At 28.4% G+C, this 57671-nt stretch carries 53 protein-coding genes, 3 tRNA genes and 1 riboswitch; of the genes, 50 read left to right on the forward strand and 6 right to left on the reverse strand.

What is annotated here, in order from left to right; genetic code table 11:
* Window position 1 precedes the first annotated feature (1 nt).
* From I4V63_RS10895 to I4V63_RS10955, 13 genes are all read left to right on the forward strand, one after another.
* A tRNA-His gene (locus I4V63_RS10895) sits at window positions 2-77 on the forward strand.
* A gap of 3 nt (window positions 78-80) precedes the next feature.
* Window positions 81-155: transfer RNA gene (locus I4V63_RS10900), tRNA-Gln, on the forward strand.
* Between the two features lie 5 nt (window positions 156-160).
* Window positions 161-236, forward strand: a tRNA-Lys gene (locus I4V63_RS10905).
* Between the two features lie 169 nt (window positions 237-405).
* A complete protein-coding gene (locus I4V63_RS10910; protein WP_196001284.1) occupies window positions 406-1404 on the forward strand; it encodes an ATP-binding cassette domain-containing protein in 999 nt (332 codons plus the stop codon).
* 114 nt (window positions 1405-1518) lie between these two features.
* Window positions 1519-2226, forward strand: coding sequence for an ABC-2 family transporter protein (locus tag I4V63_RS10915; protein WP_243280489.1), 708 nt, complete (start codon window positions 1519-1521; stop codon window positions 2224-2226).
* A 5-nt stretch (window positions 2227-2231) separates the two neighbouring features.
* Window positions 2232-3023, forward strand: a complete 792-nt coding sequence (locus I4V63_RS10920; RefSeq protein WP_196001286.1) for an ABC-2 family transporter protein — start codon at window positions 2232-2234, stop codon at window positions 3021-3023.
* Between the two features lie 421 nt (window positions 3024-3444).
* The gene (gene asrA / locus I4V63_RS10925; protein ID WP_196001287.1) at window positions 3445-4482 is read left to right on the forward strand and encodes an anaerobic sulfite reductase subunit AsrA; all 1038 of its coding nucleotides are present in this window, start codon (window positions 3445-3447) and stop codon (window positions 4480-4482) included.
* A complete protein-coding gene (asrB, locus tag I4V63_RS10930; protein ID WP_196001288.1) occupies window positions 4482-5273 on the forward strand; it encodes an anaerobic sulfite reductase subunit AsrB in 792 nt (263 codons plus the stop codon). The genes asrA and asrB overlap by 1 nt, the downstream gene beginning before the upstream one ends.
* A gap of 13 nt (window positions 5274-5286) precedes the next feature.
* Complete coding sequence (asrC, locus tag I4V63_RS10935) at window positions 5287-6339, forward strand: sulfite reductase subunit C (RefSeq protein WP_196001289.1); 1053 nt, start codon at window positions 5287-5289, stop codon at window positions 6337-6339.
* 136 nt (window positions 6340-6475) lie between these two features.
* A complete protein-coding gene (locus tag I4V63_RS10940; protein WP_196001290.1) occupies window positions 6476-7474 on the forward strand; it encodes a LacI family DNA-binding transcriptional regulator in 999 nt (332 codons plus the stop codon).
* A 255-nt stretch (window positions 7475-7729) separates the two neighbouring features.
* Window positions 7730-9394: an alpha-glucosidase gene (locus tag I4V63_RS10945; protein WP_196001291.1), complete on the forward strand. Its 1665-nt coding sequence runs from the start codon at window positions 7730-7732 to the stop codon at window positions 9392-9394.
* Between the two features lie 68 nt (window positions 9395-9462).
* Window positions 9463-11130: a PTS transporter subunit IIBC gene (locus I4V63_RS10950; protein ID WP_196001292.1), complete on the forward strand. Its 1668-nt coding sequence runs from the start codon at window positions 9463-9465 to the stop codon at window positions 11128-11130.
* Window position 11131: 1 nt separating this feature from the next.
* Window positions 11132-11917, forward strand: a complete 786-nt coding sequence (locus I4V63_RS10955; RefSeq protein ID WP_196001293.1) for an endonuclease/exonuclease/phosphatase family protein — start codon at window positions 11132-11134, stop codon at window positions 11915-11917.
* A gap of 131 nt (window positions 11918-12048) precedes the next feature.
* Here the strand turns inward: I4V63_RS10955 and I4V63_RS10960 are convergent, their stop codons facing one another.
* Together I4V63_RS10960 and I4V63_RS10965 are read right to left on the reverse strand one after the other, a co-directional pair.
* A complete protein-coding gene (locus I4V63_RS10960) occupies window positions 12049-12231 on the reverse strand; it encodes an alpha/beta-type small acid-soluble spore protein (RefSeq protein WP_196001294.1) in 183 nt (60 codons plus the stop codon).
* Between the two features lie 222 nt (window positions 12232-12453).
* Window positions 12454-13044, reverse strand: a complete 591-nt coding sequence (locus I4V63_RS10965; protein ID WP_196001295.1) for an ECF transporter S component — start codon at window positions 13042-13044, stop codon at window positions 12454-12456.
* Window positions 13045-13231: 187 nt separating this feature from the next.
* Here I4V63_RS10965 and I4V63_RS10970 point away from each other — a divergent pair, with 187 nt between their 5' ends.
* The 13 genes from I4V63_RS10970 (at window position 13232) to I4V63_RS11030 (ending at window position 26983) form a co-directional block, all read left to right on the forward strand.
* Complete coding sequence (locus I4V63_RS10970; RefSeq protein ID WP_196001296.1) at window positions 13232-13579, forward strand: hypothetical protein; 348 nt, start codon at window positions 13232-13234, stop codon at window positions 13577-13579.
* A gap of 6 nt (window positions 13580-13585) precedes the next feature.
* The gene (locus I4V63_RS10975; RefSeq protein WP_196001297.1) at window positions 13586-14851 is read left to right on the forward strand and encodes a hypothetical protein; all 1266 of its coding nucleotides are present in this window, start codon (window positions 13586-13588) and stop codon (window positions 14849-14851) included.
* Between the two features lie 35 nt (window positions 14852-14886).
* Window positions 14887-16173, forward strand: coding sequence for a M23 family metallopeptidase (locus I4V63_RS10980; RefSeq protein ID WP_196001298.1), 1287 nt, complete (start codon window positions 14887-14889; stop codon window positions 16171-16173).
* 381 nt (window positions 16174-16554) lie between these two features.
* Entirely contained in the window at window positions 16555-16755 is a 201-nt protein-coding gene (locus tag I4V63_RS10985) for a hypothetical protein (protein ID WP_196001299.1), read from the forward strand.
* Window positions 16756-17252: 497 nt separating this feature from the next.
* Window positions 17253-18536, forward strand: coding sequence for a trigger factor (gene tig, locus I4V63_RS10990; RefSeq protein WP_196001300.1), 1284 nt, complete (start codon window positions 17253-17255; stop codon window positions 18534-18536).
* A 155-nt stretch (window positions 18537-18691) separates the two neighbouring features.
* A complete protein-coding gene (clpP, locus tag I4V63_RS10995) occupies window positions 18692-19288 on the forward strand; it encodes an ATP-dependent Clp endopeptidase proteolytic subunit ClpP (RefSeq protein WP_196001301.1) in 597 nt (198 codons plus the stop codon).
* 38 nt (window positions 19289-19326) lie between these two features.
* Window positions 19327-20622, forward strand: a complete 1296-nt coding sequence (gene clpX / locus I4V63_RS11000) for an ATP-dependent protease ATP-binding subunit ClpX (RefSeq protein ID WP_196001302.1) — start codon at window positions 19327-19329, stop codon at window positions 20620-20622.
* Window positions 20623-20776: 154 nt separating this feature from the next.
* The gene (gene lonB / locus I4V63_RS11005; RefSeq protein WP_196001303.1) at window positions 20777-22432 is read left to right on the forward strand and encodes an ATP-dependent protease LonB; all 1656 of its coding nucleotides are present in this window, start codon (window positions 20777-20779) and stop codon (window positions 22430-22432) included.
* A gap of 172 nt (window positions 22433-22604) precedes the next feature.
* Window positions 22605-24935: an endopeptidase La gene (lon, locus tag I4V63_RS11010; RefSeq protein WP_196001304.1), complete on the forward strand. Its 2331-nt coding sequence runs from the start codon at window positions 22605-22607 to the stop codon at window positions 24933-24935.
* Entirely contained in the window at window positions 24925-25527 is a 603-nt protein-coding gene (gene yihA / locus I4V63_RS11015) for a ribosome biogenesis GTP-binding protein YihA/YsxC (protein ID WP_196001305.1), read from the forward strand. Before lon ends, yihA begins: the two co-directional genes overlap by 11 nt.
* A 190-nt stretch (window positions 25528-25717) precedes the next feature.
* Window positions 25718-26038 (forward strand): hypothetical protein, encoded by a 321-nt coding sequence (locus I4V63_RS11020; protein WP_243280492.1) that lies wholly within the window; start codon window positions 25718-25720, stop codon window positions 26036-26038.
* Window positions 26039-26061: 23 nt separating this feature from the next.
* Window positions 26062-26358 (forward strand): hypothetical protein, encoded by a 297-nt coding sequence (locus I4V63_RS11025; protein WP_196001306.1) that lies wholly within the window; start codon window positions 26062-26064, stop codon window positions 26356-26358.
* Window positions 26359-26467: 109 nt separating this feature from the next.
* Window positions 26468-26983 (forward strand): hypothetical protein, encoded by a 516-nt coding sequence (locus I4V63_RS11030; protein WP_196001307.1) that lies wholly within the window; start codon window positions 26468-26470, stop codon window positions 26981-26983.
* A 149-nt stretch (window positions 26984-27132) separates the two neighbouring features.
* Here the strand turns inward: I4V63_RS11030 and I4V63_RS11035 are convergent, their stop codons facing one another.
* Complete coding sequence (locus tag I4V63_RS11035; RefSeq protein WP_196001308.1) at window positions 27133-28056, reverse strand: hypothetical protein; 924 nt, start codon at window positions 28054-28056, stop codon at window positions 27133-27135.
* A gap of 76 nt (window positions 28057-28132) precedes the next feature.
* The gene (locus I4V63_RS11040; RefSeq protein ID WP_196001309.1) at window positions 28133-28540 is read right to left on the reverse strand and encodes a Fur family transcriptional regulator; all 408 of its coding nucleotides are present in this window, start codon (window positions 28538-28540) and stop codon (window positions 28133-28135) included.
* A 225-nt stretch (window positions 28541-28765) separates the two neighbouring features.
* On the opposite strand from I4V63_RS11040, the gene I4V63_RS11045 reads away from it, so the two are divergent.
* Together I4V63_RS11045 and I4V63_RS11050 are read left to right on the forward strand one after the other, a co-directional pair.
* Window positions 28766-29095, forward strand: a complete 330-nt coding sequence (locus I4V63_RS11045; RefSeq protein WP_196001310.1) for a hypothetical protein — start codon at window positions 28766-28768, stop codon at window positions 29093-29095.
* Between the two features lie 261 nt (window positions 29096-29356).
* A complete protein-coding gene (locus I4V63_RS11050) occupies window positions 29357-29581 on the forward strand; it encodes a hypothetical protein (protein ID WP_196001311.1) in 225 nt (74 codons plus the stop codon).
* A gap of 39 nt (window positions 29582-29620) precedes the next feature.
* Here the strand turns inward: I4V63_RS11050 and I4V63_RS11055 are convergent, their stop codons facing one another.
* The gene (locus I4V63_RS11055) at window positions 29621-31087 is read right to left on the reverse strand and encodes a nicotinate phosphoribosyltransferase (RefSeq protein ID WP_196001312.1); all 1467 of its coding nucleotides are present in this window, start codon (window positions 31085-31087) and stop codon (window positions 29621-29623) included.
* Window positions 31088-31209: 122 nt separating this feature from the next.
* On the opposite strand from I4V63_RS11055, the gene I4V63_RS11060 reads away from it, so the two are divergent.
* The 5 genes from I4V63_RS11060 to I4V63_RS11080 all read left to right on the forward strand — a co-directional run bounded on the left by I4V63_RS11060 (window position 31210) and on the right by I4V63_RS11080 (window position 37672).
* Entirely contained in the window at window positions 31210-33204 is a 1995-nt protein-coding gene (locus tag I4V63_RS11060; RefSeq protein ID WP_196001313.1) for an ATP-dependent helicase, read from the forward strand.
* 80 nt (window positions 33205-33284) lie between these two features.
* Window positions 33285-33671 (forward strand): hypothetical protein, encoded by a 387-nt coding sequence (locus tag I4V63_RS11065; protein WP_196001314.1) that lies wholly within the window; start codon window positions 33285-33287, stop codon window positions 33669-33671.
* 119 nt (window positions 33672-33790) lie between these two features.
* Entirely contained in the window at window positions 33791-34972 is a 1182-nt protein-coding gene (locus tag I4V63_RS11070; RefSeq protein ID WP_196001315.1) for a M20 family metallopeptidase, read from the forward strand.
* A gap of 106 nt (window positions 34973-35078) precedes the next feature.
* The gene (locus I4V63_RS11075; RefSeq protein WP_196001316.1) at window positions 35079-36047 is read left to right on the forward strand and encodes an RluA family pseudouridine synthase; all 969 of its coding nucleotides are present in this window, start codon (window positions 35079-35081) and stop codon (window positions 36045-36047) included.
* A 20-nt stretch (window positions 36048-36067) separates the two neighbouring features.
* On the forward strand, window positions 36068-37672 hold the full coding sequence (locus I4V63_RS11080; RefSeq protein ID WP_196001317.1) for a polysaccharide biosynthesis protein: 1605 nt from the start codon (window positions 36068-36070) through the stop codon (window positions 37670-37672).
* 356 nt (window positions 37673-38028) lie between these two features.
* On the opposite strand, the gene spoVB is transcribed toward I4V63_RS11080, so the two are convergent.
* Window positions 38029-39528 (reverse strand): stage V sporulation protein B, encoded by a 1500-nt coding sequence (gene spoVB / locus I4V63_RS11085; protein WP_196001318.1) that lies wholly within the window; start codon window positions 39526-39528, stop codon window positions 38029-38031.
* A 203-nt stretch (window positions 39529-39731) separates the two neighbouring features.
* On the opposite strand from spoVB, the gene I4V63_RS11090 reads away from it, so the two are divergent.
* The 17 genes from I4V63_RS11090 to I4V63_RS11170 all read left to right on the forward strand — a co-directional run bounded on the left by I4V63_RS11090 (window position 39732) and on the right by I4V63_RS11170 (window position 57388).
* On the forward strand, window positions 39732-41009 hold the full coding sequence (locus I4V63_RS11090; RefSeq protein ID WP_196001319.1) for a hypothetical protein: 1278 nt from the start codon (window positions 39732-39734) through the stop codon (window positions 41007-41009).
* A 190-nt stretch (window positions 41010-41199) separates the two neighbouring features.
* Window positions 41200-41697: a hypothetical protein gene (locus I4V63_RS11095; RefSeq protein ID WP_196001320.1), complete on the forward strand. Its 498-nt coding sequence runs from the start codon at window positions 41200-41202 to the stop codon at window positions 41695-41697.
* A 16-nt stretch (window positions 41698-41713) separates the two neighbouring features.
* Window positions 41714-43399, forward strand: a complete 1686-nt coding sequence (locus I4V63_RS11100; protein WP_196001321.1) for a B12-binding domain-containing radical SAM protein — start codon at window positions 41714-41716, stop codon at window positions 43397-43399.
* Between the two features lie 202 nt (window positions 43400-43601).
* Window positions 43602-43928, forward strand: a complete 327-nt coding sequence (locus I4V63_RS11105; protein ID WP_196001322.1) for an ATPase — start codon at window positions 43602-43604, stop codon at window positions 43926-43928.
* Window positions 43915-45864 carry a V-type ATP synthase subunit I gene (locus I4V63_RS11110; protein ID WP_196001323.1) on the forward strand — a complete coding sequence of 650 codons (1950 nt, stop codon included), beginning with the start codon at window positions 43915-43917 and terminating at the stop codon, window positions 45862-45864. The genes I4V63_RS11105 and I4V63_RS11110 overlap by 14 nt, the downstream gene beginning before the upstream one ends.
* A 13-nt stretch (window positions 45865-45877) precedes the next feature.
* Window positions 45878-46360, forward strand: a complete 483-nt coding sequence (locus tag I4V63_RS11115; RefSeq protein ID WP_042396194.1) for a V-type ATP synthase subunit K — start codon at window positions 45878-45880, stop codon at window positions 46358-46360.
* 48 nt (window positions 46361-46408) lie between these two features.
* A complete protein-coding gene (locus I4V63_RS11120; protein WP_196001324.1) occupies window positions 46409-46993 on the forward strand; it encodes a V-type ATP synthase subunit E family protein in 585 nt (194 codons plus the stop codon).
* An 11-nt stretch (window positions 46994-47004) separates the two neighbouring features.
* Entirely contained in the window at window positions 47005-48006 is a 1002-nt protein-coding gene (locus I4V63_RS11125) for a V-type ATP synthase subunit C (protein ID WP_196001325.1), read from the forward strand.
* Entirely contained in the window at window positions 47999-48310 is a 312-nt protein-coding gene (locus I4V63_RS11130; RefSeq protein WP_042396298.1) for a V-type ATP synthase subunit F, read from the forward strand. Before I4V63_RS11125 ends, I4V63_RS11130 begins: the two co-directional genes overlap by 8 nt.
* A 17-nt stretch (window positions 48311-48327) precedes the next feature.
* A complete protein-coding gene (locus tag I4V63_RS11135) occupies window positions 48328-50103 on the forward strand; it encodes a V-type ATP synthase subunit A (protein ID WP_196001326.1) in 1776 nt (591 codons plus the stop codon).
* Window positions 50096-51478 carry a V-type ATP synthase subunit B gene (locus tag I4V63_RS11140; RefSeq protein ID WP_196001327.1) on the forward strand — a complete coding sequence of 461 codons (1383 nt, stop codon included), beginning with the start codon at window positions 50096-50098 and terminating at the stop codon, window positions 51476-51478. The genes I4V63_RS11135 and I4V63_RS11140 overlap by 8 nt, the downstream gene beginning before the upstream one ends.
* Before the next feature lie 3 nt (window positions 51479-51481).
* A complete protein-coding gene (locus I4V63_RS11145; protein WP_055277905.1) occupies window positions 51482-52123 on the forward strand; it encodes a V-type ATP synthase subunit D in 642 nt (213 codons plus the stop codon).
* Between the two features lie 203 nt (window positions 52124-52326).
* Entirely contained in the window at window positions 52327-53274 is a 948-nt protein-coding gene (locus I4V63_RS11150) for an MraY family glycosyltransferase (protein WP_196001328.1), read from the forward strand.
* Between the two features lie 63 nt (window positions 53275-53337).
* Window positions 53338-53529, forward strand: a riboswitch (SAM riboswitch).
* Window positions 53530-53676: 147 nt separating this feature from the next.
* Window positions 53677-54564, forward strand: coding sequence for a methylenetetrahydrofolate reductase [NAD(P)H] (metF, locus tag I4V63_RS11155; RefSeq protein WP_196001329.1), 888 nt, complete (start codon window positions 53677-53679; stop codon window positions 54562-54564).
* A gap of 11 nt (window positions 54565-54575) precedes the next feature.
* Complete coding sequence (locus I4V63_RS11160) at window positions 54576-55031, forward strand: S-ribosylhomocysteine lyase (protein ID WP_196001330.1); 456 nt, start codon at window positions 54576-54578, stop codon at window positions 55029-55031.
* Window positions 55032-55400: 369 nt separating this feature from the next.
* Window positions 55401-56120: a LytTR family DNA-binding domain-containing protein gene (locus tag I4V63_RS11165; RefSeq protein ID WP_196001331.1), complete on the forward strand. Its 720-nt coding sequence runs from the start codon at window positions 55401-55403 to the stop codon at window positions 56118-56120.
* Complete coding sequence (locus I4V63_RS11170) at window positions 56120-57388, forward strand: GHKL domain-containing protein (protein WP_196001332.1); 1269 nt, start codon at window positions 56120-56122, stop codon at window positions 57386-57388. Before I4V63_RS11165 ends, I4V63_RS11170 begins: the two co-directional genes overlap by 1 nt.
* The last annotated feature ends 283 nt before the right edge of the window (window positions 57389-57671 follow it).

The following is a 57671-nucleotide window of genomic DNA, read 5'->3' on the forward strand; positions in this document are numbered from 1 at the left end:
GGTGAACGTAGTTCAGTTGGTAGAGCGCCAGTTTGTGGCACTGGTTGTCGTGGGTTCGAGTCCCATCGTTCACCCCATTTAGGGATATCGCCAAGCGGTAAGGCACCACACTTTGACTGTGGTATTCGTAGGTTCGAATCCTGCTATCCCTGCCATATTTGGTTTACTAGCTCAGTCGGTAGAGCACTTGACTTTTAATCAAGGTGTCCGGGGTTCGATTCCCCGGTAAGCCACCAAAGCAACTAAGAATTTTCTTAGTTGCTTTTTTTTGTTGTTAAATATTACAAAAAATATTGTTAAATATTACAAAAATATTGTGAGATGAAACAAAATTATTAAATACTACAGAAATCATAAAGAGATTAGTATAAAATTTATATGAAAATAATAAGGATAGGTGAGTTTATGATACGGGTTGAGAATTTAAGCAAAGAATTTAAAAGTAATAAAAAATATCCAGGGTTTAAAGGTGCTATTAAATCATTTTTTTCTACAGAGTATATAACTAAAAGAGCTGTGGATGACATTAGTTTTGAAATAAATGATGGGGAGATAGTTGGATATATTGGAGCAAATGGAGCAGGAAAATCAACAACTATAAAAATGATGACTGGTATTTTAACACCTACAAATGGAAGGGTTTTTGTTAATGGCCTAGTACCTTATGAAAATAGAGAGGAAAATGCGAAAAATATTGGAGTTGTTTTTGGACAAAAGACTCAGCTATGGTGGGATCTTCCTATATCTGAGACTTTTTCATTATTAAAGGATATATATGATGTAAGTGATGAGGATTTTGAAGAGAGAATGAAATTCTTAAAGGGAGTTTTAGGATTAGAGGAATTCTTTTTAAGTCCAGTTAGAACTTTATCTTTAGGTCAGAGAATGAGGGCAGATTTGGCAGCTGCACTTATACATAATCCAAAGGTAATATATCTTGATGAACCTACAATAGGATTAGATGTAGTTGTAAAAGAAAATGTTCGTAAAGCAATAAAAGAAATCAATTTTAAATATGGTACAACTATTATATTGACTACTCATGATTTAGATGATATTGAGGAACTTTGTAATAGGATTATTATTATTGATAAAGGTAAGAAAATATATGATGGAGAGATTAAAGGGGTTAAGGAGGAGTATGGATATTTAGCAACAGTAGAAATACAAGTAAAAGAGGAAATTTCTTTAGAAAACTTAAATATTTTTGATGATATATGTGAAGATAAAGATTTTAAAATAGATTTTAAAGAAAGTAAATTATATATTACATTTAATATAAATAAGATATCTTCTTCAGAGATAATAAGTAGAGTAATTAAAAATTTAACTGTAGTAGACTTTGCTATTAAAGAAACAAGTATAGAGGACATTGTAAAGAAAATGTATAAAAATGAGGTGTAATCGATGTTTGAATTGAAGAAATATAGGACTTATATCCCCTTTACTAGGAATGTTTTTCAAAGATTAATATCCTATAAAGCTAATGTACTTTTCTTTATGTTTGGCGATTTGCTTATGTTAGCTGTAACATACTATTTATGGAAAGCTATTTATGAAAGTAGTAGTGAAAGTATATTAAATGGATTTGGATTTAATGAAATGATAATTTATATTTTTATATCATTTATTACTTCAGTTATGATAAGTGTTGATATTAGTCATGATATTTCAAGTGAAGTTAAGGATGGATCTATTGCAATAAATTTAGTTAGACCGCTGAATTATGAAAAAAGAATGTTATTTCAAGGATTAGGGAATGTACTATATAATTTTATTATAATTTTTATAATTACATTTTCTATAACTACAATTTTATATTATAAATTTTTTGGCTATTTAAGTGTTGTAAGAATATTATTATATTTTTTAAGTGTTATTATAGGGATATTTATTAACTTTTACTTTAGTTATATATTTGGACTTATTGCTTTTAAAATAACAAATATGTGGGGGTTGTCACAAATAATGCAAGCCGTAGTCAATTTATTGTCAGGTATGTTAATTCCAATAGCATTTTTCCCTAAATGGGCGCAGGGAATAATTAATTTATTACCATTTAGTTCATCGATTTATACTCCGACAATGATTTATTTAGGAAAGATTAGGGGAGTAGATATTTTAATTGCATTAGGATTACAGATATTTTGGGTAATAGTACTTATGATAATTTCTAAGAAAATGTGGAAGGCTTTGATTAAAAATTTAACTATTTTAGGAGGTTAAGATGTATGAGGAAGTATTGCAAATTATATAAAAAGTTTTTACAACAATATATCAAGACCTTGATAGAGTATAGAGCGGATTTTATTTTAGGACTTATAGGTTTTTTATTTGTACAATCTATAGGTGTTATTTTTATAGGGTTAATATTTAATAATATACCATCATTAAAGGGATGGAGTTTTTATGAAATATTATTTATATATGGTTTTGCTCAAATTCCTAGAGGAATAGATCATGTATTTACGGATCAGCTTTGGATATTTAGTTGGCAAACAATAGTTGAAGGTAAATTTGATAAGTATTTAGTAAGGCCATTAAATCCCTTATTTCAAGTTATAGTGGAGAAATTTCAACCAGATGGATTTGGTGAGATAATTATAGGAAGTATTCTTTTGATATTTTCATGGATTAAATTAGGTGTTGAGGTTACTGCTATAAAGATAATATCATTAGTCATTGTTATTATATTTGCGAGTTTTATTTATACAGCTATAAAACTTGCTGTTGCATCTATAGCATTTTGGGTTAAATTTGCACAAAGTTATCTTTTTATGGTGTATCAATTAAGTGGATTTGTTAAATATCCAATAACTATTTATCCAGCATGGATTAGGAGGATATTAACATTTATAATTCCTTTTGCATTTACAGGATATTTTCCTAGTGCATATTTACTAGGAAAAGAAAGTTTCGTTTCAGGAGTTTTGATGACTTGTATTATAGGTATTGTTAGTTTGTTAGTAGCTTATAGAATATGGTTGATAGGTATTAGTAGATATGAAAGTAGTGGAAGCTAAAATATAAGAAATATACAAAAAGGTTATATTAATATTTATTTAATATAATCTTTTTTTGTATTTAAAATACCATAACTTTTACTTGTGGTTTTAGAAAGTTTTTAGATTGGCGTAAAAATAATAGAAGCAAATACATGAAAAAATTATATGCATATAATTTTTAGTATATCATGTAAATTAAGAGTTTCACAGTTCGAGTGTATACGTTAACAAATATTTCTACAGTGTTACTGATTAATGAATTTGAAATCGATATGATATAGATAAATTCTCTAAAGAACCGATTGGAAAAAGGTGGTTATAAAAATTTTAAATGGTAATTATGATAAACTTCGATTGTTAATTTAATAACGAAAGTAGTATAGTGAGATTGTAGATAAAAATTTTTATAATCTTAAAATATAGTGTCGGAGGAATAGATATGGGATATAAATTGTTATCAAATGAAGTAAATAATTTATTTGAAGAATTAAAAAAGGAGTATATGATATATGCACCAAAAAGATTCTTAAAACAAGGCAGATATTCAGATACAGATATAATTAAGTATGGTGAAGTTAATTCTTTTCAAGAAATTGTTTATAAAGAAAAATCGACATATCCAGCAAAAGAATTAATTACACCAATTAATCAAACGTTATACTTTTTTACTGAAGATGAATTTAGAGAAAGTAAAAATCCATATGGTGATAAAAAAATATTAATATTTGCAAGACCTTGTGATATAAATGCACAAAAAAGACAAGATAAAATTTACTTAGAAAATGGTGGATTTGAAGACGTCTTTTATAAAAGAATTAGAGAAAAGGTTAAGTTTGTCTGTATAGAGTGTGTTGAAGGATTTGATACTTGTTTTTGTACAACAATGGGAAGTAACAAAACAGATGATTATAGCTTAGCTGTGAGATTTGATGAAAATTCAGCATTATTTAACATTAATGATAACGAGTTTGATAAGTATTTCACAGATTGTGCTAAAGAAGAATTTGAACTTAAATTTATAGAGAAGAATATGGCAGAGGTTAATCTTCCAGAAATAGAAAGTAAGGAAGTATTAAATAAATTAAAAGAACATTCAGTATGGAAAGAGTATGATAAAAGATGTATTCAATGTGGAAGCTGTACTGTAGCTTGTCCAACATGTTCTTGCTATACAACTAGAGATATAATTTACAATGAAAATGCTAATGTTGGAGAAAGAAAAAGAGTACAGGCATCTTGCCATATTGATGGGTTTGATGAAATGGCAGGAGGACACAAATTTAGAACTACTGCTGGCGATAAAATGAGATATAAGGTATTACATAAAATACATGATTATAAAGAACAATTTGGAGATAATCACATGTGTGTAGGTTGTGGAAGATGTACAGATAGATGTCCAGAACATATTTCTATTACAGCAACTATAAACAAAGTAGATAAGGCAGTTAAAGAAATTGTTGGAGGTAAAAATTAATGAGCAATATATTAACACCAAAAGCATATAAAATTATTGATATAAGAAAAGAAAGTAATTTAGAATATACATTTAAAGTTGAAACTGATATTAAAGTTGAACATGGACAGTTTTTACAATTATCAATTCCTAAAGTTGGAGAAGCTCCGATATCAGTTAGTGGGTTTGGTGATGGATATTTAGAGTTTACTATTCGTTCAGTAGGAAAAGTAACAGAGAAAATTTTCACTTTACAACCAGGAGATACATTATTTTTAAGAGGTTCTTATGGTAAGGGATGGCCAGTTGAAAAATTAAAAGATAAAAATGTAATTATAGTAGCAGGAGGAACAGGGGTTGCTCCAGTAAGAAGTATGATAAATATGTTTTTTAATGATGAAACATATACAAAAAGTGTTAATTTAATATGTGGTTTTAAAGATGAAAACTCAGTTCTTTTTAAAGATGAACTAGCATTATGGAAAGAAAAATTTGATACTATATATACATTAGATAAAGGTGAAAAAGAAGGATTTGAAAGTGGATTAGTTACAACACATTTATCTAAGTTACCATTCGAAAAATTTGGAGATAATTATGAAGTAATAATAGTAGGGCCACCAATGATGATGAAATTTACATCTTTAGAATTTGTAAAGTTAGGAGTTCCAGAAGATAAAATATATGTTTCTTTTGAAAGAAAAATGTCTTGTGCAGTAGGAAAATGTGGACATTGTAGAGTAGATGAAACTTATGTTTGTCTAGAAGGTCCTGTATTTAATTATACTAAAGCAAAGAATTTATTAGATTAGGAGGAATTATATTATGAATCACGATATAGATATAAAGAAGACTAGAATAAATTGTTTCCGTCAATCAAAAGTTCCTGGAGAATTTATGTTACAAATGCGTATTCCAGGGGGAACAATAAATGCAAAATACTTAAGTGATGTAGAACATATAGCATTAACTTGGGGGAATGGAACTTTCCACATGGGAATGAGACAAACTTTTAATGTTCCAGGAATAAAATATGAAAATATAGAATCAGTTAATGAATATATTAAAGAATATATTAAAGAAGTAGAAGTTGATGAATGTAATTGTAATATGCCTATAGATGATAAGGGATATCCTACAATAGGTGCTAGAAATATAATGGCATGTATAGGGAATACACATTGTATAAAAGGAAATATAAATACTAAGGAATTAGCAACAAAGGTAGAAAACTTAATATTCCCATCACATTATCATATTAAGGTATCAATTGCAGGTTGTCCTAATGACTGTGGTAAGGCTCACTTCCAAGATTTTGGGGTAATTGGTCAAGCTAGAATGGAATACCATAAGGAAAGATGTATTGGATGTGGAGCTTGTGTAAAAGCATGTGATCATCATGCAACAAGAGTATTAAGTTTAAATGAAAATGGATTAGTAGATAAAGACCCATGTTGTTGCGTAGGATGTGGTGAATGTGTATTAGCATGTCCAACAAGTGCATGGACACGTAGTCCTAAAAAGTTCTATAGAATAGTTATAGGTGGTAGAACTGGTAAACAAAATCCTAGAATGGGTAAAACATTTGTTAACTTTGCAAGTGAAGAAACGGTTCTTGGAATATTTGCAAATTGGCAAAAGTTCTCAGCTTGGGCGTTAGATTATAAACCGGAATATTTACATGGTGGACATTTAATAGATAGAGCTGGATATAATAAGTTTAAAGAAATTATTTTAGATGGTGTTGAGCTTAATAAAGAAGCGTTAGTTGCAGAAAATATATATTGGGCAGAAACAGAGTATAGATCTAATATAAACGTTAAAGCTATAAGCAAGCATAAATCAATAAGTACAACTAGACCTATTAAAGATAATTAAATATAAAAATAGATAAAAATAGTAGCATGATAAAATATTTAATTTACAACTATTAAATATTATAAAGTGCTACTATTTATTTTACTAAAAATTTATAATATAATGATTTTAATATTATAAATGAGAGGTATTAAGTATGAAGGTAACAATAAAGGATGTGGCAAGAGAAGCACAAGTGGCAACGTCTACAGTTTCTAGGGTCTTGGCAAATAGCGCAAAAATAAGCGAAGAAACTAAGGAAAAGGTAAATGAAGCTATAAAAAAATTAAATTATACGCCTAGTATAGTGGCAAGAGGATTAGCTAATAATAGAACTAAAATATTAGCTGTTCTATTGACGGGTGGAGCAGAGGTTTCATTTGAAAACCCATTTTTTGTACAAGCAATGAAGGGAATTAGTATGTATGCAGAAAAAGAGGATTATTATATTATGTATGCATTTAAAGATAAAAAAGCTGATGAAGAGGAATGGGTAAGGAAAGTAACAGAAGGCAACCTTGTAGATGGGTTATGTCTTTTTAATGTAAAAGAGAATGATATTACTATTAATTATTTAAAGGAAAAACAATTTCCTTTTGTTGTAATAGGTAGACCGGAACAAATAGAAGGTGTTTTGTGGGTTGATAATGATAATTTTGCAGCTGTATATAATTTAACTCAAAAGTTAATTGAAAGAGGAAATAAAACAATTGCATTTATTGGTGCTAAACCGGATATAAATGTTTCAAAAGATAGATTAAATGGATACAAACAAGCCATGTATAGCAGAAATATGGAAATTAATAATGATTTAATACTTGAAATGAAAAGTTTTACTGAAGAAGAAGGGTATATTGCAACGCATAGGATTCTAGAGAAAAATAAAGTTAATGCTATTATTGCCGCAGATGATTTATTAGGTTTTGGGGTACAACGAGCAATAGAAGAATTAGGTTATAATGATATATCTGTTGTTGGATTTAATAATATTCCTTTAGCTCAATATAAAAATCCACCCTTAGCTTCAGTAGATATAAATTCTGAAAAATTGGGGAGATATGCAATAAAGTTAATTATAGATAAGTTGGAGAACAGAGAAAATAAAGGTTATCATGTTATAGAAACAAATTTAATAGAGAGAGAATCTTTGAAGTAAATATATAAATTGTGCAACCGATTGCATTAATGGAAGAAAAAAAGAGATAATTGAATGTAATCGTAAAATTTGAAAAAATTTGGCTGTAATTAGTGTTGTAAACAATTTCTGAAAATGTTATATTAAATTCAGGAAATATAAAACAAACAAATAAAGATAAGCTAAAAGGCTTTTCTATAAAGCATGTACAGTTATGAAACTGTACATATTATTTAAATGATTGTGCAACCGATTGCATAAATTAGGGGTGGAAATATGGAAAGAGTTTGGTGGAAAGAAGCAGTTGGGTATCAAATATATCCAAGAAGTTTTAAAGATTCTAATGGTGATGGAATTGGGGATTTAAAGGGAATAACATCGAAGTTAGATTATTTAAAGAATTTGGGGATTGATGTTATTTGGATATGTCCTATGTATAAGTCTCCAAATGATGATAATGGATATGATATTAGTGATTATCAAGATATTATGGACGATTTTGGTGATATGAACGATTTTGATGAATTGCTTAAAGAAGCACATGATAGAGAGATGAAAGTGATAATTGATTTAGTTGTAAACCATACAAGTGATGAACATAAATGGTTTATAGAATCAAAGTCATCAAAAGATAATCCAAAAAGAGATTGGTATATTTGGAGAGCTGGAAAAGATAATAAAGAGCCTAATAATTGGGAAAGTATTTTTAAAGGATCTGCATGGGAGTTTGATAAAAATACAGAAGAGTATTTCTTGCATTTGTTTACTAAGAAACAACCTGATTTAAATTGGGATAATAAAGAAGTAAGAGAAGCTATTTATTCAATGATAAATTGGTGGTTAGATAAAGGGATTGATGGATTCAGAGTAGATGCAATAAGTCATATTAAAAAAGAAGACGGTTTAGGGGATATGCCAAATCCTAAAGGATTAAAATATGTAGAATCATTTGATAAACACATGAATGTTTCTGGAATTCATAAATATTTAAAAGAGCTTAAGGAAAGAACTTTCGATAATTATGACATTATGACTGTAGGAGAAGCTAATGGAGTAGAAGCAGAAGAAGCAGATTTGTGGGTGGGAGAAAGAGAGGGAAAATTCAATATGATATTCCAATTCGAGCACTTACATTTATGGGGAGCTGAAAGTGAAAATAATTTTAGTGTTAGAAATTACAAGAAAGTATTAACGAAATGGCAAAAAGCTTTATATGGAAAAGGGTGGAATGCATTATACATAGAAAATCATGATATTCCAAGAGTTACATCGACTTGGGGGAATGATCAAGAGTATTTAAAAGAATGTGCAACTGCTTTTGCGCTTATGTATTTTATGCAACAAGGAACGCCTTTTATTTACCAAGGACAAGAAATAGGAATGACAAATGTAAAATTTGATTCTATTTATGATTATAACGATGTTAAGGGAATAAATATCTATAAGGAAAAGGTAGAACAAGGATTAAGTAATGAAGAAGCATTAAAATATGTATGGGCAGTATCAAGAGATAATTCTCGTACGCCAATGCAGTGGGATAGTAGTGAAAATTCAGGCTTTACTAGTGGAAAGCCATGGATCAATATAAATAAGAATTATAAATATATAAATGTAGAAGATCAATTAAAAGATGAAAATTCAATTTTAAATTTCTATAAAAAAATGATTAACATAAGAAAAGAAAATAAAACTCTTATATATGGAAGCTATGAGTTAATATTAGAAGATCATGAAAAAATATATGCTTATACGAGAATAATGGGAGAAGAGAGGTTTGTAATAATAGTTAATTTATCTCATGATAATGTTACGTATTCTTATAATATTGACCTTAGTAGTGATGGATTATTATTAAGCAATTATATTGTTGAAAAACATGGTTTAGAAACTGAATTTGATTTAAGACCATATGAAGCAAGAATTTATAAGGTTATAAAATAAAAAAATATATTTAATAATTAAAATATTTGCAGTAAAGTGAATTGCAAATGGAAAAAAGGGGAATTAAAATGGGTAAAACAAAGAAAAAGGGTAAATTATTATCATTTGATTTTTGGCAAAAGTTTGGAAAGGCTTTATTAGTAGTTATAGCTGTTATGCCGGCAGCAGGATTAATGATTACTTTTGGTAAGCTTCTAGGAATGTATTTTGAAGCTGATATAATACAAGCTATATCTAGGATTATGGATAATATAGGATGGGGGATTATTGGAAATCTCCATATATTATTTGCAGTTGCAATAGGTGGATCATGGGCTAAAGAAAGAGCGGGGGGAGCTTTTGCAGGGTTATTATCATTTGTGTTAATTAATCGTATTACAGGGGCAATTTTTGGTGTAAGTACAGAAATGTTATCTGATAGTACAGCAACAGTTAAGTCTTTACTAGGTGCAACATTAACAGTTCCAGATTACTTTACAAGTATTTTAGGATCACCAGCACTTAATATGGGTGTATTTATAGGTATTATTTCAGGTTTCTTAGGGGCAACGTTATTTAATAAATACTATAATTACAATAAATTGCCACAAGCCTTAAGCTTTTTTAATGGTAAGAGATTTGTTCCTTTTGTTGTTATTTTATGGTCAACAGTTGCAGCATTAGTTTTATCAGTAGTTTGGCCTTTTGCACAAGGCGCATTAAATAACTTTGGTATTTGGCTTGCAAATTCAAAAGATACAGCACCAGTTTTAGCGCCATTTATATATGGAACACTAGAACGTTTATTACTTCCATTTGGGTTGCATCATATGCTTACTATTCCAGTTAACTATACTGAATTAGGTGGGGTATATACTTCATTAACTGGAGCAGCTGCTGGAACAGTAATTGCTGGGCAAGACCCTTTATGGTTTGCGTGGATAACAGATTTAATTAACTTTAAATCAGCAGGAAATATGACAGAGTACAATAATTTGTTAGCTACAGTAGTGCCAGCAAGATTTAAAGCAGGTCAAGTAATTTTATCAACAGCATCATTATTAGGGGTTGCGTTTGCAATGTATAGAAATGTTGATGCAGATAAAAAGAAAAAATATAAGTCTATGTTTATATCTATAGGATTAGCAGTATTTTTAACAGGTGTAAGTGAACCAATAGAATTCTTATTTATGTTTATATCACCAATACTTTATGTAGTTTATGCAATACTTGCAGGTTTAGCATTTGCATTAGCAGATATAATAAATTTAAGAGTTCATGCATTTGGAGCAATTGAACTTATAACGCGTATACCAATGCTTGTTAATGCAGGATTAGTTGGAGATGTTATAAACTTTATAATTGCATGTTTAGCATTCTTTGGACTTAATTTTGGAGTATTTAATTTCTGTATTAAAAAGTTTAAAATACCTACTCCAGGACGTTTAGGAAACTATGATGAAGAAAAAGGTAGTGAAGAAGTTAAAGAAGTAGCTGTAGATAAAATAATATCTAATGATACATTAGCTATAAAAATAATTTCTTTATTAGGAGAAAAGGAAAATATTGAGGATGTAGATGCTTGTATGACAAGATTAAGAGTTACTGTAAAAGATATTGCAAAAGTAGCAGAAGAAAAAGAGTGGAAGAAAAATGGTGCTTTAGGATTAATATTAAAAGATAGTGGAGTGCAAGCAATATATGGTCCAAAGGCAGATGTGTTAAAGTCTGATATTCAAGATATAATAGGAGTATAATATGAAACTTTTAACTTTAAATTGTCATTCATGGCAAGAAGATGATCAAATTGAAAAAATTAGATATTTAGCTAAAGTAATAAAAGAAAAACAATATGATGTTATAGCTCTTCAAGAGGTTAGTCAAAGTATAAATTCGAAATTATTACATGCTATGATAAAAGAGGATAATTTTGTACAGTTATTAATTCAAGAGTTAAATAAAATTGATGAAAATAAATATAACTTTATATGGGATTACTCTCATATAGGTTATGATATATATGAAGAAGGAGTAGCAATATTAACTAAACATGAAATAAAAGATACTAAAGCCTTTTATATTTCTAAAAGTGATAATAAAAAAAATTATCGAAGTAGAAAAATTTTAAGTATTACAGTTAATGTTGAAGGTAATGATGTTGATTTTTATAGTTGTCATACAGGATGGTGGAATGATGATATAGAACCTTTCAAATATCATGCTGATATGCTTATTGAAAATATAAATAATGATAGAATGGCCTTTGTTATGGGTGATTTTAACAATAATGCATATGTAAGAAATGAGGGTTATGATTATTTAATAGAATTAGGATTAAAAGATACTTATGTAATGGCTAATGAGAAAGATAATGGTGTTACAGTAAGAGGTAAAATTGCAGGGTGGGAAATGCAAGAAGAAGACAAAAGATTAGATTTAATACTTACAAATAGAGAGATAAAGGTTTTAGAGTCTAAAGTTATATTTAATGGAGTGAATAAAGATATTATTTCAGATCACTATGGGGTAGAAGTTTTAGTATAAATGTGAGTATGATATTCTTTTATAGTTGTAAATAAAAGTTATTATCAATATAAAGAAAAAGGAAGATAGTGTAAATATTATACAATATTTACACTATCTAATTTTATTAACTTATTTTTTTGTGGAGTTAGTTATTTCATTCCTTGTTCGTATTGTTCAACCATTCTCTTAACCATTTCTCCACCAACACTTCCGCATTGTTTAGAAGTTAAGCTTCCGTTGTAGTCTGTGAAAGGAACACCCATTTCGCTTGCTACTTCATTCTTAAATTTTGATAATCCGTTTTTTGCTTCTGGTACTAACTTTTGAGCCATAAAAGACCCTCCTTTAAATAAATTAATATTTATTTTCCTTTGTAAGTAATCACTTTTACTTACACTAGTATTATGTGTAGAAGTAATTTATATAATCTATAAAAGTAAAGGAATTAGAGGGATAAAATAATATATTAACCGATATATGGAAAATGGATTTTACAAAGAAAATTAAATGCACACTTCGATAAATATTTTATCAAAATGTGCATTTAAAAATAGTTAGTTTCTTTTTAATTTAAGCATTGTAACGACTATTGGAATTGTTATTAGTGCTGAAGCGATAGCTTCAGGAATTCCATTTGTCAATCCAGTGGTAAGTAAAGTACCAGCAACAGCTTCTCTTGAAATCTCTCTAGCTTGTGCATATTTATCAAGATATAGAATATAAGTTAATCCTAACACACCAATTGTATTAGTTAATGTACCTAAAACCGCAGCTATCCCAACACAAACTCCTGTATTTTTGATTTTGTTTTTAAATAGTTTAAATGAATAATAAGCTACAATACCAATTAACATTCTTGGAATTAAGGCTACAATGGGATTCCAGAATATAAAAGAAGTTAAGCCGGGAGCAGTAATATTTTGATACATTGAAAATAATCCAAAAATCAAACCTACTGATATTCCAACAACTGGGCCTTCTAATAATGCCCCTATAATTACTGGAATATGCATAATAGTAAGACTGAATATTGGTAAACGTATTAATCCTAATCCGCTTACACCAAGGAATATTGAAATTCCACCTAGAGCTCCTATGAGAACAAGTCTTCTAGTCTTAGAGCTAGAATTTTTTTTATTTTTCATCTATCTCTCTCCTAATTTATTATTGAAATTTTATAACTATATCCAAACATTAATTTAATATAAAGTAATAAATTATTCAAGTATTATTAGTAATATAAATAAATAAAATGCTGAATAATGAAATAAAATGTTGAATAGCATAGGAAATGTAGTATATTATGAAAGTGTAAAGTAATTATACAAGGAGATGAAGAAAATGAGATTATTTAGTATTAAAGATTTAAATTTTAATGAAGAGGACTTTTTAGATAATATAAATGAATATGAAGATATAATTCCTATAATTGAAGAACTACAAAATTCTTTAAATTATGATGAAATTGAATGTGTTGGTGAAAATGAATGTTGTAATAAAACTAATAAAAATTATATAGTAGAAATTCAGGGATTCATAAATGAAAATGATGAATTTATAACTAAGGAAGAGCTTGAGAGTAATGCTATAATGGTACAAGAGGGAATAATGGACTTATTCGTAATAAGATTATATAAGTGCGTTGATTGTGGAAAATGGATTATAGATATTTTGGAGTAGTATTAAATGACTAAAATAAATATTATATTTAAGGATATAGTCAAGAAATGTAAAGTTTATATAGAAAATAAAATAAGTGATGTAAAAAATATAAAAGAATTAGGAATAATAGAAGTGGTAAATAGAACTAAGCTCATTAGTATTTCATTAATTTCTTTTATAATAATTTTGGGATTTATATTATTCAATGCAATAAATATAAGTAAAGAGGAAATGTTAAATAATTTAAAAAAATCATTACTAACAGAAAATAGCTCTAAGATTGCTAAAATTATAAGAGTAAAAGATGAAAAAGTAGCTAAAAATGATTTTAATCCTCTCATTAGGTATTATAGTGGAAATGAAGATAAAATTAAAAAATTGATAAATGAATTGCGAAAAAGTGGCGAGTATGCAAATTTTAAAATAAAAAGTAAACAAGGATTATTTTATAAAAAGTATTATATTGATTTAGATACTGTTGAAATTGAATTTGCTACAGATATTAATAATGTAAAAGTTGAATTTGAGGATAAAAAGTTTAACTTGCAGGATTTTGCTGAGTTTGATGTTATTCCTGGTATTTATGAGGTTAAATACACTTATGAAACAGAATATGGTGATATTTCTAATGAAATTAATATAAGCATATTTGAAGATAAAAAGTTCGAACTTAATATTGATGGGAATTATGTTACTTTATATTCTAATTTTGAGGATGCAAAAGTATTAATAAATAATCAAGATACAGGTTTGTTATCAAATGATATTAAAAACTTTGGGCCTATACCTAAGGGGAAAGATATAGTAATTAAATTACAGAGAGAATTTCCTTGGGGAATTATAGAGAGTGATGAAGAAAATATAAGTAATCAGGAATATATTAAGCTAGATATAAACATGGTAAATGATGAGTTGATGAATATCATAAGTAAAGATATTAATAAGTTTTATGAATCTGCATTTGAAAGTTTAAATAAAAGAAATAAGGAAAATATACTTAATTGTACCGATGGGGTTAAAGATTTAGTATATAATTATATAAACGAAAAAACATTACTATTTTCTAATAACTATGAAATTACAGATATGAATGTAGAAATTGAAAAAAGTGATTTTAAATATGAAGATAGTACTTATAAGGCAAGTGTTGTAACAAAGGTGAATTATAATATTTACAAGAAATTATTACCATTTTTAAAAACACCTAATGAAAGTTCATTTATATTAGCATTAGAATATATTAATGATAATTTTAGAATAACTGGAATACAGAAGATTGAAATAGAGTGAAGTTTTAAATCGAATGATTATAATATGGGGGAGATATGAAGTTTAAAAACAAAATTATTTATGCAGTATTAATTATATTGTTAGTTAATACAAATTATGTTTTTGCTGAAAAAAGTGATTCAATTAAAAATGAGATAGAAGATAATAAAAGTAAAATTGAAAGTTTAAAAGATGAAAAATACAATTTAAATAATGAAATTCAAGATAAAAAAGATGAAATTAACGACTTAGAGGATAATATTACTGAAAAGGAAAATGAATTATATGCACTTCAACTTGAAATAAGTGAATATCAAAAACAAATAGATAATATGCAAAGTGAAATTTCTGAGCTGATTAATTCTATAAATGAAAGCAAATTAGAGGTTGAAAATAAAGAAAACTATATTATAGAACTGAAAGAGGAAGAGAGTAGAATTAAAGAATTATTAGACGCGCGAGTTAGAAGTGTTTATAAAGTTGATTTATCAAAACAATATATTTACATGTTAATTAGAAGTAAGAATATATTTGAAATTTTTCAAAATTTAGACAACATAAATCAAATAATAAATTTTGATAAAAAACTAATTAAGAGCTATAAGGAAAATCAACAAATTATTTCAGATGAAATTGCACAAATAGAACTTAAAATTACAGAGCAAGAAGAAGCTCAAGCAGTAATAGAAGACAAGCAAAGTGGTATAATAGAAGTCAAAAATAAAGTTGTTGCAATTCAAAAGGAAGAGGAAAGTAAGAAAAATGAACTTTTAGCAATTCAACGAGAAAAGCAAAATAATATTGTTGCTTTAGAAAATGATAGTGAAAAGATTAATAGTGAAATAGCAGAGTTAGAGTCACATAATGAAGAATTAGAAGCAGAACTTGATAGGATAATAAATAATGTTAGCGGTAGTAATGGGAGTAATGACGTAGATAATAACCTACAAACGGAAAGTGGTTTTTTAAGACCTATCTCTGGTAGAATTACTAGTTATTATGGTTATAGGATAAATCCAGTTACTGGAGAATATAAATTGCATAAAGGTATAGATTATGCTGGGAATTATGGAGATCCTATTAAAGCATCTAAAAGTGGAGTAGTTGAATATTCAGGATGGATTACTGGCTATGGAAATACAATTATTTTAGGACATGGGAATGGGGTACAAACATTATATCCCCATGCACAAACTTTAGAGGTTGATTATGGTGATACAGTTAAGCAAGGTGATGTTATTGCTACTGTAGGTTCAACTGGAAATAGTACAGGCCCCCATTTGCATTTCGAAATAAGAATCAATGGAGAAGCAGTTGATCCATTAAATTACATACCATATTAAAAAGCTGTATCTTTAATGATACAGCTTTTTGAATAATTAAATATAATAAAGAAAATAATACTTAGGTAGTTTTTAGTTTATAAAAATTAAAATAAAAAAACCTGTGCAAAATGCACAGGTTAAGGGATTACAATCACTTAAGAAAGGGAATAAGTGATTGTGTGGGGTTTTATTAAAACTCTATAATTTGTTAAATTATAGAGCGGTATGGGCTTTATTTAATAAATATTCTATCAAATACTATAGTTATATTATACAATATAATTTAATAAAATCAAATAATATTTACAAAAAAAGTTGAATTTTTTTTTAATGTGTATAAATCTAGAAGAAAATAGATGATAAAATTAAATAAAATAGCAGTTATAAGGAGGAATAAAAATGAAAAAAAGAGAAAATGTGCTTAAGAATACTCCGGATTATGAACCTTATTCAGAAAATGAAGTTAGATTGAGTATTAAGGAGATGAGGGAGATGGGGCTTATTAAATGCGGTGGTTGCTGTAATAATGGGCAAGGAGGATGCGGTAATGTGAAAAGCTGTAATAAAAAATGTTATAATAAAAATAGAAAAGTAAACTAGAATGTCGAATTCTAAGGAAGAAAAGTTTGGAAAAAAATGATTATAATAGAATTTTAAAAGTTGAATACTATTAATGCAAAAAAATAATATTAATTCTTTGAATATATATTTAAAGAAAGGGATAGTATTTATTAATGAAATTGCGTAGGAATAAATACAGTGTAGTTTTACAGAAAAGTATAAATATATAAAAGTATAAATATATATTAGTGAGAATAATTTATTTAAGAATGTCTTGAAAGAACATATTATAATTGGTAAAATATATCGTAATTAATTGATTTTTTGGTTAAGAATAATAGATTGCTTAGATAGGAAAAGAAGCGCTGATTATGAATATATACAGAGAAAAATTTTAGTATATTGTATGTAATGAGTAAAATATTAGATGTTTTTTGCTTTTTATGAACAAACATTTGAAAAAATTAGCTTTAATATGTTATAATGAGCTAGTTGTATTAATCAAACAAGAGATACTTTTTTAGGAGGAATATACAATGGAAGCTAAAATGGAAAGAATCGACGTAAATGTCGTTAAATTTGAAGTAAAGGTTGAGGCTAATAAATTCAATGAAGCTTTAACAAGAGCTTATAAGAAAAATGTTAAGAATTTTAATGTGCCAGGATTTAGAAAAGGTAAAGTTCCAATGAACGTAGTTAAGCAATATTATGGAGTTGGAGTTCTTTTAGAAGATGCAGTTAATTTTGCAATCGATGGATCTTATAGTGAAGTATTAAAAGAAAATAACATAATACCAGTTGATTATCCAAAAGTAGATGTAGTAGAAGTTGGAGAAGGGAAAGACTTCATATATACTGCAGAAGTAACTGTTTATCCAGAAGTTGAATTAGGTGAATATAAAGGATTATCAGTAGAAAAGAAAACTTACGAAGTAACTGAAGAAGAAGTTGCTAAGAAGCTTAAAGAAATGCAAGAAAAGAATGCAAGAGTTGAATCTAAAGAAGAAGGAACAGTTGAAAATGGAAATATAGCTGTTATTGATTTCAAAGGATTTGTTGATGGTGAAGCATTCCAAGGTGGAGAAGGTCATGATTACTCTTTAGAAATTGGTTCTAAAACTTTCATAGATACATTCGAAGAACAATTAGTTGGAGCTAAAGTAAATGATACAGTTGAGGTAAATGTTACTTTCCCAGAAAACTATGGTAAGGAAGAATTAAATGGTAAGCCAGCTAAATTCGAAGTTACTATTAAAGAAATAAAAGTAAAAGAATTACCAGAATTAGATGACGAATTTGCTAAAGAAACTTCTGAATTTGATACAATAGCTGATTTAAAGGCTGATATTACTACTAAATTAGAAGCAACAAACACTGAAAGAGCTGATAGAGAGTTCGAAGAAGCGGTAATTAATGCTGTTGCAGAAAATGCAAAAGTTGAAATTCCAGCTGTTATGATAGAAAAAGAAGTAGATAAAATGGTTCAAAACTTAGAACAAAGATTACAATATCAAGGTTTAAATTTAGAACAATACTTCCAATTCACTGGAACTGATGAAGAAAAAATGAGAGAATATATGAGAGAAAATGCAGCTACTAAAGTAAAAGTTGATTTAGTTTTAGAAGCTGTAGAAAAGGCTGAAAATATAGAAGCTACTGAAGAAGAAATAAAAGAAAAAGCTATAGAAGTTGCTAAAATGTATTCTGCATCAGAAGATGATAAAATGGTGGAATTATTAATGCAAAGCCAACAAGCAGCATTAAGATCTGATGTAATCACAAATAAAGCAATAAAGTTCTTATTAGAAAATAATAAATAGTCCTAATTTAATTGCCAGAAGAAATTCTGGCAATTATTCAAATATTTCTTTAACAAAATAAAGTAAATTTTATATAATTTTAATATAATTACTTTTGATTAGTTGGATATATTAAAAGTAAGAAGGGTTTTAAAGAGAAAAGGAGGGAATGAAGTATGAGCAATTATATTCCATACGTTGTTGAACAAACAGGAAGAGGAGAAAGGTCTTATGATATTTTTTCAAGACTTTTAAAGGATAGAATCATAATGCTTAGCGGTGAGGTAAATGATGTAACTGCTAATCTTATAGTAGCTCAATTATTATTCTTAGAAAGTGAGGACCCAGATAAAGATATATATCTTTACATAAATAGTCCAGGAGGGTCAATTACTTCAGGAATGGCTATTTATGATACTATGCAATATATTAAATGTGACGTAAGCACTATTTGTATTGGTATGGCAGCGTCAATGGGAGCATTCTTATTATCTAGTGGTACTCAAGGTAAGAGATACGCTCTTCCTAATAGTGAAATTATGATACATCAGCCTTTAGGGGGATTCCAAGGCCAAGCAACTGATATTGATATTCATGCAAAGAGAATATTAAAGATAAAAGAAACATTAACAAGAACTATGGCTGAATCTACTAATGGGAAAGTTGATTATGAAACTATGGTTCAAATGTGTGAAAGAGATAACTTCATGAGTGCTGATGAAGCGTTAAAAATTGGATTAATTGATGAAGTAATAGTAAAAAATAAAAAATAATTATTTTTGGCAATTTCATGCCAAAGTGAGGTGAGGTTATGGCTAAATTTGAAGATAAAAAGCAATTAAAGTGTTCATTTTGTGGTAAAAATCAAGATCAAGTAAAAAGATTAATTGCTGGGCCAGGAGTATATATTTGTGATGAATGTATAGATTTATGCTCAGATATAATTCAAGATGAATTTGAAGATAATGTAGAGTTAGATACTACAGCTCTTCCTAAACCAAATGAAATAAAAGAATATTTAGATCAATATGTTATTGGGCAAGATAGAGCAAAAAAAGCACTATCTGTAGCAGTTTATAACCATTATAAAAGAGTGAAAGCAAATACGTATGATGATGATATAGAACTTCAAAAAAGTAATATATTATTATTAGGACCTACTGGTTCTGGTAAAACACTTTTAGCTCAAACATTAGCTAAGTTCTTAAATGTTCCATTTGCAATAGCAGATGCTACTACATTAACTGAGGCAGGGTATGTAGGAGAAGATGTAGAGAACATTTTATTAAAGCTAATACAAAATGCTGATTATGATGTTGAAAAAGCTGAAAAGGGTATAGTATATATTGATGAAATTGATAAGATTGCTAGAAAATCTGAAAACCCATCCATAACTAGAGATGTATCTGGTGAAGGGGTTCAACAAGCATTATTAAAAATATTAGAGGGGACAACAGCTTCTGTACCACCTCAAGGTGGAAGAAAGCATCCGCATCAAGAATTTATCCAAATTAACACATCAAATATTTTATTTATTTGTGGTGGAGCTTTTGATGGAATTGATAAGATTATTCAAAAGAGAACAAGAGTTAGCACTATGGGATTTGGAGCTGAAATTCAATCAAAAGAAGCAAAAGATGTTGGAGAATTATTAAAAAATGTTCTTCCGGAGGATTTATTGAAGTTTGGTTTAATTCCTGAATTTGTAGGAAGATTACCAATGGTAGTTTCTCTAGAATCATTAGATCAAAATGCATTAATTAATATTTTAAGTCAACCTAAAAATGCATTAGTAAAACAATATAATAAATTATTTGAGTTGGATAATGTAGAGTTAGAGTTCACTGAAGATGCACTTAAAGCTATTGCAGATGAAGCTATAGCGAGAAAAACAGGTGCTAGAGGATTAAGAGCTATTGTTGAAGATATAATGATTGATGTAATGTTTGATGTGCCATCAGACGAAAATATAAGTAAGGTTATTATAACTGAAGATTCAATAAAATCTAAAAAATTACCAGAATTAATTAGATTAGGTGAAAACGAAGTTAGGCCTATTTTAAAATCTAAAAAAACTAAAAAAAGAAAAGGTATGGAAACAGCCTAAAAAAATCACCTCTAGATTTCTAGAGGTGATTTTTATTTTGAGATTTATCCTAAATATAGAAAAAATAATACTTATTACTATATACTATGGAATAATAGAACTATTATAGGTTAATAATAGAAATAGAGTTTATGAAAAGGGAGGATATGAGTTCATGAGTGAAATAATGATTGTTTTACAAACTATAATGATGGTTCTATTTATTATTTATTTATTTAATAGTAATAAAGCTAATCGTTCTAGAAATGTTGTGGTTGATAAGGAAAATAAAAAGGAAATGGAAAAACTTTTGAAGATGAAAAGGATAAAGCTTTCAGAACCTTTGACTGAAAAAAGTAGACCCACTTCATTTGATGATATTATTGGTCAGGAGGATGGTATTAAGGCACTGAAGGCAGCTATATGTGGACCTAATCCTCAACATGTTATAATTTATGGACCACCTGGGATAGGCAAGACTGCAGCTGCAAGATTAGTATTGGAAGAGGCTAAGAAAAAGAAAGCTTCACCATTTAAAGAAAATGCTAAATTTGTGGAGATTGATGCTACTACAATTAGATTTGATGAACGTGGAATCGCAGATCCACTAATAGGATCGGTGCATGACCCTATTTATCAAGGGGCAGGCGCTTTAGGAGTAGCAGGTATACCACAGCCTAAACCTGGTGCAGTTACAAAAGCTCATGGAGGAATATTATTTATTGATGAAATTGGTGAATTGCAGCCTATCGAAATGAACAAATTGCTTAAAGTTTTAGAGGATAGAAAGGTATTTTTGGATAGTTCTTATTATAGCTCTGAAGATCCAAATATGCCAACTTATATTAAAGAAATATTTGATAATGGATTGCCAGCTGATTTTAGATTAATTGGAGCAACAACACGTAGTCCTGATGAAATAATTCCAGCTATTAGATCGAGATGTGTTGAGGTGTTTTTTAGAGGTTTGCAACCAGAGGAAATAAGGGAAATAGCTAAAAAAGCAATTATGAAAGTAGGATTGAGTACTTCAGAGAAGGGGTTAGATCTTATAAGCAGATTTTGTAATAATGGAAGAGAAGTAGTTAATTTAATTCAATTATGTTCTGGAATTGCTATTAATGAAGAAAGAGATAATATTACTGAGGATGATATTAAATGGGTAATAGAAAATGGTCAATATACAGAAATACAAGAAAAGAAAATTTTAGATAGGCCAGAAGTTGGGGTGGTGAATGGATTAGCTGTACATGGAGCTAATATTGGAATGCTTATGGAAATAGAAGCAACAGCAAAAAAGGTAGAAGGTAGAGAAGGGGAATTAAAGATTTCTGGTATTATTGAAGAAGAAGAAATTACTATGAGTAATAGGAAAGTTAAGAGAAAAAGCACAGCATTTTCTTCCATACAAAATGTATTAACTGCTTTGAATAATATATATAATTTAAACTGTGATAAATATGATATACATATTAATATTCCTGGTGGTATACCGGTAGATGGACCGTCAGCAGGTATAGCCATTGCAACGGCGGTATATAGTGCTATATTAGAATTACCGGTAGATAACAGAGTTGCAATGACAGGTGAAATTGGTCTTTTGGGTATGGTTAATCCTATAGGTGGTGTTAATGCAAAAATACTAGCAGCTCAAAAAGCAGGTGCAAATAGAGTTATAATACCATCTGGTAATTGGAATGAATCATTTTTAGACTATGAAGGAATTGATATAATTAAAGTTTCTAATATAAAAGAAGTATTAGAATTGTGTATATTAAATAATGATAAAACAAAAATTGATATTCTTTCAGCAAAAGCAAAAGAGTTATAAAAATGTTAAATGACAAATGCTGATTATAGGTATTTGTCATTTATTTTTTTATAGAAGCTTCAATATAGATAAATTAATATAGGAATTAGTATAAAGTTGAAAAAAAATAGTTTTACGTGTATAATTTAAAAGTTAGATAGTTTATTTATGACGATTTGAATGGAGGGGGAAAATGAATACTGATTCTATTTTATTACCATTAATACCTCTAAGGGGTATTACTATTTTTCCCAATATGATTATACATTTTGATATTGGAAGAGAAAGGTCTATTGCAGCGCTTGAAGAAGCGATGGTAAACGAAGGAAAAATTTTCTTAGTTACACAAAAGGATCCTGAGGTAGAAGTTCCAAAAAGTAAAGAAGATATGTATAGTATAGGAACTATATGTAAAGTTAAACAAATACTTAAATTACCAAAAGGAACGACAAGGGTTTTAGTTGAAGGAATTGAAAGAGCTACACTATTAGAATTTGAGGAAAAAGAAAAATTCTTACAAGCTAAAATTGAAAGAATACTGGAAGAAGTAACTGAGGTTGAAAGTAATGAAGATATAGCTTTCAGAAATCAGTTAGGTAAAGCTTTTGCAGAGTATATTTACTCAACAGAAGGTGATGATAGTAAAGTACTTAAAATGATGGAACAAGAGAAAAATTTAAGTAAGATTACTGATTTAATAGCTGCATATATTCAATTAGATGATAAAAAGAGGCAATCAATATTAGAAACTATAGATGTCTATGAAAGAATAGAAAAGTTACTTGTATTTATTGATGAAGAAATTCAAATAGTTGAAATAGAGAAAGAAATAGGAAGTAAAGTTAAGACTAAGCTTGATAAGAGTAATAAGGAATATTTCTTAAGAGAACAAATTAAAGCTATTCAAGAAGAACTTGGAGAAGATGAAGAATCAAGAGAAGCAAATAAATATGTACAACAGCTAAGGAAATTTAGGCTTTCTAAAGAAGTAAAAGAAAAGGCTGAATATGAATTATCAAGATTAAGAACATCAAATTCAAGTGAAGCTAACAATATAAGAAATTATCTAGATTGGCTAGTGGCAATTCCTTGGAATAAGGCTACAAAGGATTCCTTTAATATCAAAAAAGCTCAAGAAATTTTAGATAATGAGCATTATGGATTAAGTGAAGTTAAAGAAAGAATTTTAGAATATTTAGCTGTAAAACAATATACAAAATCTTTAAAGGGTCCTATACTTTGTTTAGTTGGACCACCTGGAGTTGGAAAAAGTTCAATAGCTGAATCTGTTGCTAAATCATTAAGTAGAAAGTTTGTTAGGATTTCATTAGGTGGTATTCGTGACGAAGCTGAAATTCGTGGTCATAGAAGAACTTATATTGGAGCTATGCCAGGAAGAATTATTTTTGCTTTAAAGGAATCTAAGGTTAATAATCCATTAATATTATTAGATGAAATAGATAAGTTAAGTAATGATTATAAAGGAAATCCTGCTGATGCTTTATTGGAAGTATTAGATCCTAAACAAAATAAAACATTTAGGGATAGTTATATGGAAGTTGAAACTGATTTATCTAATGTAATGTTTATAACAACAGCAAATTCATTAGATACTATTCCGCCAGCGCTTTTAGATAGAATGGAAATAATACAGGTTTCTGGATACACTTATGATGAAAAGTTTAATATTGCAAAAAAATACTTGCTAAAAAGGGTAATGGATGAATGTAAAGTTGAAAATAATGCAATAAAGATATCTGATAACGCCATAAAAGAAATTATTAATGGATATACTAGAGAATCTGGAGTTAGAGATTTAGAAAGACAAATTAATAAGGTAGTTAGAAAGAGTATTACTGAATTAATAAAGACAAATAAAAAGAATATTATTGTTTCTTCAAGTAAGCTAGAAAAGTATTTAGGACCAGTAATTTTTAAGTATGAGAAAGAAGAAAGAGAAGATAAAGTTGGAGTTGTTACTGGATTAGCATGGACTGCATATGGTGGAGATACTTTACCGGTTGAAGTTGCTGTTATGAAGGGAAGCGGTAGATTAGAGTTAACAGGGCAATTAGGTTCTGTTATGCAAGAATCTGCAAAGGCAGCATATAGCTATGTTAGAGCTAATTTTGATAAGTATGATATTCCAGCAGAATTTTATAGAAAAAATGATATTCATATTCATGTTCCAGAAGGGGCCGTACCGAAAGATGGTCCGTCTGCAGGCGTGACGATGGTTACTGCTTTAGTATCTGCACTATCTAATAAAAAAGTAAAAAGTGGTGTAGCTATGACTGGAGAAGTGACATTAACAGGGAGAGTATTACCTATCGGTGGAGTTAAAGAAAAGTGTTTAGCAGCACATAGAATAGGAATAGATACTGTTATTTTACCAAAAGATAATAAAAAGCATGTAAAAGAAATACCATCGTCAATTAAAGGGAAATTAAATTTAATTTTTGCTGATAAAGTTGAGGATGTATTACAAAATGCATTAATCGGAGTTGATAATAATGATAATTAAAAATTCAGAATTTATTATATCTGCTGTTAAAAGGAATCAATATCCTATAGATGGCAGAAATGAAATTGCCTTTGTTGGAAGATCTAATGTAGGTAAAAGTTCAATAATAAATGCCTTAACAAATAGAAGGAAACTTGCTAAAGTTTCACAAACACCTGGAAAGACAAGATTAATTAATTTTTTCTTAATAAATAGTGATTTTTATTTAGTAGATTTACCTGGTTATGGATACGCTAAAGTATCTAAAAAGGAAAAAGAAAGTTGGGGTAAAACTATTGAAATGTATTTAACTGATAGAGAAGAATTAAAAAGAGTAATTTTACTTGTTGATTCAAGACATAAACCAACAGCGGATGATATTATGATGTATGAGTGGATAAAACACTTTGATTATGATTGTATCGTAATTGCAACAAAAAGTGATAAATTATCTAATAATGAGTTAGGTAAGAGTAAAAAGATAATAAAAGAAACGCTTGGTCTTGGAAGTACTGATAAGTTTTATTTCTTTTCTTCATTAAATAAAAAAGGAAAAGATGAGCTGATAAACAATATTTTTGAAGATTTATCAGAAGAGGCTAAGTTAATTTAATAAAAAAGCTACCTGTATAAGGGTAGCTTTTTTATTTAAGAAAAGATAAAAAATTTTTGATGTGGAAAGGAAAATAGTGTCAAATAAAAATAAAGAGAATAGTATATAGTATAAAAACAAAAAAAAATAAATCCTTAGGAGGAATGTAAAGATGCCTAGTATGCATGATATGATTGATGAATTGAATGACATGGATTGTCCTAGTTTTTCTTCAGCAGAACCTATTGGAAACAATTTTTGTAATACTGGTTGTGGTTGTGGGTTTGGTAGCTGGATTTGGATATTATTAATTTTATTCTATGCTGGACAAGGTGGAAGTGCTAATACAGGATGCTGCTGTGGAAATACAGCTTCAAATAATTGCTGTTGTAATAATTCTTATAATAATAATAATGGATCATTTTGCGGCGGAGGATATTTATTCTTACTTGTAATATTATTCTTATGTAATGGTACTTTTGGTTGTGGAAATAATGGATTTAATTCAAACTGCAGTGGAGCTCTACTATAGCTTAGTAGGAAGGAGGAATAATTATGTCAAAGAAGAGAAATAAGAAATGTTGTTGCCAAGAGTGTTGTGAACCTTGTTGCTGCAATAATGCAGTAGCTAACAATTATGGATCATGCTGTGGAAATGTTTTTGGTGGATTAAATAATTGTGTAGCACCAATTATATTTTTATTAATTGCTTGTGGATCAGGACTTCTTAATAATAACTGCTCATATTTAATAATCTTATTATTCTTACTATGTGGTGGATCTTATGGAAATCTATTTGGAGGAAATACCGTAGGAAGCAATTGCTGCTGTGAAAGTGACTGCTGCTGCTAGTTAAGAGGATGGAGGGCCTTTATGACCCTCCAAAAAAATATCCTTTTTTATAAACATATATAAGTTAATTACATATAATGGAGTAAAGAAATAATTTGGAGGTACTTATATGTCCAAGCGTAAGCATAAAAATAGAAGCGATACTAGACGTGAAGGTACAAGTGATAATAGAAATAATGCTAACGTAAATACAAATACTAATAGTAGACCAACATATAATAGTGGACCATTTGGTATAAACCCTAATCAATTATTGAGTAGTATGTTCGGAAATATTGATATGAATCAAATAAATAGTTTATTACAATCAATGAATACACAAGGATTTGATTTTAATAATTTGAACTTAGGAAATTTAATGGGAAATATGAACAATATGGGAAGTGTATCAAATATAAAAAACAATACAAGCGCTAACAATCAGTCTTCTTCGAATAATGAGAGTAGTAATACTATTAAAGATGATTTAGATTTTGGCACCAATGAAAAAGTTGTTGCTAGAGGCGAAAGGAATGATGATAATATTCAAATGCTTAGAGCTATTAGAAGTATTGTAGGTGGAGAGAGAGGAGAATTTATCGATAGGGTAATTACTATGTACAATGATGGTATATTTGATGAGTAATAAAATTTTAAAGGTGTATAAAATTTAGTAAAAGGTTAATACTATTAATGTACCGGAGAGTATTCTCCTATAGCAAATGAAGAGAGATCTTCATTAAAGCTAAACCCCCCCATCCCCCTTTTAGGCCGCTTTTTTAGCGGCCTTTTATATTACTTTTTTAATAATGAAGAAATTTTAAATTGATTTGCTTCGTCTATTTCTGCAGTAACATATAAGAGAAGCTCTTTTGGCTTTGAATTAGAGTTAGTAAAATTTATTTTCTCGAAAGATAGTATCCAGCATAATGAAGATGTATTACCAGATTCATTCCAAGTAGTATCATAACAATAAGCTTTTTGAAAAGAATACCTATAATTATCTTTATCTAAATTCCATAATAATCCTAATTGATCACTTTCTATTGTAGATGTAAATATATCAGGAACATCATCAAGTTCATAATCAGCTTCGATACAATCTATTAATAATTGAATAGAACTAAGAGATGGTATTTTTGGTGCACTAAAAGTAATATCCTTTAGTGTGCTAGAATTTAAAATATATCCTTCTGTAGATTCGTCACCCTTAGAAGAAGAGGTTGTATAAAGTTTAGGCGTTTTAGAATTATTAAAATCTAAAATTGATAATATATTGTTTTGGGTAAAAAATACTTCTTGAAAGCTGTTATTTTCCCATTTAAAAATATAAAAGGTTGATTTATTGTTTTTTAATCCGCTTATTATAATTTCAGGAATCTTATTTCTGTTTAAATCTATGTATAAGATTTTTATAGCACAAGATGGAGAAATATCAAGTAAAGAATAATCAAATTCGTTGCTTTTTAATAGTGTTTCTCCGAATGAATTTTTAATTTTTATTGAATAAGTTGAATTTGTTGATATAATGGATAATTCATCATTTTCGCCATCTCCATCAAAATCATATTCTTCGTTATTTTTATTGTTATTATACGAATTAGAGAGTGTTTGTACATTTTTCATGTATGTATTTAAGTATAACCCTAAAATGATTACAAAAAAAATTAATAGTATTAATTTTAAAGAATTATTTTTTTGTAAATTGAAATTAAGCATAGTATCACCTCAGTAAAGTATATGTGATTACTATGTAATAAATAACTTTTATAAAAGAAAAAAAGCCAGCAGAATACTACTGACAGTCTTTACATAATCCATAGAAGAAAAGTTTATTCCATTTTACCTTGTAATGAGTGTTTTCTTCAACCATTTTATTTAATGGTGAAAAATCTACGTCGCATAAATCATCAACTTTACCACAGTGAATACATTGTATGTGACCATGTTCACTACAATTTCCATCATATCTAAAGTTTCCTTCACCAACATTTAATTCTTGAACCAAACCTATTTCAACTAAAGTTTTTAGAGTTTTATAAACGGTAGCAAGACTCATAGTTGGATAGTTAGGTTGTAATGCTTTATAAATTGTTTCGGCTGAAGGGTGTTCGCTTGTGCTTTTTAAATATTGATAAACAGCTAACCTTTGAGGTGTTAATTTTAATTTCTTTTCCTTAAATGTTAAAATTATATCATCCATTAATGACACCTTCCTATATTTATTTAATATAATTATATAAGCAAATATAATTATTTGTCAATAATATTTATTAAATAATAAAGCATTCTAAAGAAAATATTATTGTAAATATATGCATATTGTGATATTTTATAAGAAGAATAAGAATTAATTTGCACATATAAAAGATGCAAATTGCATAATATAAAGTTTAGTATTATGTTTAAATTAAGGAGGAGAATTTTTATGGCAAAATATAAGGTTGGTGACGAATTATTAATAATTAATGATCCTAGCGAAGAAAATAAAAAATTAGAATCTTTAACTAAATTAACTCTTGACGGTGATTATGCACAAATATCATGGGGGTTAAAAATAGTTAATGTTGAATATGAAAAGCCATATGTTACATTAACTTATACTAATGTTGATGGTGAGTTAAATAAGGTTTTTGCAGAATGTAGAGATATTGAAAACTTTGATCAACAAAAAGTTTTAGAGAAGGCTTTATTAAAAGCGTTCCAAAATGAAATAATTAAAATTTCTGTAGTAAAAAATGCAGCATTAAAGAAATAGTAAAAAGAAATAGTAAAAAGAACTAGTTTCAATAAGAAATTAGTTCTTTTTTTATTGAAATAATATAAAAATATTGATTTAATGAGAAATTATGTTATATTATATATAAATAGTATAAAATGGTGAGATATCAGATGAATATTTATAGAATGTAAAGTTTTTGTAATTTATTATGAAAATATGTAGAAGTATTTATTTATTAATGGAAATCATATATAATAAGTGTGTGATTTCGTTTACAGGTAAGTGGGGGTATGGGTTATGAGTAAATGTCCATTTTGGTCAAGCAGAAAGGAAAAAGTTAGTTGTAGTAATGAGTGTCCAATGAGTCCAACTCTAAATAACAATGAAATTTGCCCTTTTATTGAACATTTAGCAGGGGAGAAGATTATTTTTAAAGATATACTTGATGAGGATTTTGCATATTCTCAAGATACTAAACTAGAATATATGATACCTTCTTATAGAGGGTATAAGGATGAATAAATAAGAGTCACTGAGTATTTTTCTCGGTGACTCTTTGATTTATTTTGATTTTTCAATTAATAACTCTTGCTTTAGATTCCAAAGTTTAGGTGAAAGATCCACGTAATAAGTATGAGGATTTTCGAATCTTAAAATTTCAGGCCATAACTTTGCTGTTTCTTTTTTAGAAAACTTTTTAATATCAAGAACAGAAGGCGAATTATATACTTGCTTACCGTTATCAAATATTTTTACTAATAAATCTTTTGCATAGAAATTAGTAATTCTCTTTCTTTTCCAAGTATGGATAGGATCGAAAATTTCTAATTCAGAATTTTCATCGATTACTTCATCATTTAATGAAATGACATCAGCAATAGCTATATCTGTAGTTTTATCAAATAATCTAAATACTTTTTTGAAACCAGGGTTGGTTATTTTTTCGCTGTTTTCACTAATTTTTATTTTAGGAATTACTGTAGAATCTTTTTCTACTGCAACTAGCTTATATACGCCTCCAAATACAGGTTCTGATTTAGCTGTGATTAACCTTTCGCCAACGCCGAAAGAATCAATACATGCGCCTTGAGCTAATACATCTCTTATTATGTGCTCATCAAGTGAGTTAGAAACTATTATCTTACAATCAGAATAACCAGCAGCATCTAAAGTTTTTCTACACTTTTTAGTCAAGTAAGTTATATCTCCAGAGTCTATTCTTATTCCTGTAGGTCTTTTGCCAAGAGGTGCTAATACTTCATCAAATACTTTAATAGCATTTGGTAAACCAGATTTTAAAACATTATAAGTATCAATAAGTAAAGAGCAATTATCAGGGTAGGCTTCCGCCCATGATTTAAATGCTTCATATTCGGTATCAAATAATTGAACCCAGCTATGTGCCATTGTGCCAACTGCAGGGATATTAAAATATTTATCAGCAATTGTACAGGCTGTAGAATCACATCCACCTATTATAGAAGCTCTTGCACCATAAATAGCACCATCATATCCTTGAGCTCGTCTAGAACCAAATTCCATAACAGTTCTACCTTTAGCAGCTCTACAAATTCTATTAGCTTTAGTAGCAATTAAAGTTTGATGATTAATTGTTAATAGAATCATAGTTTCAACAAATTGAGCTTGAACAACAGGTCCTCTAACAGTTACTAAAGGTTGATTAGGGAATACAGGATATCCTTCAGGTATAGCCCACACATCACAAGTAAACTTAAAATTTCTTAAGTAATCTAAAAATTCCTCAGAGAAAAGATTTTTGTCAGCTAAATATTTGATATCACTTTCAGTAAATGAAAGGTTATTTAAATATTCAATAAGCTGATCAACACCAGCCATTATACAATATCCGCCGCCGTCAGGAACTCTTCTGAAATACATATCAAAATAAGCTATTCTATCTTGAACACCTTTACTAAAGTAGCCATTAGCCATTGTTAATTCATAAAAATCTACTAACATAGTAAGATTTCTTTCATTAGTAACATCAAATCTCATTAAATTTTCCATATTTATCTCCTTTATTGAAAAATACCTAAAGTTATTGTACAACTATATATAAATTATTACAATATAGTTATTTATATAATAATTATGGAGATAATTAAAATAAATAGCTTAAAGGAGAACATATGAAAATATTATTAGATAATTATCAGGTAAATGCTATTAATATAAAAGATAAGAATACTTTGGTAGTAGCAGCTCCTGGAAGTGGTAAGACTACAGTGATAATTAATAGAGTTAATTATTTGATTGAAGAGCGAAAAATAAAGATAGGTAATATAATTGTTATTACCTTTACACGTGCTGCTGCAGAAAATATGAAAACAAGATATAAGAATAATTTTAAAAAAACTATAGCGCCGTTTTTTGGGACATTTCATGGATTGTTTTATAAAATTTTATTAAGGGAAGGTTATGAAATAAATATAATTGACAGTGGAAAGGGGCATGGAATTGTAAAGAGGATATTAGGAAAGTATTTTGATGATGTTAATGATGATAAGATACGAGAAGTTCTAAATAATATTTCTCTTTTTAAAACTTCTTTAGGAAAAATAGAAAACTTTAAGCCGTCAATTTCAATGGAAATTTTTAAAGAATGTTATGAACATTATGAAGAATATAAGACTAAAGAAAAGTTATGGGATTTTGATGACTTATCCATAAGAGTATTATATTTATTTAAAAATAACAAAAATATTTTAAATAAATATAGAGCGATATTTAAATATGTATTAGTTGATGAATTTCAAGATTGTGATGAGCTTCAAATAGAATTTATTAAGATGATAAATCCACAAAATGAATTATTTGCTGTAGGTGATGAAGATCAGTGTATTTATTCATTTAGAGGTTCAAAACCAGAATATATGGTTAATTTCTCAAAGTCATTTAATAATGGAAAGAAGGTCTATCTATCAACAAATTATAGAAGTAAAAAGAATATTGTGGATATATCTAAAAAATTAATAGCAAATAATTTAGGTAGAAATAATAAAGAGATAAACTCTTATGAAAGTGATAAGGGAATTGTTAAGTTCTTTAAGCCTTACAATGAATTTGCCCAGGGAGAAGAGATAGCAAATATTATAAAAAGTTTTGTTGGAGAAAATTACAGCAATAATGCAGTACTCTATAGAACAAATATGGAAGCAAGAAGTTTAATTGATACTTTTACTAGAAGAAAAATACCTTTTGTTTTATTAGATAAGGGATATAATTTCTTTGAGCATTTTATTTGCAAGGATATAATAAATTATTTAACTTTATCTATAGATCCATTTAATAGAGAAGCTTTCAATACAATTATTAATAAGCCCTTTAGATATATAAGTAAAAGTAATTTAAGTTATGTTTCTTCATATAAAGAATATAAAAATGTTTTTGATATTTTAATTGATAAAAATGATACTCCTCCATTTCAAGCAAAAAAGCTAGATGATTTAAAAAAGGAAATTATATATCTTAATAAAATTTCGCTAGGTAGCGCAATTCAATATATAATTTCTTCGCTTGGATATATTGATTATTTAAGAGAGTATGCAAATAAGTTTAATCAAAATTTTAGCGATTTAGAAGATGTATTAGAAGAATTAAAAGGTGCAGCAGAAGGTTTTAAGACAATTCTTGAATTTTTAACTCATGTAGAAAATGTTAAGGAAGAGATAGAAAAAAGTAAGGTAGTTCAAGATGGAGTTATATTGAGTACAATTCATGGCGTAAAGGGTATGGAATTTAAAAATGTATTTATTATAGATTGTAATGAAGAAACTATTCCACATAAGTCATCAATGGAAGATAACTTAGAAGAAGAAAGAAGACTTTTTTATGTTGCAATTACTAGAGCTATTAAAAATTTATATGTCTTTTCACCTAAGACTATAAGAGGTAAGTTTAGTGATATGTCTAGATTTATTTTAGAGAGTGGATTAGAAGAGGAAAGTAGAGTTATAGATTATGGTATTAAAAGAGGAGATGTTGTTTATCACAGACAGTATGGAGACGGTAAGGTTAAGGCTATAGAAGGAGATAAAATAACTTTAGATTTTAAGGATGATATAAATAGAAGTTTTTCTTTAAGAGTATTAATGGAGAATAATTTAATAATATTAATTAAGTAGTTTTATTTAATTAATATTTATCATTCTGGTAATAATATTAAATGATACGGAAAATCTTTTACTAGAAGGTAGGAGTAGATATGAAAAGATATATAAAAATTATTAAAGTATTAATATTTACATGTGCTTTGTTTATAGGGATAAACTTATCGCAGTTATATCCTAAAGCATATTCGCCAGAAGAAGGACAAAAAATAGAGGCATTTATAGATAAAAATGGAGATTTGCTTAGTGGTGAAGAGAAAGATAATTTAAGCGAAATAGTAAATAAATTAAATAAATATGTTGTATTATCACAGGAGGAAAGAGAATATATTAGGGAATGTGAATTAAATGTAATAAGAAAAAAGTTAGGAGATGCACAGTTTGAGGAGTATAAGAAGTTAATTGAAAAAAGAGCATCAGGTGCAGAGTTCCAGCAACCGGAAAGATTTAGATTATATGAATTGGAAAAAATGTTAAGATGATACAAAAAATCTATAAATAATTAAACTAATTGAATAAAGGAAATACATAATATATAATTAATTCAATAGGCTTATATTTCAAATATAAGCCTGTAAATTTTTTGGGGGAGAAGTTTATAATGAAAAATTTTAATTTAGAAGCACTTAATATTAAAGATGAGTTAAAAGAAATAAGAAGAACGCTTCATCAATATCCAGAGCTGGGGTTTGAGGAAACAAATACTTCAAGATATATAAAAGATTTTTTAAGTAAAGAAGGAATTGAGTTTAAAGAATTTGCAAAAACTGGAGTTTGTGGAATTATCACTGGCACTAAAGCTGGAGACAAAAAAGTTATAGCTTTAAGAGCAGACATTGACGGACTACCAATGCAAGATAAAAAGAGTTGTACATATGCGTCTAAGGTAAAAGGAAAGATGCATGCTTGTGGTCATGATGGACATACAACAATTCTTTTAGGAGCTGCTAAGATATTAAATAAATATAGGGAAGAGTTTAGTGGAACTATAAAGCTTATTTTTGAACCAGCAGAAGAAACTACTGGTGGAGCAAAGGTAATGATAGAGGAAGGCGTACTTGAAAACCCTAAAGTTGATGTAATGTGTGGATTACATGTTGAAGAAACTATTGATTGTGGAAATATTATGGTTAAAAAAGGCACAGTAAATGCAGCATCAAATCCATTTACTATTATTATTAAGGGTGCTGGAGGACATGGAGCATATCCAGATACTGCAGTTGATCCAATAGTTATAGCAAGTCATGTTGTAACTTCACTTCAAAGTATAGTAAGCAGAGAAATAAAACCAGTTAATCCGGCGGTGGTTACAATTGGGAGTATTCATGGTGGAACCGCTCAGAATATTATTCCAAGCGAAGTAAAGTTGTCAGGTATTATTAGAACTATGACTATGGAAGATAGAGAGTTTGCGAAAAGAAGATTAAAAGAAATAGTAAATGGAGTTTGTACAACCTTCAGAGGAAGTGCAGAAATTGAGATTGAAGAATCTTATCCATGTTTATATAATGATGATGAGATGGTGGAATTATTAGAAAAAAGCGCTAAGGAAATAATAGGGCAAGAAAATGTTAAATTACAAAAGAACCCTAAATTAGGTGTTGAAAGCTTTGCATATTTTGCAAATAAAGTACCTTCTGTATTTTATTTCTTAGGAATAAGAAATGAGGCAAAAGGAATAATTTATCCAGCACATAATAGTTTATTTGATATTGATGAGGATGCATTGCCAATTGGCGTAGCAATTCAATGTGAAATTGCATTAAATTATTTGACAAGATAAGAAAATAATATTAATCTATTAAAATGGGTAAAATGACAAAAAAATAGACTATTTACGATTATATTAAATAATTGTAAACAGGTCATACAATATAGGAGTTGGTTTTTTGAAAATTGAAATAGGAACAAATGAAGCAGGACAAAGATTAGATAAGTTTTTAAGAAAGTATTTAAAGGATGTTCCATTAAGTGCTATTTTTAAAGCTTTAAGAAAGGGCGACATTAGAGTTAATGGAGTAAAGAAAAAAGAAAATTATCCATTAGAATTTGGGGATGTAATTGAAATTAGATATTTACAAAGTAAGCAAGAGAAAAAAGAAGACACATTTATTAAAGTTAATTCAAGTGGACTTATGATTACATATGAAGATGAAAATATTTTAATTGTTGAAAAATGGCCAGGTGTTTTAGTACATCCAGACCAAAAAGGTGCAGAGCCTTCACTTACAGATTATGTATTATCTTATTTAAATGCAAAAGGTGATTACTTGCCAGAAAAAGAAAAAACATTTACACCTGCTCCATGTAATAGGTTAGATAGAAATACTTCAGGAGTAGTTATTTTTGGAAAGAATTTTGAAGCATTAAGAAATATGAACGAAATGATTAGAGAAGGTAACGTTAAGAAGTATTATAATGCATTGGTAAAAGGTAAAATTAAAGATGGAGTATATAAGGGATATATTTCAAAGGATGAAAATGAAAATATATCTAAGGTATATGATGAAAAAAGACCTAATACTAAGGAAATTGCTATGGAAGTAAAGACAATGCAAACTAATGGAGCGTACTCATTATTAGAAATTGACCTTATTACAGGTAGAAGTCATCAAATTAGAGCACATTTAAGCCATTTAGGAACTCCTATTATAGGTGACTTTAAGTATGGAGATAAAAAATTAAATTCATTCTTTGATAATAAATTTGGATTAAATTATCAATTCCTTTATGCTTATAAGCTTATTTTTAAGGGCGCTAACGGAAAACTTGAATATTTAAAGAATAAAACAATAGCAGAAGCGCTTCCACCAATGTTTAAAAAGATTAAGAAGGAAGTATTTAAATTTACTATATAAGATCATAAAAGGGGATAGTTATGGAAGAGAAATCAGTGGGTCGTAGTTTTCTTATCTTATCTGTAGCAGGGATACTTGTAAAAATAATGTCAGCTGCATATATTCCATTATTAAGGGCCATAATTGGAACAACAGGAATAGGAATATATAACGCAAGTTACAGTTATTTTGTTTTTATATTAGCTATTACAAGCTTAGGAGCACAACCAGCGGTTGCTAAGGTTGTATCAGAGTTAAGGGCATTAGGGCATGAAGAAGATGCATTAAGGGCAATGAAATTAGCAAGAAGGTATTTAGCTATTATCGGTGCTATTATTACAATAGCATTTATGTTCCTTATAGGACCTATTGCTAAAGTTACTAAATGGGAAACAGCAACACTTTCTTTAATGTTTTTAGCTCCAACAGTGTTTTTTAGCTGTTTATTAGCTACATATAGGGGATATCTTCAAGGTATAGAAGAAATGAAGACTCTTGCTATTTCACAAGTTATAGAACAACTTGTTAACGTAGTTTTAAGTTTAATATTTGCTTTTGTTCTTGTTGGGATAAGCATTGAATGGGGAAGTGCTGGAGGTACTGTAGGTACTACTATAGGTGCAATTGTAGCGCTTATATTTATTTTAATAATATATGATAGAGATAGATTTGAAGAGAGAGCAGAAGAGGAAAATAAAGCAGAAAAACATATTAGTGACAAAATGATACTTAAAAAACTTGTTAAGTATGGGGTACCTATAATAATGGTAGCTGCATTACAAAATTCAAGTGGTATGATTGATACTATAAATGTAAAAGGTAGGCTTCTTGCAGCTGGCTTTAATGATAATAGAGCAACTGAATTATATGGAATACTAGGATGCTATAATACGTTGCTTTATGTACCATTATCAATGGTAACAGCATTAAGCTCGGCTATTTTTCCAAGAATAATAAATGCATTTACAACAAAGAAAAAGAAAGAGTTAAAATCACATATAGCATATAGCTTTAGATTAACTTATTTAATAACAATACCAGCAGCAGTTGGATTATCAATGTTAAGCAAAGAAGTTTATATTATGATTTATGGTAGCACAGAGGGGTATGAATTATTAATGTATGGGTCTGTTGTATTGATTTTTATGTCAATTTCAGCTATACAAAATACTATTCTTCAAGGAATAAATAAGTTATATTTAGTATTAAGTACTGCTTTTTTAAGTATTGTAATAAAGTTCGGTATTAACTATTTCTTAGTTGGAATAAAAGACATTAATATATTAGGAGCTGTATTTGCAAGTTTCTTTGCTTTTTTAGTTCCTGTAATAATAAATCACAATAGATTAAGAAGAATATTTAAAATGAGAATACCTATATTTAAAATGGCTTTAGTTCCATTAATAGCTTCAGGTATTATGGCATTAAGTATTTCATTATGTAAAATACCAATAAATAGATTTATGAATATAGTTCAAGGTGGGAGAATAATAACATCAATAGTAGCTTTAATATTGATAGCTATAGGTGGTGCTGTATACTTTGTAACTATGATTTTTCTTGGTGATATAAAGAAAAAAGATTTAGATATGATTTCACCTAAGATATTTACTTTATTACCAAGATTTTTACGAAAGAATATGTAAATATTATAAAAGCTAAAAGGTCTGTTACATCTAAGTAACAGACCTTTTAGTTTTTATATATTATTAACAACTATAAATTGGTGTTTTCCTCGTCTTTTTGCTCCACACATTGCGTGGTTAGCACTTTCAATTAAGAAGTCAGCCATAGTACTACAACTTGTCATATTCATTGTTATTATATATTAAGTGTAATTTCATTATTAATCATTTCTCCAGAAGAGTTAGTTAAGCATAAATAATTTTACAAAAGTAGATAAGGATTTTGGAGATTGTATAAGGAAAGGATTAAAAATGTGAAGATTTCATAAAAAATAAGGTGAAAAAGCTTAATTTCATTCAGCTTTTTCACCTTATTTTTAATATTCATCTATTCCGAACCTACTTAAGTAAGCAAATATTCCGAATGTAAATAATATTATTAATATATTTTTAAAATAAAATAAATTTGTTAGTAGATACTTATTGGCTAAATTTAAAATTAGGAAAAGTAAAATTCCTATTAAAGAAAATATAATTATATTAAATAGAGATAAATTTAATTCAATATGCTTCTTTACTTCATGCAAATTAATTATTAAATTTAAAGTTGAAGTAACGAATATAGTAATTACGTAAGAAAAAATATTTATACTTGGTATAGCTGTGAAAAAGTATAAGCATAATATTTCTGTAACAGAAACTATTATTGAATTTCTTAATATAATACTTTGTCTATTAAGTCCATTTAATATTCCAACCATTGTGTTTGAGACAAAAAATATAGGAGCTGAAAGTGAAGATAGCTTAATGTATAGACCTAAGTCATCTCTGTGATAGAACATTTCTCCAAGAGAATCTGGGATTAGTTGACAAATTATAGTGGTTGCCATTCCAAGTAAAAAAGCAATCTTTAATACCATTCTTATTCTTACAGAGGCATTGTAATACTCGCCGTTACTTATAGTTTGTGATAAGTCTGGTACGAGAAGAGTATTTATTGAATTTACAACAATTAATGGGAAAGTGACTATGGTTAAGGCCATTCCATTAAACTTACCTATTAAGTTTAACGCGGAACTATAATCTAAACCAGAAGCAACAAGTTGTCTTGGAACAACTAATGTTGAAATTGTTGAAAAAGCATTTCCTAAAAATCCATTTAAGCATAAAGGTAATGAAATTATAAGAACATTAAATAATAGTTGAGCTTTTCTTTCTGGTTTATCATGCCCGATAGGCATTCGTTTTTTTGTATATCTAAAATAAACATAAAGTAATAAAAGACTTTGCAATTCTCCTATGGCTAGAGACACAAAGGCTAATGTTACTATTGAAGTTAATGTTTGAGCTTTAAACATATATATAAGTAAAGTTATAGTTATGATTCTCATTGCTTTTTCAGAGATGTCAATTACAGCAGGAACAGTGATTTTAGATGTTCCGTAGAAAAAACCTTTTAATATATTTGAAAGCGCAATAAAAACCATGGCAGGACAAGTAACTCTTAAGGCGTTTAAAGTTCTAGGATCCTTAATTCCATATTTACTTATGTAAGGTGCAAGGAAAAATACTATAATTCCAATAATTACTGCCCATATTATGTTAAAAAAAGCAACACAATTAATAGTTTTAAATAAATTATTATACTCTCCAGTGGCCTCATAAATAGCAGAGCGTTGAGAAATAGCTGCAATTATTCCAGCGGTCATTAAGCAAATAAATAAGTTGTATACTGGCATAACTAAACCATAAATAGCAAGACCTTCAGGACCTGCAATATTTCCTAGATACATAGAGAAAATAAATCCTAGTATTCCGGTTGTAATGTTAGATGCAGTTAAAAAAAATGAATTTTTAAAGAAATTATCTTTTTCCAAATTATTTTCCTCCTGTTGTAAATTATTTATTAAACATAAAATATACGAATACGAATTAAGTAATATAGTAATATTCAGTAAAGTTGAATTACATTAATACTTATTCAGTAAAATAAAACAATATGATATTAAAGAGCATTATTTAAATATAAGTAATATTTTGTTATGTAAAAAAATAAATTTATTATGAAGGGGTGAGGCGTATGAAGAAATTTTTGCAGTTTATAATTTTATCAGTTGCGATAGTTAGTATTTCTTTTGGAATTTATAAGTTTAGCAAAGGATATGATCTTAATTTAATTTACAAAAATATTGATTGGTCAATTACAAATAAATCAGTAGAAGGAGCAGTATCATTTGCATTTGACAGAGATAATAACTTATACATAGCTTTTAAAGATACAATAAAAGTAGTTAATGAAAGTAATAATGAAGAGGTATTAATATATGATAAGTCATTAAATATATATGATATTGCTTGCAGCGGAGATTCTATAATTATAGCTACAGATAATAGAGTGATAGCTTATGATTTATCAAGTGAGGAATTTAGAGATATAATAACTGGGTTGCCCAATTTAGGAATAAACAATAAGACTAATCTTACTTTGAAAGATGAGTATTTATATATAACTATAGGATCAAATACAAATGCAGGGATTGTAGATGAAGGAAATAAAAATGAGGACATAGCTTCTTTTGAATGGATATCAACTGGTATTGGATATAATGGCAATTATGGGTTTGCTAAATTCGGACAAGTAGTAAGTTCAGGAGATAAAATAAAAGAGGGAGTATTAAGTAATGCTTCAATATTAAAATATAATTTAAATACTGGTAAGTTTTCCACTTATGCAACAGGAATTAGAAATGTTGAAGGAATAGCTACAAATAGTATGGGTGAATTGACTGCAATTGTAGGTGGAATGGATGAAGAGGGGGGAAGAGAAGTAAAGGATGATGTTGATTATATATATGATATAAAAGAGAGGGCGTGGTATGGATGGCCTGATTTTAGTGGTGGAGATCCAATCACTTCCCCAAGATTTTCTGATGGAACTAATAAATTATCATATATTATTGAGAATCATCCAACAGAAATACCATTGCCGCCTAGATATCAACATAACAGTCTACAATCACTAAGAGGACTAGCTATTGATTATGAAGGGAAGTGTTTCCCAAAAGATACTGTGATTTTTGCTGATAATAAAGAAAATTATGTATATGTATTAACTGAATTAGGGACTTCAAAAGCTATCGTAAGTTTAGATAAAAATAGCTATATAGAAAAAATAAGATATAATGATTCAAGTATATATTTATTAGATAGTAAAGCTGGATGCATATATAAGATTCAAGGTCAGAGAAATGATAGTTCGTTTAATTTGCCCAACATTGTTTGGATTTTTATTGCTATATTAGTAATTGCTATTGCAATGACTATTATATATAAGGTTAAAAATAAGAGGAAAAAATAAATAAAATTCTAAAAATATCTTATGGTAATTCCATAAGATATTTTTTTGTATTATTATATATAAAGAAGGAAAGATAAAAGCTTAAATACCAAAAGAAAAATAATTGTTCAAAAATGATTTACATAAGTTGAAAAAAATAATAATAAAATTTATTAAAAGAAAAAAATAATTTATAAAAAGGAGAGTAAATATGGGTAAAACAATTATATTAAATTTAAGTGGTATTAAGTTATTAGGTGATGTACTAGATGTTGGTGAAAGCTATGGAGTAATTTATAACATTTCTAAAGATACGATTGACGAAGTTTGTGTGGATCTATTAGAAGGAAGTATAGATGAAAAAAGTATACAAGGTGAGTATGATGTATGCACTATATTTTTTTACTTAAGCAATTTATGGAGAGAATCAGCGCGTATTCAATTGATAAATGAAGTAAGTAAATTAATAAAAGTCGGTGGAGAAATATATATTTGGGATATAAATAAAGAGATGGGAGAAGTATCAAATAATAAGGTAATGGCAGTATTGCCATCTGGTAAAATAAAAGAGTTTGAGTTTAAAAATTTAAATCCTATTTCTACATCAAATATAGATAACACTAAAAAAATGTTAGGAAATATGTATAGTATTAAGGAAGAGAAGCTTTGGGAGGATATATTTTTTATTAGGGGAGAAAAAATAAAGTAACGAAAGGAAGAAGAAAGTGAAAGTTTTATTAACAGCAATTAACTCAAAATTCATTCATAGTAATTTAGCAGTGAGGTATCTAAAGGCATTTACTGAAGATATGGATTATACATGCAAAATTAGGGAGTTTTCAATTAATGATAGGGATGAGAAAGTACTTGAAGAAATTATAAAGGAAAAACCTGATGTAGTTGCTTTCTCAACATATATTTGGAATGTTGAGATGGTAAAGAGATTATCTAATCTTATAAAGATAGTAAATAAAGATATAAAAATTTTATATGGTGGACCAGAGGTATCTTATGACAGCTTAAATATATTAAAGGAGCTTAATGGTGATTATTTAATTGAAGGAGAAGGAGAAAAGACATATAAGGAATTTATTGAGTATTGTCTTGGAGAAAGAGATGTTAGAAATATAAGAGGATTATATTTTAAAGAGGGCAATGAAGTAATAGGAAATGGTAATAGACCACTTATGAGCATGAATGAAATAGTTTTCCCTTATAAGATGGATGAAGATTTAGATAATAAGATAGTATATTATGAGGCATCAAGAGGATGTCCATTTAACTGTAAATATTGCCTTTCATCAACAACTCATGGAGTAAGATTTTTAGATATTGAAAGGGTAAAAAAAGAATTGCAATTTTTCATAGATAAAAAAGTAAGACTTGTTAAGTTTGTAGATAGAACTTTTAATTGTAATTTCAAATTTTCAACAGCTATATGGGAATTTTTAATTAATGCTGAAACAAAAACTCAATTCCATTTTGAGATATCAGCAGATATTTTAAAGCCAGAAGAATTAGAGTTGTTAAGAAAAGCTCCTAAAGATAGATTCCAATTTGAAGTAGGAGTTCAAACTACTAATGATGATGTGCTAAATAGAATTAATAGATTCGTTAATTTTAGTGATATTAAAGAAAAGGTTGTTGAATTATTAGAAATTAAAAATATAAAGCAGCATTTAGATTTAATAGCGGGATTGCCAGGTGAGGACATAGTATCATTTAAAAAATCATTTAATGATGTATACAGTATTGAACCAGAAGAGATACAGCTAGGATTCTTAAAACTTCTTAGAGGATCCTCTATGAGAGAAGAAGCAGAAGAATATGGAATGAAATATTCACCTTATCCACCATATGAAATAATCTCAACAAAAGATATTTCTTATAATGAGCTTTTAATATTAAAAAAGGTAGAAAGTATGGTGGATAAATATTACAACTCACAGAAGTTTAATAACATAATAAAAATATTAGTTAAATGCTTTGATACACCTTATGATTTTTACTTAGAATTAGGGAATTACTTTGATAAGAAGGGATATTTTGATAGAAATATAGGTAATAGTGAATATTATAAAGTATTTTTAGATTTTAATATGGAAATAACAAAATTAGATAATAAAATATTACGCGATATAGTAAAGTATGATTACTTAATGTTCAATAAAAGAAGAGGAATGCCAGAATTTTTAGGAAAAGGAGTTGGAAAAGAAAAGGAAAATGCATTTAAAGATATATTAAGAGAAAAATACTCCTTTAAAGACTATTATATAGAAGTTTTTTGCATAGATATAAATAAATTTATAAAGCATGGCGAAATAGAAGAAAAGCAATCATACTTCTTATTTGGATATGATGGAGAAATTATAGAAATTGATGATTTAGTTAACATAAAACAAAATAAGTAAATTATAAAAAATAGTGGTAAAAAAACATAACAAATAAATAATTATTATAAAATTAGAGCGTTGTTTAGGAAATATTAACAAAAAAAAGTTGAAAAATTGTAAAAAACGTGTATAATTAAAAAGGAGGTAAAAAGTAATTAATACTACATAAAGTATTAATATTTATATTATCCGACTTGTATATAGTAAAGGTGGTGAGACTTTGGCATTAGAAGCAATTAATGAGATAAAGGAAGCTGAGAAAAAGGCTGAAATGATAATTTCAGAAGCTAAACAAAGTGCAAAAGAAATTGTTAGCGGTGCTACTAAAGAAGCAGACATCAAATATGATGAAATAATAAGCGAAGCAAAAACAAAAGCTAATAACCTATTAAATGCTGCTTTAGAAGAAGGAAATAGCAATGCAGAACCGATCTTAAAGATGGGAGAAAAAGAAATAGAGGCTATACGTAATATGTCTCAAGATTTAAAAGATAATGCTATTAATATAGTTGTTGAGAGGATAGTGAAGATTCATGGCAATAGTTAAGATGAACAAATTCACTTTGCTTACTTTTGAATCTAAAAAAGAAGAACTTCTTCGTAAGCTACAAGGTTTTTCAAATGTAGAATTTATAAATCTACAAGATGAAAATTTATTAGAAGCTAATGAAGAGTTAAAATCTTTAAATAAAGATGAAGTAGATTCAAATATTGCAAAGTATGAAGAAGATTTATCAAAGGCTAAAACTACTCTAGACTTTTTAACTCACTATATGCCTAAAAAGTCAGGATTAAAAGCATTAGAGGATGACAAGGAAAACTTAACTATTGATGAATTAGAAAATGCAGTTAAAAATATTAACTGGAATGAAATTTATAGCAAAGTTAAGGAAAAGGAAGATGAGCTTCACAGCATAGAAAGCAAGATTACTAAGCTAGAAGGCGAAATTGAAGTTTTAACTCCATGGCAAGCCTTAGATATTTCTTTTGAAGCTCTAAATGAGCTAGATATGGTATCAACTTTTGTTGGAAGTATTTCAAAGCAATATGAGGGACAACTTAATGAAAGTCTAGATGCTGAGTATGTTGAAATTATTTCAAGAGGGAATAACGACATAAATATATTAGTTGTGTCTTTAAAAGAAAGACATGATGAAGTATTAAATCTTTTAAGAGGATTTGGATTTAGTTCATTTAAATCAGAGTATGATGAAATACCACAAGTTGTTATAACAAATCATGCTCATGAGATAGAAGAATTAAAATCAAAAATATTCTTTGTAAAAGAAGAAATAGCTTCCTTTGAAGAGGACTATAAGAAAATGAAGTTAGTTTATGATTATCTTACAAACATAGTTTTAAGATATAAAGCTTCAAATAACTTCTTAAGAACTACAAACACTGTTGCTATTCAAGGATGGTGTGAAGTAGAAAAGAATGAAGAATTACAAAATATATGTAAAGAAACATTAAATGATGACTATTATATATCATTTGAAGAAGTAAAAGAAGATGAAATTGAAGCAGTTCCAGTTAAATTGAAAAATGGATTGCTTAACAAAACATTTGAATCTGTTACTGAAATGTATAGTTTACCAAAATATAATGAAGTTGATCCAACTCCATTATTAGTACCATTTTACTTAATATTCTTTGGTATGATGGTTGCTGACGTTGGTTACGGATTAGTAATGTTAATAGCTGCATTCTGTGCAATGAAGTTCTTAAAATTAAATAAGAAAAATGAAGATTTCGCTAGATTCTTCTTATTCTTAAGTATACCAACAATAGTTATTGGATTAATATATGGATCATTCTTTGGAGATGCAGTTAAAATACCAGGATTAATAAATCCAACAGAAGATGTAAACACTCTTTTAGTGGCTTCTATAGTATTTGGGGTTATACAAATATTCTTTGGATTATGTATAAAAGCATATACACTTATTAAGGCAGGAAAGCCAAAGGATGCATTTTATGATGTAGGTTCATGGTTAATTACTTTAATTTCTATTGGAGTATTAGCAGGAACTATAATGCTAGGATGGCCATCAATTGTTAAATATATTGCAATAGCAGCTATGATATTTGGTATGCTTGTAATAGTATTAACTGGTGGTAGAGAAGAAAAGACAAAAGGTGCTCAAATAGGTCAAGGTTTATATGCATTATATGGAATTACAAGTTATATTGGTGATTTAGTTTCATATACAAGACTTATGGCATTAGGTTTATCAGGTGGATGTATTGCAGGAGCATTAAATTTATTAATGCAATCATTAACTGGGCCAGCAATAATATTATTACCATTTGTGTTCATCGCAGCTCACGTATTTAACTTATTATTAGGTTTATTAGGAGCATATGTTCACACAGCAAGATTACAATACGTAGAATATTTCTCAAAATTCTACGAAGGTGGGGGAAAAGCCTTTACTCCATTTAAAGCATCAGAAAAATATATGAATTTAAAGGAAAATTAGGAGGATTTGAAAAATGAATACATGGATACAATTTTTTATGGAAAATAACGGTGGGTTAATATTTGCAGCTTTAGGTGTTGCATTAGCAGTTGGTTTATCAGGTATAGGTTCAGCTAAAGGTGTTGGACTAGTTGGGGAAGCAGCTTCAGGATTAGTTACAGAAGAACCAGAAAAGTTTGGTAAAGCGTTAGTATTAGAATTATTACCAGGTACTCAAGGTTTATACGGTTTCGTTGTTGGTTTCGTTGCTTACACTAAGATGTCTTCAGGAATGTCTTTAGAGCAAGGTTTATACTTAATAGGTGCTTGTTTACCAATCGCTTTAGCTGGTTTATTCTCAGGTATAGCTCAAGGTAGAGTTGCTGCTTCAGGTATCCAAATATTAGCTAAAAGACCAGAACACAACACAAAAGGTATAATTCTTTCAGCAATGGTTGAAACTTACGCATTATTAGGATTCGTTATATCATTCATGTTAGTAAGCATGGCAATGTAATTAATACATGCAATATTATTAGCATCATAAAGATTGGAGATATAGATTATGTCAAATGTAAAGAATATAACTTCTAAAATCCTTAAGGATGCAGAAGCTGGAAAGGAAAATATCTTAGCAACTGCTGAAGAAGAAAAGAATAAAATTCTTTCTAAAAAAGTAAGCAGTGCAAATGAAATTGCACAAGAAATTTTAGAAAAAGCTGAAGTTGAAGCAAAATCTAAAAAAGAAAGAGTAATTTCTAGTGCTAAATTAAAAGTTAGAAATAACAAATTAGCAGCTAAGCAAGAAATTATAGATGAAGTTTTCGAAAAAAGCGTAGATAAATTAACAGAATTATCTAAAGAGGAATTCTTAAACTTTGTTAAAAATACAATTTCAACAATGAATTTAACTGGAAAGCAAACATTAATTTTAAATGAAACAGGATTAAAGTTTGTAGATGCAGATTTTGTTAAAGAATTAAATTCAAAAGTAAAAGCACAAATCACTTTAAGTGAAAAGGCTGGTAACTTTAAAGGTGGTTTCATCTTAGAAAATGAAGGTATAGAAATAAATAGCACTTTTGAAGCTCTAGTAAGCTCATTAAGAGATGAGTTAGAGTTCGAAGTGGCGAAGGTGTTATTTAATTAAGGAGGGGTAGTATGGATGTAATGCAATTTACTCAAGCTCTTTCAAGAATTTGGGTATTGGAAACAAGACTCCTTGATAAATCTAAAGTAGAGAGAATGTTAGAAGCTAATTCTGCTGATGAAGTTTTAAAAATACTTGGTGAGACTGAGTATGCTAATATAATGGGTAATGTTAAAAGAGCTGCTGATTATGAAGAAATTTTAAGTACAGAACTTAAAAGAGTTTATAAATTAGTTTACGAACTTTGCCCAGTAAAAGAAATAGTAGATCTAATGAGCATTAAATATAAATACCATAATATTAAGGTGTTATTAAAAGGAAAGTTCTTAGATAAAGATTTTTCAAATATGTTAATTGATTTAGGTAAGGAAGACTTAAATGAATTAAAAAGAAAAATAGATACAGATAATTTTAGAGATTTAAAAGGAAATGTTGAAAAAGCAGTTTTAGAAGTTATTGCTGATTTTGAAGCAAATAAAGATCCTCAAAATATTGATATAATTGTAGATAGATATATGTTTAAAGAGTTAGTTGAAATAAAGAAATCTTTAAATTATAAGTTTACAGATAAACTTGTAAATGCAATTATTGATGCTACAAATGTTAGAACTTTACTAAGAATTAAAAAGCAAGGTAAGGGAAGAGAATTTGCATCAGAAGTTTTGGTTAGTGGTGGATCTATAAGTAAAGATACATTAGTAGCAATCATTAATGAAACACCAGAAAATATTATTTCTAAATTAAGCACTAGTACTTATTCAGATTTAATAAAAGAAGGTGTTGAAGGCTACATAGCTACTAATTCAGCAAATCTTTTAGAAAAATTAAGTGATAATTATATTATGGATTTAATGAAAAGCGGTAAGCTTGTAACATTTGGACCAGAAAGAATTTTATCATATATTTATGCTAAAGAAACAGAAATAAAAATCATTAGAATTATAATGGTTGGTAAGCTTAATAATATTGCTGAGGAAGTAATAAGAGAAAGGCTGCGTGATATTTATGTATAAGAAAATCGGTGTAGTTGGAGATAAAGACTCAGTTTTAGCATTCAAAGCTATTGGGATAGATGTATTTCCAGTTGTAGAAGCTGATGAAGCTAGAATTGCTGTTGATAGAATGGCTATGAATGGATACGCAGTTATTTTTATAACAGAGCAAGTTGCAGTAACAATTGAAGAAACAATTGAACGTTACAATAAGCAAATGCTTCCTGCTGTAATATTAATTCCAAGTAATCAAGGAACTTTAAATATAGGTTCAAAGAGAATCAGCGATAGCGTAGAAAAAGCTGTTGGTGTGAATATTTTATAGGAAGGCAGGTTAGAAATTTGAAGACCGGAAAGATAATCAAGGTTGCAGGTCCTTTAGTTGTTGCTGAAGGAATGGACGAAGCAAATATTTATGATATGGTTAAGGTTGGAGAAAAGGGTCTTATCGGAGAAATCATTGAAATGAGAGGCGATAAGGCATCTATCCAAGTTTACGAGGAAACTACAGGAATAGGGCCAGGGGACCCAGTTGTTACAACAGGAGAACCATTAAGTATTGAATTAGGACCAGGACTTATAGAGTCAATGTTCGATGGAATACAAAGACCACTAGATGCATTTGAAAAAGTAGCTCAATCACCATTCTTAACAAAAGGTGTATCAGTTACTTCATTAAATAGAGAAAGAGTTTGGACTTTTAATCCTATAGCTAAAGTTGGGGATAAGGTTGAAGCAGGTGATGTAATCGGAACAGTTCAAGAAACAGCTGTTGTATTACACAAAATAATGGTTCCATATGGAATAGAAGGAACTATTAAAGAAATTAAAGCTGGAGACTTTACAGTTGTAGATACAGTTTGTATTGTTGAAACTGCTAAGGGAGATAGAGAAGTTCAACTTATGCAAAAATGGCCAGCAAGAAAAGGTAGACCATTTGCACAAAAATTAAAACCAGAAGCACCAATGACTACAGGACAAAGAGTTATAGATACATTCTTCCCAGTAGCTAAGGGTGGAGCTGCTGCAGTACCAGGTCCTTTCGGAGCAGGTAAAACAGTTGTACAACACCAAATAGCAAAATGGGGAGATGCTGAAATAGTTGTTTACGTTGGATGCGGTGAGCGTGGTAACGAAATGACAGACGTTCTTAATGAATTCCCAGAATTAAAAGACCCTAAAACTGGTGAATCATTAATGAAGAGAACAGTACTTATTGCAAATACTTCAAACATGCCAGTTGCTGCCAGAGAAGCTTGTATATATACAGGTATAACAATAGCTGAATACTATAGAGACATGGGATATTCAGTATCAATCATGGCAGACTCTACTTCAAGATGGGCAGAAGCATTAAGAGAAATGTCTGGTAGACTTGAAGAAATGCCAGGGGATGAAGGTTACCCAGCATACTTAGGATCAAGACTTGCTGACTACTATGAAAGAGCTGGTAAAGTTGTATGCTTAGGTAAAGATGGAAGAGAAGGAGCAGTTACTGCAATCGGTGCGGTATCACCTCCAGGGGGAGACCTTTCAGAACCAGTTACTCAATCAACTTTAAGAATAGTTAAAGTTTTCTGGGGATTAGATGCTCAACTTGCATATAAGAGACACTTCCCAGCAATAAACTGGATTAACTCATATTCATTATATGCTGATACTGTAGATGGATACTTAAATAAGACAGTTGCTGAAGATTGGTCTACATTAAGACAAGAAGCAATGACTTTATTACAAGAAGAATCAGCTTTACAAGAAATCGTAAGCTTAGTTGGTATAGATGCATTATCAGAAAAAGATAGATTAAAATTAGAAGTTTCTAAGTCTATAAGAGAAGACTATTTACAACAAAATGGTTTCCACGAAATAGATACTTATACTTCATTAGATAAACAATACAAAATGTTAAAGCTTGTATTATTATTCAGAAAAGAAGCTGATAGAGCTTTAGATGCAGGAGTTTACTTAGATAAGATATTAGGCTTAGAAGTAAGAGATAAGATTGCAAGAAGTAAATATATCCACGAAGACGATTTAGCTAAGATGGATGATATTGCTGCTGAATTAAGAGCTGACATTGATACTTTAATCAACGAAGGAGGGGTTCTTAATGCTTAAGGAATACAGAACAGTTACAGAAGTTGTTGGTCCTTTAATGGTTGTTGAAGGAGTTAGTGGTGTTAAGTATGATGAACTAGTTGAAGTTGAAATACAAACTGGTGAATTAAGAAGAGGTAAGGTTCTAGAAGTTAATGGAACAAAAGCAATGGTCCAATTATTTGAAGGTTCTTCAGGTATTAACTTAAAAGGAACTAAGGCTAAATTTTTAGGAAAGCCACTTCAATTAGGTGTATCAGAAGATATGCTAGGAAGAGTATTTGATGGAATGGGTCACCCAATTGACAACGGACCAAAGATAATACCAGAAAAGCAATTAGATATTAACGGGGAAGCAATTAACCCAGTATCAAGAAACTTCCCATCAGAGTTCATTCAAACAGGAATATCTGCAATTGATGGATTAAATACGCTTGTTAGAGGACAAAAGCTACCAGTTTTCTCAGCTTCAGGTCTTCCACATGCACAATTAGCAGCACAAATTGCAAGACAAGCGACTGTTTTAAATTCAGATGCTAACTTTGCTGTTGTATTTGCAGCTATAGGTATTACTTTCGAAGAGTCTCAATTCTTCGTTGATGAATTTAAGAAGACTGGTGCTATAGATAATGCTGTATTATTTATGAACCTTGCTTCTGACCCAGCTATCGAAAGAATAGCTACACCAAGAATGGCATTAACTGCTGCTGAATTTTTAGCATACGAAAAAGATATGCACGTTCTTGTTATTATGACAGATATCACTAACTATGCTGAAGCTTTAAGAGAAGTTTCTGCTGCTAGAAAGGAAGTTCCAGGTAGAAGAGGTTACCCAGGTTACCTATATACTGACCTTTCTACATTATATGAAAGAGCAGGTAGAATTAATGGAAGAGGTGGATCAATCACTCAAATTCCAATATTAACAATGCCTGAAGAGGATAAAACTCACCCAATTCCAGACTTAACTGGATATATCACAGAAGGACAAATAATTCTTTCAAGAGATTTATATAAGAAGGGAATTATGCCTCCAATAGATGTATTACCATCACTTTCAAGACTTAAAGATAAGGGTATCGGTAAAGGAAAGACTAGAGAAGACCATGCTGATACAATGAATCAATTATTCTCGGCTTATGCTCAAGGTAAGCAAGCTAAAGAATTATCAGCAATCTTAGGTGAATCTGCATTATCAGATACTGATAAGAAATTTGCTAAATTTGCTGAAGCTTTTGAAGAACAATATGTTTCTCAAGGATTTGAAGCTAACAGATCAATAGAAGAAACTTTAAATTTAGGTTGGAAATTACTTAAGATTCTTCCTAAGACAGAACTTAAGAGAATCAGAGATGAATATCTTGAAAAGTATATGCCAAAGGGAGATGAAGAGTAGAATATGGCAAAGTTAAATGTCAATCCTACTAGAATGGAGCTATCTAAGCTGAAGAAGAGATTATCTACTGCAGCGAGAGGACATAAGCTTCTTAAAGATAAACAAGATGAATTAATGAGGCAATTCATTAATCTTGTTAAATATAATAATGAATTAAGAAAGTCAGTAGAAGCTGAATTAGAGGGTTCATTTAAAGATTTCGTTATGGCAAGTGCTGTAATGAGTTCAGAATTTTTAGAAGAAGCAGTTGCTTATCCAAAAGATAGTGTATCTGTTGAAGTAGGAACAAAAAACATAATGAGTGTTAATGTTCCACAAATGAAATTCCACAGACAATTACAAGATAGTGAAGGAAGCATTTATCCATATGGTTTTGCCAATACATCTTCTGAATTAGATGATGCTATAGGAAAGCTTGAATCTATACTTCCTAAGCTACTTGAATTAGCTGAAGTTGAAAAATCAACTCAGTTAATGGCTGATGAAATTGAAAAGACAAGAAGAAGAGTTAATGCACTTGAATATATGACTATACCTCAATTAGAAGAGACTATTAAGTTTATAAGAATGAAGCTTGATGAAAATGAAAGAGGAGCTTTAACTAGATTAATGAAGGTTAAAGATATGATTAATTCAAGAGCATAATGATTTAACATTATCACAAAAAAGGAGCTGTTTTAAAATAACAGCTCCTTGCTTTTTACATTAAACTATTCTATAGGGGTAAAATTAAATTTTTTCATTTTATTAAGATTATATTATGTATTTGATAATAGAAAGAAATAATAGTATAATGCTAATAGAATACATAATTGTACATATTATGTGGAAATTTAAGGAGAAATTCAATGAAGTATTTAATAGCGACAGTTTTGTCTTTTTCAATAGTATTTATTTTGACACCAATATTAATGAAATTGGCAATTAAATATAATTTTACAGATAAACCAACTAAGAGAAAAAAACATAGAGGACCAATTCCACTTTGTGGTGGTATTTCAATGTTCATCGGCTTCTTTATACCTTATTTTATAGTCTTTTATGATCATCCATTTAAAGAGAAGTATGGTATTTTTATAGGGGCACTATTGATATTAATAATAGGAGTAGTAGATGATTATTATAAGAGTATTGGTAAAGAGTTCGCTATTGCGCCAAGGTTAATTGTGCAAGTATTAGCAGCAATAATTGTTTATAAGTCAGGAGTAGCTTTTCATGGCTTTACTAATCCTTTTACTAATACATATGTTGTATTACCGGGTATTATTCAATTTATATTAACTATAACTTGGATTTTTGGTGTTACTACAGTAATTAACTGGTCTGATGGTATGGATGGCTTAGCAGGAGGATTATCCTTTATATCAGCGATGACTTTTGCAGCATCTGCAGTAATATTAGCACAACCACCATCATTATTATTTTCATTAATGACTGCAGGAGTTGTATTAGCATTTTTGTTTTATAATAAGTATCCAGCAAAAATATTCATGGGAGATTCAGGGGCTAATTTTTTAGGGTTTATATTAAGTATAATAGCTTTAGATGGTGCATTTAAAGCAGCAACAATATTAAGTTTATTAATTCCTATTTTGGCATTAGCTGTACCGATTTTTGATAATATATTTGTAATTTTTAAGAGATTTTCGGAAGGAAAGCCTGTATATCAGGCAGATAGAAGTCAATTACATTATAGATTAGAGGCCAAAGGATTAAATACAAAACAAGTAGTTACTTTTATAAGTGGAATAAGTTTAGCATTTAGTGTTATTTCAATTTTAATGCTATTAATATAATGGAATTTAATAGTAAAAAAATAAGTATTTACAAAATGAGAAAAATTTTATATAATTTAATTAAACTTATCAAGAGTGGTGGAGGGACTGGCCCGTTGAAACCCAGCAACCTATTAACAGTTACTAGTTAAAATTAGTAGTTACATTGAAAGAAATTATTTAAAATTTCTTTAGTAAACTATTAACTAAAAACTATTAATTATTAACTATATTAATGTGGTGCTAAATCCAACAGCAACAGCTGAGAGATAAGGATATTTTATTGGGAAACATGTTTATAATACCTAAAGGAAATATCCTTTAGGTTTTTTTATTTTATTAAAAAAATAATAATAAAGAAGTTTATTGTGTGTATATTAATTAAGACAAGGACTTTTTATAAATTTTAAGGGGGCTATTTAAATGAAAATTGATGAAATATTTAAAAAGAAGGATTTGGTGTTTTCTTTTGAAATTTTTCCACCCAAAACAACATCTTCAGTAGAGACTATTTATAAAACCTTAGAAGAATTAAAGGATTTAAAACCAGATTTTATTAGTGTAACATATGGGGCAGGAGGAAGCTTAGTAAATAATAAAACAATCGAGCTATCCTCTTTAGTAAAAGAAAAATATGGAGTTGAGGCAGTAGCACATTTAACTTGTATAAATTCTACTAAGGGTGAAATAGACTATATTTTAAATGATTTAAAAGGGCATGGAATAGAAAATATTTTAGCTTTAAGGGGAGATATTCCTAATGGTGGAATTTTAAAGGGAGATTTTAAATATGCATATGAACTTATTTCACATATAAAGAAAAGAGGAGATTTTAATATAGCAGCAGCATGCTATCCTGAGGGACATGTTAAGGGTAAGAATCTAAAAGAAGATTTAGTACATTTAAAGTTAAAAGAGGAAAGTGGGGCAACTCATTTTATATCACAGTTATTTTTTGATAATAACTATTTTTATAATTTTCTAGAAGAAAAGGATAAATTAAATATAAAGTCTTCTATTGAGGCAGGAATTATGCCTGTAACTAATAAGGCACAAATAGAAAGATTAACTTCATTATGTGGTGTTAATTTACCAGAAAAGTTTATAAAGATAGTTAATAAGTATGAGTATGATAGAGAAGCATTAAGAGATGCTGGGATCGCATATGCTGTTGAACAAATAGTTGACTTAGTTTCAAGTGGTGTGGATGGAATTCATTTATATACAATGAATAATCCATATGTAGCTAGAAAAATAACAGAAAGTATAAGTTCGATAATTAATTCTATAAATAAAGAAAGGGTAGTTTAGGAGGTTTTAGAATGGAGAAAGTAGAAAGTTTTGAATTAGATCATAGAAAGGTTAAAGCACCTTATATTAGAAAATGTTGTACACTAAATGGACCACAAGGTGATTTTGTAACAAAGTTTGATATTAGATTTTTACAACCTAATAAGGAAGCATTTGGTACTGCAGCTATGCATGGATTAGAACATTTGTTAGCACATGAGTTAAGAAATAATTTAAATGGAATAATAGATTTATCTCCGATGGGATGTAGAACAGGGTTTTATTTAAGTATATTTGGTGATAGGAATGCAAGTGAAGTTAAAGTAGCACTTGAAAAAGCATTGAAAAGTATTTTAAATGCAAATGAAATTCCAGCAGCAAATGAAATTCAATGTGGCAACTATAGAGATTTATCATTGTTTGGTGCAAAGGAGTATGCTAAAGAAGTATTAAATAAAGGCTTTTCTTTAAATATATATGGTGAGTAAAGAAATTAAAATAGTTAGTTTTAAAAAATAATTATAATAATTTATCAAGTAAAACAATTAATTTAAGAGTAAGAATAGATTCACTTATTTTTATAAAATATTAAGTATAGTAATAAATTTTTTAAATATTATGAACAAAAGGCCAGTTTTTACTGGCTTTTTTTATTGTTATTTTTAGCTTGAGTTTGAATGAGAAAAAATTTTTCTACTTATTAAATATCTATATTTTTTTAGCGTAATATGGTTATTATTTTATATAATTCATATATGGTGCTATAAGTTGGATAAAGTAATAATTTATAGATAATGTGGAAAAACGTCTAATATTGTATTATAATAATATTATATGCGTTTTTGGGAGGGGCGAACATGAATATATTATTAGTTGAAGATGAAAGAATTCAGCGTGTGGCACTTGCGTCTATTATTAAGTCAAATTTCATCGATGTTCGAATATATGAAGCTGCATCACAAGCTGAAGCAATAAAGATAGTGAATGAAAAAGATATACATCTATTTTTCATTGATATTCAATTAAAAGATTCTTCGGGATTAGAATTAGCAAAAAAAATAAGGCAGTACGAACAGCATGCTTTGACTGGAATAGTATTTGTAACAGGAGAGCTTATACATATTATAGAAGCATTTAAGAGTATTCATTGTTATGATTTTATTGTAAAGCCTTATAAGGAAAAGGATATCATCAAAATTATTGATGTATTTTTAAATTCATCACCTTTAAAGAGTATTAAAGAAGGAGCTTATACATTTATTGATATAGATTCCAATATATCAGTTAAATTATATCATAATGATATTATTTATATTGAGTATAGTGATAAGACTTGTGATATACATACTATTTCAGGCGTATATAGGGTCAAAAGAACTTCTTTAGCTAAGGTACTAAAAAATATAAATGATGATAATATTATTCAAACTCATAGATCTTTTGCAGTTAATCTTAAGTATGTAAAAGAAATAGAGAAGACCTATGAAAAGGTGTGGAACATTAAGTTAAGGTCATGTGAGGATATTGCTTTGTTAAGTTACACATATAGACAAGCATTCTTAAGGGGGATTGAATAATGGAAATAATGGCTTTAGCAATTTCGTTTATTGAGATGACTGCTATATTTTTAATATATAACGTTTTAATAAATGAAGATATTAAAAAAAATATATGTAAAAAAATATTGTTTTCTGTAGTGATTTCTTTGATATATTTTGTATTTACTAATATATATGATGCAGATTCTTTAATAGTTCTTATAGGAATATTATTTTTAAATTCTATGATAATAGGTAAACAAGAAAATAAAGATACAATAGTAACTTACATTGAGTTTATTGTCAGTTCAATAATATTATTAGGAGTTGAATTAGTAGTTAGTTTAATTGTATATATAAGTATGGGAAGTGATGATTTAAGTCCGTTTATGTATTTTATTATATTAGTATTTGCAATGTCTATAGTAGTATACATACTTAGCACTAGTAAAGCTATTAAACAAATACAATTCTCTAAATTCTTTTCAAAGTATAAAAGTATAAATATTATAATTTTGAACTTATTTGTATTTTTCCTATTTATAAAAGTTTTAATGAGCAATAAAATAATGAATACGAAAATTATAATACCAATTACAATTTTAGGGTTAATACTTATAGGGGTAAATTGTTATTTTTATATATACCTATATAAAATGTTAAGTGAAAAGAAAAAAAAGGAAATTAAGAAGTCATTTAATCCACTTATTAATGACTTAATAAATAAGTTAAAAGCAAATGAACATGAATATAAAAATCATTTAAATACTATTTGGAGTATAGCACAAGTTACTCATCCTGAAGAAATTAAGGATAAGTTGAAAGAATATATAGGAAATATTGTTGATGATACAGAAGAGTTTTCTATGTTATTAAATATTGAAAATACCATAATCAAAGCTGTTTTGTATAATAAAGCTCAAAGAGCTGAAAAATTAGGGGTAAAATATACTTACAATGTTTTGAGCGATTTTAAGGATATACAATTAGATAATTCTGAATTAACTGTAATATTGAGTAATTTGCTAAATAATGCTATTGAGGCAACTTCATTTGTTGATAAAAAGAACGTTGAAATAAATATATTTGAAGATGAGAAATATTATAAAATAGAAGTGAAAAATTATACTAAAAATTTAAGGTCAGAAGATTTAACTCAGATTTTTAAAGTAGGTTATACGACAAAAGGAGAAGGTAGAGGATATGGATTGGCTAATGTAAAAGCTATTGTAGATAAGTATAAAGGTAAAATACAAGTTGCATTAGAAGAAAATATTGTTAATATCACTATTTTATTTTTAAAGTGATAAATGAATTTTATATTAAAATGTTTCGTGGTAATAAGTGTTTATATAGTAAAATTTATGATTAAATATATGTGATAAAAAATACAACTAGTTCTATTATTCAATTTAGCTATATTATATGCTAATCATTTAAGGAAGAAACCTATTTGCATATTTAATATCCTAAAGTTAATATTTTTTAATAATTCTAAAATCCAATTCTATTAAGATACTATTATTGGTGGTGTAGAATTCTCCTAATGTTTTATTTATTAGTATTTGCTTTAATCTTAGCTTTATAAAT

This window comes from Clostridium sp. 1001271B_151109_B4 (genome assembly GCF_015670405.1).
In the GTDB taxonomy this organism is placed as follows: Bacteria; Bacillota; Clostridia; order Clostridiales; family Clostridiaceae; genus Clostridium.

Coding starts and splice junctions, on each gene's coding strand:
- I4V63_RS10910 (WP_196001284.1), top strand. CDS start 406: ATGATACGGGTTGAGAATTTAAGCAAAGAATTTAAAAGTAATAAAAAA.
- I4V63_RS10915 (WP_243280489.1), top strand. CDS start 1,519: ATGTTAGCTGTAACATACTATTTATGGAAAGCTATTTATGAAAGTAGT.
- I4V63_RS10920 (WP_196001286.1), top strand. CDS start 2,232: ATGAGGAAGTATTGCAAATTATATAAAAAGTTTTTACAACAATATATC.
- asrA (WP_196001287.1), top strand. CDS start 3,445: ATGGGATATAAATTGTTATCAAATGAAGTAAATAATTTATTTGAAGAA.
- asrB (WP_196001288.1), top strand. CDS start 4,482: ATGAGCAATATATTAACACCAAAAGCATATAAAATTATTGATATAAGA.
- asrC (WP_196001289.1), top strand. CDS start 5,287: ATGAATCACGATATAGATATAAAGAAGACTAGAATAAATTGTTTCCGT.
- I4V63_RS10940 (WP_196001290.1), top strand. CDS start 6,476: ATGAAGGTAACAATAAAGGATGTGGCAAGAGAAGCACAAGTGGCAACG.
- I4V63_RS10945 (WP_196001291.1), top strand. CDS start 7,730: ATGGAAAGAGTTTGGTGGAAAGAAGCAGTTGGGTATCAAATATATCCA.
- I4V63_RS10950 (WP_196001292.1), top strand. CDS start 9,463: ATGGGTAAAACAAAGAAAAAGGGTAAATTATTATCATTTGATTTTTGG.
- I4V63_RS10955 (WP_196001293.1), top strand. CDS start 11,132: ATGAAACTTTTAACTTTAAATTGTCATTCATGGCAAGAAGATGATCAA.
- I4V63_RS10960 (WP_196001294.1), bottom strand. CDS start 12,231: ATGGCTCAAAAGTTAGTACCAGAAGCAAAAAACGGATTATCAAAATTT.
- I4V63_RS10965 (WP_196001295.1), bottom strand. CDS start 13,044: ATGAAAAATAAAAAAAATTCTAGCTCTAAGACTAGAAGACTTGTTCTC.
- I4V63_RS10970 (WP_196001296.1), top strand. CDS start 13,232: ATGAAGAAAATGAGATTATTTAGTATTAAAGATTTAAATTTTAATGAA.
- I4V63_RS10975 (WP_196001297.1), top strand. CDS start 13,586: ATGACTAAAATAAATATTATATTTAAGGATATAGTCAAGAAATGTAAA.
- I4V63_RS10980 (WP_196001298.1), top strand. CDS start 14,887: ATGAAGTTTAAAAACAAAATTATTTATGCAGTATTAATTATATTGTTA.
- I4V63_RS10985 (WP_196001299.1), top strand. CDS start 16,555: ATGAAAAAAAGAGAAAATGTGCTTAAGAATACTCCGGATTATGAACCT.
- tig (WP_196001300.1), top strand. CDS start 17,253: ATGGAAGCTAAAATGGAAAGAATCGACGTAAATGTCGTTAAATTTGAA.
- clpP (WP_196001301.1), top strand. CDS start 18,692: ATGAGCAATTATATTCCATACGTTGTTGAACAAACAGGAAGAGGAGAA.
- clpX (WP_196001302.1), top strand. CDS start 19,327: ATGGCTAAATTTGAAGATAAAAAGCAATTAAAGTGTTCATTTTGTGGT.
- lonB (WP_196001303.1), top strand. CDS start 20,777: ATGAGTGAAATAATGATTGTTTTACAAACTATAATGATGGTTCTATTT.
- lon (WP_196001304.1), top strand. CDS start 22,605: ATGAATACTGATTCTATTTTATTACCATTAATACCTCTAAGGGGTATT.
- yihA (WP_196001305.1), top strand. CDS start 24,925: ATGATAATTAAAAATTCAGAATTTATTATATCTGCTGTTAAAAGGAAT.
- I4V63_RS11020 (WP_243280492.1), top strand. CDS start 25,718: ATGGATTGTCCTAGTTTTTCTTCAGCAGAACCTATTGGAAACAATTTT.
- I4V63_RS11025 (WP_196001306.1), top strand. CDS start 26,062: ATGTCAAAGAAGAGAAATAAGAAATGTTGTTGCCAAGAGTGTTGTGAA.
- I4V63_RS11030 (WP_196001307.1), top strand. CDS start 26,468: ATGTCCAAGCGTAAGCATAAAAATAGAAGCGATACTAGACGTGAAGGT.
- I4V63_RS11035 (WP_196001308.1), bottom strand. CDS start 28,056: ATGCTTAATTTCAATTTACAAAAAAATAATTCTTTAAAATTAATACTA.
- I4V63_RS11040 (WP_196001309.1), bottom strand. CDS start 28,540: ATGGATGATATAATTTTAACATTTAAGGAAAAGAAATTAAAATTAACA.
- I4V63_RS11045 (WP_196001310.1), top strand. CDS start 28,766: ATGGCAAAATATAAGGTTGGTGACGAATTATTAATAATTAATGATCCT.
- I4V63_RS11050 (WP_196001311.1), top strand. CDS start 29,357: ATGAGTAAATGTCCATTTTGGTCAAGCAGAAAGGAAAAAGTTAGTTGT.
- I4V63_RS11055 (WP_196001312.1), bottom strand. CDS start 31,087: ATGGAAAATTTAATGAGATTTGATGTTACTAATGAAAGAAATCTTACT.
- I4V63_RS11060 (WP_196001313.1), top strand. CDS start 31,210: ATGAAAATATTATTAGATAATTATCAGGTAAATGCTATTAATATAAAA.
- I4V63_RS11065 (WP_196001314.1), top strand. CDS start 33,285: ATGAAAAGATATATAAAAATTATTAAAGTATTAATATTTACATGTGCT.
- I4V63_RS11070 (WP_196001315.1), top strand. CDS start 33,791: ATGAAAAATTTTAATTTAGAAGCACTTAATATTAAAGATGAGTTAAAA.
- I4V63_RS11080 (WP_196001317.1), top strand. CDS start 36,068: ATGGAAGAGAAATCAGTGGGTCGTAGTTTTCTTATCTTATCTGTAGCA.
- I4V63_RS11090 (WP_196001319.1), top strand. CDS start 39,732: ATGAAGAAATTTTTGCAGTTTATAATTTTATCAGTTGCGATAGTTAGT.
- I4V63_RS11095 (WP_196001320.1), top strand. CDS start 41,200: ATGGGTAAAACAATTATATTAAATTTAAGTGGTATTAAGTTATTAGGT.
- I4V63_RS11110 (WP_196001323.1), top strand. CDS start 43,915: ATGGCAATAGTTAAGATGAACAAATTCACTTTGCTTACTTTTGAATCT.
- I4V63_RS11115 (WP_042396194.1), top strand. CDS start 45,878: ATGAATACATGGATACAATTTTTTATGGAAAATAACGGTGGGTTAATA.
- I4V63_RS11120 (WP_196001324.1), top strand. CDS start 46,409: ATGTCAAATGTAAAGAATATAACTTCTAAAATCCTTAAGGATGCAGAA.
- I4V63_RS11125 (WP_196001325.1), top strand. CDS start 47,005: ATGGATGTAATGCAATTTACTCAAGCTCTTTCAAGAATTTGGGTATTG.
- I4V63_RS11130 (WP_042396298.1), top strand. CDS start 47,999: ATGTATAAGAAAATCGGTGTAGTTGGAGATAAAGACTCAGTTTTAGCA.
- I4V63_RS11140 (WP_196001327.1), top strand. CDS start 50,096: ATGCTTAAGGAATACAGAACAGTTACAGAAGTTGTTGGTCCTTTAATG.
- I4V63_RS11145 (WP_055277905.1), top strand. CDS start 51,482: ATGGCAAAGTTAAATGTCAATCCTACTAGAATGGAGCTATCTAAGCTG.
- I4V63_RS11150 (WP_196001328.1), top strand. CDS start 52,327: ATGAAGTATTTAATAGCGACAGTTTTGTCTTTTTCAATAGTATTTATT.
- metF (WP_196001329.1), top strand. CDS start 53,677: ATGAAAATTGATGAAATATTTAAAAAGAAGGATTTGGTGTTTTCTTTT.
- I4V63_RS11160 (WP_196001330.1), top strand. CDS start 54,576: ATGGAGAAAGTAGAAAGTTTTGAATTAGATCATAGAAAGGTTAAAGCA.
- I4V63_RS11165 (WP_196001331.1), top strand. CDS start 55,401: ATGAATATATTATTAGTTGAAGATGAAAGAATTCAGCGTGTGGCACTT.
- I4V63_RS11170 (WP_196001332.1), top strand. CDS start 56,120: ATGGAAATAATGGCTTTAGCAATTTCGTTTATTGAGATGACTGCTATA.